Source organism: Aeromonas sp. 84A (assembly GCF_051919345.1).
Lineage (GTDB): Bacteria > Pseudomonadota > Gammaproteobacteria > Enterobacterales > Aeromonadaceae > Aeromonas > Aeromonas veronii.
Window position 1 is genome coordinate 180,001 of sequence record NZ_JBQBEW010000001.1, and the last position, 47,500, is coordinate 227,500.

Here is a 47,500-nt window from a genome sequence, read left to right on the forward strand (position 1 = left end):
GCGTTCGAAGTAGAGATCCATGTACTTCTGCGCTTCGGCACGACCGATCCCCAGCTGCTTGGCCAGACCGAAGGCACTCATGCCGTAGATAAGGCCGAAGTTGATCGCCTTGGCGCTGCGGCGCATGTCGGTGGTGACCGCATCGAGCGCCACGCCGAACACCTCGGCGGCAGTCGCCTTGTGGATGTCCTTGCCCTCGGCAAAGGCGGTCAGCAGCCCCTTGTCACCGGAGAGGTGCGCCATGATGCGCAGCTCGATCTGGGAGTAGTCCGCCGCCACCAGCTTGTAACCGGCGCTCGGGATAAAGGCCTGACGGATCCGACGCCCCTGCTCGTTGCGCACAGGAATGTTCTGCAGGTTGGGATCAGACGATGACAAACGGCCCGTAGCCGCTACCGCCTGATGATAGGAGGTGTGTACCCGACCGGTCCGGGGCTTGATCATCAACGGCAACTTGTCGGTGTAGGTGGACTTGAGCTTGGCCAGACCGCGATGTTCCATCAGCAGTTGCGGCAGCTCATAGGTCTCCGCCAGCTCGGCCAGCACCTCTTCTGCGGTGGATGGTGCACCCTTCGGAGTCTTTTTGATGATCGGCAGGCCCAGCTTGGTGAAGAGGATCTCCCCCAGTTGCTTGGGCGAGGAGAGGTTGAACTCCTGCCCGGCCAGCTCATGGGCCTGCTTCTCCAGCTCCGCCAACCGCAGCTCGATCTCCTGACTCTGCTGGTGCAGCAACTTGGGATCGATGGTGGTGCCGAGCAACTCCATCCGCGCCAGCACTGGCAGCAGCGGCAGTTCGATCTCGCTGAACACCTTGGCGAGACCCGGTACGGCCTCCAGCTTACCCCAAAGAGTCTGGTGCAGACGCAGGGTGATGTCGGCATCTTCCGCCGCATAGGGGGCAGCCTGCTCCAGCTCGATCTGGTTGAAGGTGAGCTGTTTCACCCCTTTGCCCGCGATATCTTCAAAGGAGGTAGTCTCGACCCCGAGGTAACGCTTGGCCAGCGAATCCATGTCGTGGCGGCTGGCGGTGGAGTTTAGCACGTAGGATTCCAGCATGGTGTCGTAAGCGATACCTTGCAGATCGATGTCGTGGTTGAGCAGCACGTTGCGATCGTACTTGAGATTCTGCCCCACCTTGAGACGGGTCGGATCTTCCAGCAGCGGTTTGAGCTTGCCCAACACCACGGCCTCGCTCAGCTGTACCGGCGCCCCCAGATAGTCGTGGCCAAACGGTACATAGGCGGCCTTGCCCGGCTCAACCGCGAAGGAGACGCCGACGATCCGCGCCTCCATATAGTCAAGATTGGTGGTTTCGGTATCGAAGGCAAACAACGGTGCCGCTTTCAGCTGTTCCAGCCAGCCGTCAAACTCGGCTTCGTCCAGAATGCAGCGGTAGTCGGTTTCGATGGCGGCAACCGGAGCGGCGCTCTCATCGCCAGCTTCGTCCTGTCCGGCGCTCTCGCTGCCCTCTTCACCACCGGATTCCAGCTCCTTGATCAGGTTGCGCAGCTCGTATTCGCGATAGACCGCCAGCAAGGACTCCTTGTCGACCGGCTTGAGCAACAGCTCTTCCAGACTCTGTTCCAGTTCGACGTCGGTCTTGATGGTCGCCAGTCGATAGGAGAGACGAACCTGCTCCTCCTGCTCGCGGAACTTGTCGGCGAACGCCTTGGAGCCACGGAAGCCGAGCGCAGCTACCTTGTCGAGGTTGGCGGCAATCTCGTCGATGCTGCCAATCCCCTGCAGCAGAGCCAGTGCGGTCTTCTCGCCAACACCGGTCATACCGGGAATGTTGTCGACCTTGTCACCCATCAGGGCCAGATAGTCGATGATGAGCTCGGGCGGTACGCCGAACTTCTCGATCACCCCTTCCCGATCGGTCTTCACATCTTTCATGGTGTCGATCAGGGTGACATGGTCGGAGACCAGCTGCGCCATATCCTTGTCACCGGTGCTGATCAGTACCGGCAGCTGCTTCTCGGTCGCCTGGCGGGCCAGGGTGCCGATCACGTCGTCGGCTTCAACCCCTTCAACCATCAGGAAGGGGAAGCCCATCGCCTTGATCATCTGGTGGATAGGGGCAACCTGGCTGCGCAGATCGTCCGGCATGCTGGCACGGGTCGCCTTGTACTCGGGATAGATGTCGTCGCGGAAGGTCTTGCCCTTGGCATCAAACACCACGGCCACATGACAGTCAGGATATTGCTTACGCAGGCTGCGCATCATGTTGGCCATGACACGGACGGCGCCGCTCGGCAAACCGGTCGATGTGCGCAGATCGGCCTGCTGGGAGGCGAAGAAGGCGCGGTAAAGATAAGAGGAGCCGTCGACCAGAATAAGGGGGTTGCTAGGGGCCATGAAATCGTCCTGCCAGAGATAAACAGCCGCTAGGATGCCACAGGGCCCCCCTCACACCAAGGGGCGCAGCAACAGCACACAGCGCCTGATAAAGGGACTCAATCTGTGGATAACTCTGTGTTCAAAAATGGGACGCATCAGAGCGCACAGTGATAAAACTGTGCATAAGAATACAAAAACCCATTAAAAACAATACATTGAGATCGTAAAAACCGATCGCGAGACAGTTAGAATGATCTCGATCAATGTGGAAAAAGATTTAAGGGAGTAGGTACGGCAGGATCCAAAACGAAACAATCCTAGCACAGCAAGATGACTTGACCAGCGGAGGGCGAGCGATAACCATACAAAAGTACAACAATCCATCCTGGCTCACATTTTCAACAACGAGGAGTTTGCCATGAAAAAAGTGGCCGTGATTTTGAGTGGCTGCGGTGTCTTTGACGGGGCCGAAATCCACGAGGCGGTCATCAGCCTGCTGGCGTTGGCCCGTCAGGGAGCCGCCGTCCAGTGCTTCGCCCCGAACGTGGCGCAGCTCCATGTCATCAACCACCTGACCGGTGAAGTGAGCGAGGGAGAGAGCCGCAATGTGCTGGTCGAAGCGGCCCGCATCTGTCGTGGCCAGATAAAGAATGTGGCCGAGCTGGATGCGGCCGATTACGACGCGCTGCTGGTGCCCGGCGGCTTTGGCGCGGCCAAAAACCTGTGCGACTTCGCTATCAAAGGAGCCGAGTGCCAGATCCAGCCCGATGTGCTGAAAGCGTGCCAGAGCTTTGCCAAAGCCAACAAACCGGCCGCCTATATCTGCATCGCACCCGCCATGATCCCGCTGATCTATGGTGCCGGGACGCTGGCGACCATCGGCCATGACGAGGGTACCGCCAACGCCATCGAGGCGATGGGGGGCAGCCATCTCAACTGCCCGGTCAACGAGTTCGTAGTGGATCAGGAGCGCAAGGTGATCTCCACCCCCGCCTACATGCTGGCCAACAATATTGTCGAGGCGGCAGACGGCATCGAGAAGACGGTCAAGCAACTGCTGGCGCTGTAATCTTCACCCTGCCAAAAACAGACGGGCCGCTCATGGAGCGGCCCGTTTTCAATTCTGCCTGAAGGCAATGAATTAGATGGTTTCGCCCATCTGATCCATTTTACCCAGCAGGGCACGCAGACGCTCCTGCCATGCAGTGTGCTCGTTGCGCAGCTGATGGTTCTCGTCTTGCAGCTTGCTGTTCTGCTCTTTCAGCTCGTCCAGCTCCATCTTCAGCAGGGAGATGTTGTCGACGGCGGATTGTACTTTGGATTCGAGTTGCTCAAGGACTTCTAGTGACATATGCATACCTGTTTGTTCAATTGCGATGCCCCACAGAGGGCGATTCAAGCGCGTGAAGCCAGCATACCCCGAGCGCATCGGCACAAACAAGCCAGTGCGCTGTAAAATGCGCCTTCCATAGATGTATTGTCTAAATATGCGTCTATTTTTCTCGCATCCTGCGCCCGAGCCGCGACAACACACTGAACCGTGCGTAAAAGACCCCGCCGCCCGCGCATCATTTGCACCCTCTCGACGGCACCGCCGTTATCCATGCAAGGCGATATAAGCCCCCAGCAACAGACAGGCGACGACATACATCAGCAGGCCGTAGAGCAGGTTCCAGCGCAGGATCAGCCCGGCACTGAGGTTGTAGCGGGAGGCCAGCGCCAGATTGGAGCCGGAGAGCGGGCTGGTGCCGGTGGCAAGCCCCCACCCCAACAGGAAACACATGCCGAGCAGGCTGGGATCCGGCGCCAGCGGCCAGAGCAGCGGCGCCAGCCCGGAGATACTGATGAGCGGATGCACCCCGACGATGGCTACCAGCAGGATCAGCAGCAGAGTGAGGGATGCTTCGAGCCAGCCAAAGTGATTGAACAGCGGCAGGCCATGACCGGCACCGAGATCGATGACCGACAACGCACTGTTGATGCCTGCCGCCAGCAAACCGGCCCCCAGAAACAGCACCAGCTGGCCACCGATGGCGGGGAAGCGCTCCACCACCTGCCGCTTGAGGGCCGCCTTGCGCCCGACCCTCGGCATAAAGAGCAGCGCCAGCAGCGGGGCCACCAGCGCGATCACCGCCAGAATGCCGAGCTGGGGCCAGATCTGCTTGATGAGCAGTACCAGCAACGCCAGCGTGACCGGCAACCCCAGTGTCTGCAGCCGCAGCGGATAACCGGCAAAGTCGGCCACTCCGATCCGCTCCACCTGCCAGGCGGTCAGTCCCATCGCCAGCAAGGCGGCGAGGATCCCGAACGGCAAAATATGGGAGAGCTGCAAGCCCGGCGCATAGGTGAGCGCCACCGCCATGGCGACAAAGAAGGGTGACCAGAAGGCGGCGGCACAGAAGATCCGGCTCAGCACCATCACCTGACGCCGCTCCAGGGTGCCATTGCGCTCCAGCCGATCGCCGATGATAAAGAGCACCGAGAGGTTGATGACGGCCCCCAGCAGATTGAGGCTGGCCATTGTGCTCCACAGACCTTTACGCCCAGTCCAGGAGGTGGTGCCGGTCAAGAGACCCGAGGTGGCGAGGTTGAGGGTGCTCACCGCGGCAAACATGGTGAGCATATTGATGTTGGGCAACAGCCAGTCACCGGCGGTGAGGGGCGCGCCCTGCCACCAGGAGAAGAAGAGCAGCAACAGCGCCGCGCCATACAGGGCCAGCACCTGCCGCTTGGCGGCACCCACCAACCAGGGCCAGGTGAGCAGTGACGCCCCCCAGGCCGCAATGGCCGCAGGCCAGGGGGAGAGCCCCAGATAGAGATGCAGCAGGTTGAGCAGCCACATCCCCAAAATCAGATAACCCGACCAGCGTTTGGCCATCGACTACTCCGGCCGGGAGATCAGAGACACTGATCCATATCCAGTGAAGGCTTGTCGCACTCCGGACGGCCGACGATCTTGGCGGGTACGCCAGCGACCGTGGTATGAGGCGGCACCGGGTTGATCACCACGCTGCCCGCGCCAATTTTGGCACCCACACCAACTTCAATATTGCCGAGCACCTTGGCGCCCGCCCCTATCATCACCCCTTCGCGGATCTTGGGATGGCGATCGCCGCTCTCCTTGCCGGTACCGCCAAGGGTAACGCTCTGCAGGATGGAGACATCATCTTCAATCACCGCCGTCTCGCCCACCACTATGCCGGTGGCATGGTCGAACATGATCCCCTTGCCGATGCGGGCGGCCGGGTGCACATCCACCCCGAACACCACCGAGATCTGGTTTTGCAGATAGAGCGCCAGCGAGCGGCGCCCCTGACGCCACAGCCAGTTGGCGACCCGATAGCCCTGCAGGGCATGGAACCCCTTGAGATAGAGCAGCGGAGTGGAGAAGAGATCGACCGCAGGATCGCGCTCCTGCACGGCGCAGATGTCGGCCGCCACTACCGTCAGCAACTCGGGCTCGCTGCGCAGGGCCAGCTCGATCACCTCGCGCAGGGCGATGGCAGGCATGGTGGCGCTGTCAAGTTTGTTGGCCAGCTGGAAGCTGAGGGCCGAACGCAGATTCTTGTGATTGAGAATGGTGGAGTGGAAGAAGCTGGCCAGCATCGGCTCCTGGGCCGCCATGCACTCCGCTTCTTGCTGAATTTTGTGCCAGGTTTTGGCAACCAGTTCATCCATGTTGCAGCCTACTGTTGTTCTGGGTGAGGGCTCTGTTGTTCTTTTGTCAGCACCGAGATGGGGTCCATGTGGATGATGACATCCATCCGCTCGAATGCCTGGCGTACCGCCAGTTCGGCTTCATCGGCGATCTGATGGGCCTTGACCAGGGGGATCTGATCATCCAGTTCAAGATGCAACTGTACGAATCGGGTCGGCCCGGATTGACGGGTGCGCAGGTCATGTACGCCGTGTACACCTTCTACGGCACAGCAGAGCGCCATTATTCTCGCTTGTTCTTCCGCTGGCAACTGACGATCGAGCAGGGCCTGCACCGACTCGTAGCCGATGTGCCCGGCCCCCCACAACAGGAACAGCCCGATCAGGATGGCAAACAGGCCGTCGGCCCAGTACCACCCCTGCCCCGCCAGCACCAGCGCCAGCAAGACACCGGTATTGAGCAGCAGATCGGAACGGTAGTGCAGCATGTCGGCCTTGATGGCCACACTGTTGGTCTTGCGAATAACGAAACTCTGGAAGCTGACCAGCAGCAGGGTCAGCACGATGGATCCGCCGCTGACCCAGAGACCCGCCTCCAGCCGCAGGATAGGCGCCTGATTGAGCAGGGATGAAATTCCGTGCATCACCAGCAGCAGGGCGGAGCCGGAGATAAAGGCCGACTGGATGAGGCCCGCCAGCGACTCCGCCTTGCCGTGACCGAAACGGTGTTCTTCATCGGCGGGGGCCAGCGCATAGCGAATGGCCAGCAGGTTGATGATGGAGGCACTCACATCCATAAAGGAGTCAGTCAGGGATGCCAGCAGGGTCGACGAGTCGGTCATCAGCCAGGCGATCAGTTTGCCGATGATCAGCAGGGTAGCGGTGGTGACCGCCGCTATGCTGGCAAAGGTCACCCAACGGGAATATTGTTGATGGCTCAAAACCGGCTTTCCTCTGGCGATGAAAAACTTATTATACCCTGACCCCGGCGTCAGTTTGGCGCGAAAATCTGCGGAATAACACCAGATGAACAGAATACTCCTGGTCGACGACGATCTTGAATTGACCCAACTGCTCACCGAAATTCTGACCCTGGAGGGATTTCAGGTCACGGTCGCCGAGGATGGTGAAGAGGGGCTACAACGGCTGGCGGAGCAGAGCTTCGATCTGGTGTTGCTGGATGTAATGATGCCCAAGCTCAACGGCTTTGCCATGCTGACCAAGCTGCGCAAGACCCACGATACCCCGGTGCTGATGCTGACCGCCCGCGGTGACAGCCAGGATCGGGTCAACGGTCTGGAAGCGGGTGCCGACGACTATCTGGCCAAGCCATTCGACGACAGGGAGCTGCTCGCCCGGGTACGCGCCATCCTGCGCCGCACCCAGAGCGCCCCGCCCCAGCGCGGCAACTCCTCGGACGAAGTGCACTTCATGGATATCGTGCTACAACCCGGCTTGCAGCAGGCCCGCTGCGGCGAACAGCTGCTGGAGCTGACCGCCACCGAGTTTGGCCTGCTGGAGTGCCTGCTGCGCAATCCCGGCCAGATTGTCAGCAAGAGCCACCTCTCCGAGCAGGTGCTGGGCAAGAAACTGGAGCCCTTCGATCGGGCCATCGACATGCACCTGAGCAACCTGCGCAAGAAGCTGCCGGACCGCACCGATGGCCAGCCCCGCTTCAAAACCGTACGGGGGCGCGGTTACCTGTGGCTAGAGCAAGAATAGAGCGTATCAACTCCCTCAACGGGATCTCGACCCACATCTTCCTCTGGTTCTGGTTCATGCTGCTGGTGATGCTGGCCGCCGTGATCAGCCTGCCGACCCTGGATCCCCGCAACCAGATCCCGCTGCCGACCCACGAAGTGGCGCGGATGCAGAACAACGTGCAGGCCCTGCTCAACGCCGCCGAGCCGGATCAGGATTTCGATCTGGCCAAGGCGATGGACAAGATCGCCATGCTGCCGGTGGACAACGTCTACCTGCGCGACGAGAAGGGGCAGATCCAGTCCACCACCCATCCGCGCAAGTTCGTGGTGCGCTTTATGGTGGATGCCGATGACCCGGCCAATCCCATGCTGGGCAACGAGGATCGCAAGGCGATCGCCGGCCCCTTCCTGATGGAGCACCACGGCCATCGCTATCACGTCTATTTCGGCCTCAATGCCGAGAACCCCTACCTGTTCCTGTTTATTCAGGTGCTGGATCACCCGATCCGCATTCTGGGCATCTCGATGCTGGTCAGCACCCCGCTCTGTCTGCTGCTCGCCTGGCGGCTGACCCGCCCCATCCTGCAGTTGCAGAAATCGGTCTCCCAACTGGCGGCTGGCAATCTGGAGGTACAGATCCCCAACCTGGGACGGGGTGACGAGATCGGCCAGCTGGCGGACAACGTCAGCCGCATGGTAGAGACGCTCAAGAGCATGATCCAGAAGCAGAAACAGCTGCTCTCCGATATCTCCCACGAGCTGCGCAGTCCCCTCACCCGGATGCAACTGGCGCAGGCGCTGATCCGCCGCAAGCAGGGTGACAGCGCCGAGCTGGCGCGGATCGAATCGGAGATCGGACGGCTGGACAAGCTGATCGGCGATCTGCTGGATCTGTCGCGGGTACAGCAGCATGTAGAGGCACCGGTGGTGCACCCGCTGGCCGACCTGCTGGAGCCCATCCTCGAAGATGCCATGTTCGAGGCAAACCAGAGCGGCAAACAGCTCAGACTGCCGCCACTGCCCGCAGAGTCGATCCAGATGTGGCCCGAGCTGCTGGCCCGGGCGGTGGAGAACCCCCTGCGCAACGCCCTCAAATATGCCCGCGAGTTCATCAAGGTGGACTGGTATCGGGAGGGGCAGGAGTGGGTGATGACCATTCGAGATGACGGCCCCGGGGTGCCAGACGAGCAGCAGGCGCTGCTGTTCCAGCCCTTTTTCCGGGTCGATGATGCCCGCAACGCCAAGACTGGCGGCACCGGGCTGGGGCTGGCCATCGCCTCGGAGGCGATCCAGCGCCACGGCGGCACCATTGCGGCCAGCAACAATCACCCGACCGGGCTGACCATCACCATCCGCTTGCCCATCGCCTGATCCTTTTCATCCGGACGGGCGCTGGGTATGCTGGCGCCCCTTCTTGGCTTTACACCTCTTTGCAGGAGCTCGTCATGCTCGATATCGTCCTCTACCAGCCGGAAATTCCGCCCAACACCGGCAATATCATCCGGCTCTGCGCCAATACCGGTTACCGGCTCCATCTGATCGAGCCACTGGGGTTTGAGTGGGATGACAAGCGGGTAAAGCGGGCGGGACTCGACTATCACGAGTTTGCCGAGGTGAAGCGCTGGCCGAACTATGAGGCTTTTCTGGCCGCCGTGGCGCCCAAACGGGTGTTTGCCTGCACCACCAAGGGGCGCACCGCGCACTCGGCAGCACAATATGCCCTTGGCGACGCCCTGCTGTTTGGCCCGGAGAGTCGCGGCCTGCCCATCGAGATCATCGAGAGTCTGCCATTCGAGCAGCGGCTGCGCATCCCTATGGTGCCCCAGAGCCGCAGCATGAACCTCTCCAACGCGGTGTCTGTATTTGTCTACGAGAGCTGGCGCCAGCTCGGCTACGACGGTGCCATGTAAGCGCCACCGATGATCAGTGGCGGGCGTCGAGCAGATGCCCGCTGCGCTCCAGCCGCCAGCAAGTGACCCCCAGCGACAGACCGCGCCCCACCATCAGCGCCGCCATCGCCGCCCATAGCGCGGCCACGCCCCACGACTGACAGAGCCACCAGATCGGGAAGAAGCCGCCAAACGCGGCCAGCAACATGCTGTTGCGCATCTCCCGCGCCCGGGTCGCCCCGATGAATACGCCATCCAGCAGGAAGCACCAGACCGCCAGCAAGGGCATGGCGATCAGCCAGGGAAGCTGACGATTTGCCTCCGCCACCACGGCCGGAATGTCGGTGATATAGCCGATAAGGTGGGCACCGAAGAGGGCAAACACCAGGGTAAAACCACTGGCAATGAGGGCGGCCCAGCCCAGATTGAGCACAATGGCCTCCCGCAGTTTCTGCCGATCCCGCTGACCGATGGCTCGTCCTACCATGGCCTCCACCGCATAGGCAAAACCATCGAGTCCGTAGGAGATGAGCATCAGGAAGTTGAGCAGCACCGCATTGGCGGCCACCGCCACATCCCCCAGTCGTGCCCCTTGCAGAGTCATGAAGGCGAAACAGAGCTGCAAACAGAGGGAGCGCAGGAAGATATCGCGGTTGAGGCCGAGCAACCGCACCATGGGCGCAAGCTGCCGCCAGCGCTGCCAACCATCCTGCCACACCGTCGGCGCCAGTTGCCGCAGCTGACGGCGTACCAGCCAGATCCCGACCGCCAGCGCGCAGTAGTCCGCCATGACCGAGGCCGCCGCCACACCCCGCACCTGCCAGCCGAGCCCCAGCACAAACAGGGCATCGAGCGCCATATTGACCAGATTGGTGAGGATCAACATCACCATGGGGCTGCGGGCATCCTGCATCCCCAACAGCCAGCCCATGACCACCAGATTGCAGAGCGCCGCCGGGGCGCTCCAGATCCGCACCGCCACATATTGGCCCGCATAGAGCTGCACCTCGGGCGAGCCGCCACTCAGGGCGATCAATCGCGGCAACAGGGGGAAGAGCAACAGAAGCAGCATCAACCCCAAGGCGATAGCCAGCCCCAGTGCCCGCAGCAGGGTATCGAGCTGGGCACGACCATCGGCGGCGCCGTGCGCCTGCGCCGTCAGCCCGGTGGTCGACATCCGCAAAAAGCCGAGCAGCCAGAAGATGAGGTTGATCAGGGTCGCGCCGACCGAAACGCCCCCCAGAAACCAGGCCTGACCGAGATGACCGATCACCCAGGTGTCCACCAGCCCCAGCAAGGGGGTGGTGATATTGGAGAAAACCATGGGCAGGGCGAGCGCAAACACAGCGCGGTGGCGAGAGGGATCTCGCCACCAGGGGGCAACAGCTGGGGTCACGCTCAGTGGCCTGTCAGCTTCAGGATGCGGGAGAAGTCAGAGAGCATGGTGGCCATCTGCACTCTGGGCACCTGACCCGGCGCCACCTGCGGACGGAATACCGCCTGCAGCTTGCCCTTGGGATTGATGAGCACGATGGAGGCGGAGTGATCGATCAGGTAATCCTTCTCCCCCTGATTGGCGATGGAGTAGATGAGCCCCAGATTGCGCACAAACGGGAACAGCTTGTCGTGGGGGGCGGTAGCCGCCTTGAACTCGGGATTGAAGAAGGCGGTATAGGTCTTGAGACGTGGAATATCATCACGCTGGGGATCCGCCGAGATAAACACCACCTGACTGTCGGGCGCCATCTTCTTCAGCTGGTCATAGACGGAGCGCATATCTGCCAGGGTGGTGGGGCAGATATCGGGGCAGAAGGTGTAACCGACAAACAGGAAGGTCCAGTGCCCCTTCAAGTTGGCAGGAGTGAACGGCTGGTTGTCCGCATCGGTAAAGGCGAAATCATTGATGTCCCGCCCCGCCGGATAGTAGTCAGCCTGTTCCGGCTGCTCTGGCTGCGTGGCGTAGAACACCAGGATCAGGCAGGCTGTCAGCAGCAGAAAGAGCAGGGGATAGCGGAGCTTCATCATAACAAGAGACCCTTTCAGTTCGAGGCAGATGGCCAGCAGTGACCGGACAAGAGGGGGGCATTGTACCCCAGCGAGCCGCCAAGGTGGTTCAACCTTGTGCAACGCCCTGTCAGGAGTCGACCATTTGGCATAATTAATCGCCAGTTGCGGCCATAAAAAAACCGGCCCCCTCGGGTGCCGGTTATGGATGGATTTGTTTGTCTCTTCTGCTCAGGGGCGAGCGTTACGCCCCTGCTGCAACATCTTGCCGATGGCCCGCACGCCGATGGGAATCACGGGGGCCAGCCAGCCCTCTTCCCCCTGGCGATCACCGTGACCACGCTTGAACAGCAGCACCAGACGCACCACCTTCTCTTTCGGGCATCCCAGCCAGAGCGTCCAGTGCGAACCACGATGGTGCAGCCAGAGACCGTAAAACCAGGTCATCCGGCTACCTTTGACGAAACGGGTGATTGACGATTCCGCTGGCGCAGCCCCAGCCTCTGAATCCCATGGCGATCTTGATGCCATACCAGTCCTCCTTGACCGACAGGTCATGTTGCTTCGTCGGCCTGAACTGGGAACAGGCCCGTCACGACTATCTGCAACCATTACGAGTGGTCCCCTTTGCCCGACAAGGCTCGGGATCTCCCCACTCCCCCTTCATATCCCGTGAAGGTGTACTGCCCGATTCTCGTTGTTACCGGCCCTCCCGTCCTGCGCATTGCGATGGTCAGAGGGAGGTGCCAAGCCCAGTCTCGGCGACAGGGCACTGATCTGAGCATATATCTGAAATGGATGATTGGTAGCCGGTCACGCAGGACAAAAATGCCGCCGCCGATGATCTGTTTGATATGACAGGGAAAGTGCGCCAGAAACAGCACGGCCTCTCGAAGGAGGCCGTGTGGCAAACGCAGTTGGCGGGGATGATTACATCCAGTCAGCGTTGCGGATCACCCCGACAGCCAGCCCCTCGATGGTGAGCTGCTGGCAGGAAAGATCCACCTCGATGGGGGAGAGCTCTTCATTCTCCGGCAGCAGCCATACCTGACTGCCCTTGCGCTGGAAGCGCTTGACGGTGACATCCTCATCGAGACGGGCGACCACTACCTGACCGTTGCGCACCTCCTGGGTCTTGTGCACCGCCAGCAGATCGCCATCCAGAATGCCGATGTTCTTCATGCTCATCCCCTGCACCCGCAGCAGAAAATCTGCGCGCGGATGGAACAGGGCGGGATCAACCTGATAGTGGCTCTCGATATGCTCCTGAGCCAGAATGGGTTCACCGGCGGCCACCTTGCCGATGAGCGGCAAGCCGCTCTCTTCCAGCACCTCTTCCTCTTCGAGCAACAGGCGAATGCCGCGGGACGTGCCCGGCATGATCTCGATGACCCCTTTTTTGGCCAGGGCCTTCAGATGTTCTTCGGCCGCATTGGCCGACTTGAAACCAAGCTTCTGGGCAATCTCGGCACGAGTCGGCGGCATACCGGTCTCGCTCATGTTCACCTTGATCAGCTCCAGCACTTCGGCCTGGCGGGGGGTAAGGGGTTTCATAGAATTGGCACCTGTCTTTTTATACAGCACACTGGCAGTATATACAGTGCAGTGGCCAAGGCAAGGCGCAGCTGACATTTGTCGCGACCAACCCCTCATTTACTGCTGTTTTGATCCTGCGCAGCCGACTCATCGTACCTCTCGGCGACAAGGGGCTGTCGATTTGCTATGCTCACGCCGCATTTTTTTGGAGAGCAGACGCACATGTCCCTAGGACAGAAGATTTCCAGAGCCATCTTGCAATGGCCGGTCAGCGGCTTGGTCAATCACAAGAGCCTGCCGGAAAATCCCATCACAGAACTCAATCTGGATCCGGCCAGACCCATCGTCTATGCCCTGAAAACCAGTTCGATCACCGACCTGATGACCTTGCAGCAGTGCTGCGAGGATCTCGGTCTGCCCGGACCCTTCACGCCGCTGGAACTGAACGGCCAGCTGCTGCCGCGCTATGTCTGTCTGGACCGTCCGCCTCCCCTGTTTGGCAAACGCAGCAAGCCGCTGCCCTTCCTGCAGGAGTTCCACCAGTTGCTGGATCTGCACAAGCAGGATCCCGAACTGGATATCCAGGTGGTGCCCGTCACCCTGTTCTGGGGCCGCGCTCCGGGTCGGGAAGGGGAAGAAGCCTCCGGCCTCAACATCATCAGCAGCCTGGCGCCGAACCGGCTGAAGAAGGCGCTCATCGTGATCCTCAAGGGTCGCGAGAATCTGGTGCGCTTCTCGCCACCCCTCTCCCTGCGCTACATGGCGGACAAACACGGCACCGACGAGGCGATCGCCCACAAGCTGGCACGAGTGGCCCGCACCCACTTCAGCCGCCAGCAGCTGGCCGCCACCGGCCCGAAACTGCCGAACCGCAACCTGCTGTTCAAGCAGCTGCTCGACTCCGCGGTGATCCAGCAGGCGATTGAAGAGGAGGCCCAGCGCGAAGGGATCAGCCTCGAGAAGGCGCAAAAGCGTGCCCATGGCTACATGGACGAGATCGCCTCCAACTTCTCTTACCGGCTGATCCGCCTGGGCGAGAGCTTCCTCGGCTGGCTGTGGAACAAGCTCTACCGCGGTTTGTCGGTCAATGGCGCCGAGAAGGTACGCCAGCTGGCCCAGGAAGGGCACGAGATCGTCTACGTCCCCTGCCACCGCAGCCACATGGACTACCTGCTGCTCTCCTACGTCATCTACCACCAGGGGATGGTGCCGCCCCATATCGCGGCAGGCATCAACCTCAACTTCTGGCCGGCGGGCCCCATCTTCCGCCACGGCGGCGCCTTCTTCATTCGCCGCACCTTCAAGGGCAACCCGCTCTACAGCACGGTATTTCGTGAATACCTCAACCTGCTGTTTGCCAAGGGTTACTCAGTGGAGTTCTTCACCGAGGGTGGCCGCTCCCGTACCGGCCGTCTGCTGCCGCCCAAGACCGGCATGCTGGCGATGACCCTGCAGGCAATGATGCGCGGGCTGGACAGGCCGGTCACTCTGGTGCCGGTCTATCTGGGCTACGAGCACGTGATGGAGGTGAACACCTACCACAACGAGCTCAAGGGGAGTCGCAAGGAGAAAGAGAGCTTCCTGCAGGTGCTCGGCATCCTGCGCAAGCTGCGCAACTACGGCCGTGGTTTCGTCAACTTCGGCGAGCCGCTGACTCTCAACAGCTACCTGAGCGAACACATCCCCGACTGGAAAAAGCACATCGGGGAAGAGGAGCGTCCGGAGTGGATGGCGGGCACCGTCAACAATCTGGCCGAACTGCTGATGACCCGCATCAACGGCGCGGCCGCGGTCAACGGCCTGACCCTGAGCGCGCTGGCGCTGCTGGCTGCCGAGCGCCACGCCCTGACCCGCGACGAATTGCAGGCCCAGCTCAACACCTATCTGGATCTGCTCAAGGCGGTGCCTTACAGCCCGCAGAGCACCATTCCGGATGAGGATGCCAAGACCCTGCTGGATCAGGCGATGGAGCTCAACAAGTTCGAGGTCAGCGAGGACAAGCTGGGGCAGATCATCAGTCTCGACCGCTATCAGGCGATCCTGCTGACCTACTACCGCAACAACATCCTCCACCTGTTTGCCATGCCCTCTCTGGTGGCGGCATTGATCGAACGGTGCGAGGGGATCTCCCGCAGCGAGATCATGGCCCGCTGCATCGACATCTATCCGCTGCTCAAGACCGAGCTGTTCCTGCGTTATGAAGAGGAGGATCTGCCGGCGCTGGTTGACAGCCTGCTAGACGCCCTGCAGACCCAGCAACTGATCGAGACCCGCGATGACGGCTACTGGGTCAATCCGGCCAACCAGATGCGCCTGCTGCTGCTGGCGGAGAGTATTCAGGAGACCCTGCAACGCTACGCCATCGTGCTGACCCGGGTGCTGGCCCAGCCTCATATCGAGGCGGAGCAACTGGAAGCGGACGGCCTGATGATGGCAGAGCGCCTCGGCACCCTGCACGGCATCAACGCCCCCGAGTTCTTCGACCAGAAGCTGTTCAGCACCCTGATCCACACGCTGCGCAAAGAGGGTTACCTCTCCCCAGAGTGCAAGCCGGATCTCGGCCGCTTCCAGGCGCTGGCCGACAACATAGTGCCGCTGCTGAGCAACAAGATCCGCCGCACCATTCAGGCGGGCAATCAGCTCTGATCTGCAACGCAAACAAAGAAGGCCGCATCATGCGGCCTTCTTTTTTATCGGAGTCTGCGCGGGAACAGGTCACGCCAGCAGGTAATCGAGCACCAGACCGGCAAACACCAGCGCCCCCACATAGTTGTTGTTGAGAAACGCCTGGAAGCAGGCTTCCCGCTGCCGCTCGCGAATGAGCCGCTGCTGATAGACAAACAGCACCGCCGCCCCCAGCAATCCCCAGTAATACCAGCCCCCCAGCGTCATCAGCTGCCCGACCGCCAGCAACAGCAGCAGTGTCGAGAGTTGCAGTGCGCCGATGATCCGCTTGTCGTAACGGCCAAACAGGATGGCGCTGGATTTGAGGCCGATCTTGAGGTCGTCATCCCGATCCACCATGGCGTACTGGGTGTCGTAAGCCACGGTCCAGAGCAGGTTGGCGAAGAAGAGCAGCCAGGCCACCAGCGGCAGGGCATCCGCCTGCGCCGCATAGGCCATCGGGATCGACCAGGAGAAGGCCATCCCGAGCACCAGCTGAGGGTTCGAGATAAAGCGCTTCATGAAGGGGTAACTCACCGCCAGCAGCAGGGCGACAAACGACAGACCGATGGTGAGCGGATTCATGGTCAGCACCAGACCAAACGAGATAAGCGCCAGCACGAAGAAGAGCGCCAGCACCTCCCACGGTTTGACTCTGCCCGTGGGCAAGGGGCGACCAGCGGTGCGTTTGACATGACCGTCGAAGTTGCGATCCGCATAGTCGTTGATCACGCACCCTGCCGAGCGCATCAGAAAGACGCCGACCACAAACACGGTCAGCACCCAGAGATTGGGCAGGCCACCAGCGGCCAGCCAGAGCGCCCACAGGGTTGGCCACAGCAGCAGCAGAGTGCCTATGGGTTTGTCGACGCGGGCCAACTGCATATAGGCAAGTCCCCGCTCCTTGGTTAACAGATTCACTCCAGCTCCTTGTCACAGACGAGAGAGGGCAGAAACAGCTCGTGCACCAGCAGTGGCCACTGCCCCAGAAACAGACGGGAACGACGCCCCCAGACAGTGGCGGCCGGGCAACGGGGATTGGCGGCAATATCGAAACGGGCCAGCTGCAGGTGATCGCGGCGGGCAGGCTCATGGCCAAATACCCGTTCACCCAGCGGCTGCTCACCAAGCTCGGCAATGCCGCTCCCTTGCAATGCGTCATCGGCAAACAGGGTCCAGCCCAGCACGGCGGGCCCACGATCCCCGTGCAGGATCACCTCGCGGCAGGTACCGGCCGGCGAGGCCGAATCCACCAGCCACTGCTCATCGGCAGTAAGGGCGACCGGGTGATTGCCCAGCCACTCCACCGAAAAGTGGCGATTGTGCTGACGCAGACGCCGGGTCATGGAGCCGGGCTCCAGCAGCCAGGGACGCAAGCTGGCGGGCAATTCGCAACATTCGGGGGCCAGCCACCCGCTTAACGGCGTGAGGGGAACAGTCAACTCGGACTTCACAGCTTCACCATCCAGAGATTTCCGTGTTCAGGTTAAAATCCGGTTTATTATCCGTAAATCAATAGCGAAATGTAAGAACATCCGTGCTTGACGGCCCCGATGGCAACATCAAAAATGGGTTATCTCTTGCTGATGAGCCATCTATATGAAGATCTTCAAAATTCTGCTGGTGTTGTTACTGAGCTGTGGCGCCCTGCAGCAGCAAGCTCTGGCTGAAGATGAGCCGCCCGCCGAGGGCGCAGAGGGGGCTGCCAAGCCTGGTTTCTCCTACCATGCACTCGATCCCGACATCATCACCAACTACCTGAGTGATAGCAAAACCCTCGGTTATATCCGGGTCACGGTAGAGCTGATGGCGGAAAACGAAGCCGACCTCAAGCTGCTGGAGCAGCATGACCCGCTGATCCGCGATGCCATCATCCGTCTGATTGGCAGCAAAAATGCCGATCAAGTGAAGTCCCTGACCAACCGAGAAGAGCTGCGCAAGGAGTGCGAGACAACCGTCAACGAACTGCTGGTGAAAGAGACCGGCAAGAAAGCGGTGCGCGAGCTCATCTTCACCAAGTTCCTCTACCAGTAATCCTTCCCGAAACAATCGCTTATTGGCATATCGGCCAATAAGCGAGCTTTGCCGGTTTATTCGAAATGAAAATCGATTACAATACGGCCGTCAAGTCGTAGAGGTAGTCGTTATGGGCAGCAAAACCCTGTGTGAATGGCGCCGTCACGAGATCCCCACCGATCTCAAGGCGCTGAGAAAAATCGTGCGCAAACCCAAGTTTGTCTGCAGCAAGTGCGCCCGCAGTGCCAATGACAAGGGTTACCTCTGCCAGCCGCTGCGTTTGAAAGAGGAGTAACGCCCCTCCCTGTCAGGGCGTTATTGATCGGTCCACCCCTGACGCCCCTGTTCGAACAATCTGCGTGCCTGGGTATCATTCGGGCAAACGCCGCGATACTCCTCGCCTGAGCGGCCAGCCAGATAGAGATGCTCGGGGCGGCAATACCATGCCAATCCCTTCTGATGTCCCTGCTTCCACAGTTCGGCATCCACCTTCTTGCCACATTGCCCCTGATGGAACTCGATCCGCTCGGTGGTGAAGCCCAGCTTGCCATCCGCCTCCCCAACCTCACTCCACACCTTCTCGCAAGGGTCATCGTTGGAGACACAGCCACCCAGCAGGGCAGCCAACAATATGATGGAGAGTCGCATAGTCATCCTTGAGCGTCATTTGGGCAGTTCATTCTACCCAGCGCCCCGCCCCTGACCAAGGACGAACGCTCAGCCATGTGAGCGCGGCAAAAAAATCAGGCGGGCCCAAAGCCCGCCTGTTCGTTCAATGCCGTGGTTCACTGGTCATCGAAAGTGTCATCATCCTGCCAGCTTTCATCTTCCCACTGATCCAGCTCTTCTTCCCAGGAATCCGGCTCCCAATCATCATCAGAGGAGTCGTAATCCGGCTTGTGTCCACCCATCTTCACTCTCCTTGGATAGTTCACCCGCAATCCAATTCTATCCGGAAATGTCGGGCTCGCCAGTCGTCAGAGTTCAAAGTTTGACCAGAGTGCGCCCCGCGATTTGACCCAGCGTGATGGCCTCGGCAGCCTCGACCACCTGCTCCAGCCCGATCTCGGTGACCGCCTGAGCAAAGAAGCTGGCTGGCAGATCCCGTGCCAGTCGCTGCCAAGCCAGTTGACGACGTGCCAGCGGGCAAATCACCGAATCGACCCCCTGCAGCCGCACATTGCGCAGGATGAAGGGCATCACACTGGTAGGCAGATCAAAGCCGCCCGCCAACCCACAGGCCGCCACGGCGCCGCCATAGTTCATCTGGGCCAGCAGCTTGGCCAGCACCTGACTGCCGACGGTATCGATGGCCCCGGCCCACAGCTGCTTCTCCAGCGGTTTGGCGGGCACCAGCAGTTCGCTGCGCGGCACGATGCGGCTGGCACCCAGCGCAGTGAGCATGGCGCCCTGCTCTTCGGGCCGACCGGTCAGCGCCGCCACCTGATAGCCAAGGGCTGCCAGCAGGGCAACCGAGGTGGCCCCCACGCCACCCGCAGCGCCGGTGACCAGCACCTCGCCACTTGCGGGAGTAATGCCCGCCTCTTCCAGCGCCAGTACGCAGAGCATGGCGGTGAGACCGGCGGTACCGATGCACATGGCCTGCCGTTCATCCAGCCCGGCGGGCAGCGGCACCAGCCAGTCGCCCTTGACCCGCGCCTGTTCGGCCATGCCGCCCCAGTGCCCTTCGCCCACACCCCAACCGGTCAGCACCACCTTGTCGCCGGGCTGATAGCGGCTGTCGGCAGACTCGAGCACGGTACCGGCGAAATCGATGCCGGGCACCAGCGGCCACTGACGTACTATCTTGCCCTTGCCCGTGATCGCCAACCCGTCCTTGTAGTTGATCGAGCTGTAAGCGACCGCCACCCGCACCTCACCTTCCGGCAACTGGCTCTCGGCCAGCCGGGTCAGAGTCGGAACAGTCTTGCCGTCTTGGTTTTCCAGTAACAGAGCCTTGAACATGGTTGCCTCTTTGATGACATGTGAAACGGGGATCAGCTGCTTTGACGCTTTTGCAGTTGAAAATCGAGAGCCAGCGCAGTGCCCATCACGGGCTCCCCGGCCAGTTGGCGCAGGATCAGCTCGGCAGCCTCCTGTCCCATTTTGCGATAGGGGATCTTGACCGAAGTAAGGGTCGGATAACAGGCGCGCGCCACATCCAGATCGTCAAATCCGGCGATGGCGAGTTTGCCCGGCACATTCAAATGGCGGCGCTGGCACTCGAACAGCACCCCGGCCGCCAGTTCATCGTTGACGCAGATCAGCGCGTCCAGCTCGGGCCAGCGCAGCAGAAATTCACCCAGCATGGTGGCGCCGGTGCTGAAACTGGGCCGCTCAGAGGTGTTGATGATGGCATCGGGGGAGAGGTAGTTGTCGAGCAACGCCTTCTGCCAGCCCTGCATCCGCTGTTGCAGCATCCACTGCTCCTGACGGGCACAGAGAAAACCGATATTGCGGTAGCCCCGCTCGATCAGGTGGCGGGTGAGCTGATAACCGGCATCGAAGTTGGAGACCCCCACATTCATGTCGATGGGGCTGCGGGCCATGGCACCCACTTCCACCACCGGCAGGCGGGAGGCTTTCAGGCGGGTACGGATCGTCTCGCCGGGATCGCCACCAAACAGCACCACCGCCGCCGGATTGTGCTGCAAAAAGCTGGTCAGCAGGCTCTCTTCCTGCTGTTTCAGATGCTGGGCATCCCCCAGCATGATCTGGTAACCCTCCTCGAGCAGGGTCTGTTGCAGGCCAGCGATCATCTCGCCACAGCCCGCTTCCGCCAGACTCGGGACGATCACTGCGATGGTCTGGGAAGTCGCAGAGGCCAACGCCCCGGCGGCCCGATTGGGGATATAGCCGAGCTCTTCCACCGCAGCTTCGATGCGCTCGCGCATCCTGTCGGAGACCATCTCCGGCGTGCGCAGGGCACGGGAAACCGTCATGGCCCCCACACCAGCCAGCTGGGCCACATCGTTGAGGGTCACCCGACCCGTGCTACGGCGCTTCTTTGCTTCTGACATCCATCCCATCCTCGACTTGCGGCTGCTCACTTTAAGGCAAAAGAGCGCCACTGACCATTTGCTCAAGGCCGATTCTACTCTCTTTCCCCCACAATGAGGGCAGGATGACTCCCGTTAATGGGTGAAGTGATAGCGCTATCACAGTTTGATGTTAGCGCTATCTGATAGCGCTAACTTTCGCGATCACCCTCACAGTTTCACCACCGCAAGATCGATAGATTGGCGCCATCATAACTAGCCGGATCACCACCATGCTGACTCAACTGCTGACCGAGGATGTCATCCGCATCGAACCCGCAGCCCGCGACTGGCGTCACGCCATCGAGCTGGCGACGGCGCCCCTGCAGGCCAATGGCACCATCGAACCCTCCTACGTGGCGGCGCTGTTTCGCTCTCATGAAGAGCTCGGCCCCTACTACGTACTGGGCCCCGGTCTGGCGATGCCCCATGCCCGCCCCGAAGACGGCGTCAACCGGCTGGGTCTGGGGCTGACCGTCATCAGGCAGGGGGTCAACTTCGATTCCGAGGGCAACGACCCGATCCGGCTGCTGATCACCCTGGCCGCCAGCGACAGCAACTCCCACGTGGAGACCATCGCCCAGCTGGCCGAGCTGTTTATGAATGAAGAGGACGTGGCGGCCATCATCGCGGCCGACACCAAAGACGACATCCTGCGCATTCTGGCGCGCTACTGATCTGCGCCACGGCGCACCTGACAGAGGAAGAGACAATGAAAATTCTGGTTGTATGCGGTCACGGTCTGGGCACCAGCCTGATGATGGAGATGAGCATCAAGAGCATCCTGAAAGAGCTGGCAGTCACCGCCGAAGTGGATCATCGCGATCTGGCCTCCGCCGGCAGCGAAACCGCCGAGATCTTTGTCGCCACCCGCGACATCGCCGAACAGCTGCAATCCATGGGGGTCAACGGCCGTCTGGTGGCCCTCGACAACATGGTCGACAAGGCCGCGATGAAAGAGAAGCTCGCCACCGCCTTGCGCGAACTGGGCGCCCTCTAAGGATCCTCCATGCGGCCTGCGGGCCGCATCTTCCATTGCCAGGAGCTGACCATGGAATTTTTCAACTTTCTGATGTTTGACGTGCTGTCCGAGCCCGCCGTGCTGGTCGGCCTGATCGCGCTTATCGGCCTGATTGCCCAGAAGAAACCGGTGACCGAGTGCATCAAGGGCACGGTCAAGACCATCATGGGTTTCGTCATTCTGGGGGCCGGTGCCACTCTGGTGATCAACTCGCTGGGTGACTTTGCCGTTATCTTCCAGCACGCCTTCGGCATCAAGGGGGTCGTCCCCAACAACGAGGCCATCGTCTCCATCGCCCAGACCTCGTTTGGCAAGGAGATGGCGATGATCATGTTCTTCGCCATGCTGGTGAACATCCTGATCGCCCGCCTGACCCCGTGGAAATTCATCTTCCTGACCGGTCACCACACCCTGTTCATGTCGATGATGGTAGCGGTGATCCTCTCTGCCGGCGGCATGAGTGGCGTGCCGCTGATCGCGGTGGGCAGTCTGGTGGTCGGCGTCGCCATGGTCTTCTTCCCGGCCATCGCTCACCCCTTCATGAAGCAGATCACCGGCTCCGATGACGTGGCGCTGGGCCACTTCTCTACCTGCTCCTACGTGCTCTCCGCCCTGATCGGCGCCAAGTTCGGCAACAAGGCCCACAGCTGCGAAGATGTACAGGTGCCCAAGAGCCTGCTGTTCCTGCGCGATACCCCGGTGGCCATCTCCTTCACCATGGGCATCATCTTCCTGGTGACCTCCGCCTTCGCCGGCCCCGAGTTTGTCTCCAGCGTCGCCAAGGGCAAGCACTGGTTCATGTTCTCCCTGATGCAGTCCATCACCTTCGCCGCCGGTGTCTACGTGATCCTGCAAGGTGTGCGGATGGTCATCGCCGAGATCGTACCGGCCTTCAAGGGGATCTCCGACAAGCTGGTGCCGAACGCCAAGCCGGCTCTCGACTGCCCCATCGTCTTCCCCTACGCCCCCAACGCCGTGCTGATCGGCTTCCTGTCGAGCTTTGCCGCCGGTCTGGTGGGGATGGCGCTGCTCTACGCCATGGGCCTGACAGTCATCATCCCGGGCGTGGTACCGCACTTCTTCGTCGGCGCCGCTGCCGGGGTGTTCGGCAACGCCACCGGTGGTCGTCGTGGCGCGATTTTGGGTGCCTTCGCCAACGGCCTGCTGCTGCTCACCATTCTGCCGGTGTTCCTGCTGCCGGTGCTGGGCGACCTCGGTTTCGCCAACACCACCTTCAGCGACTCCGACTTCGGTGTGGTCGGCATCCTGCTGGGGCTGATCGTTCGCTAATTCCGGCCACCGCCAAAAACAAAACGGAGCGCATCGCGCTCCGTTTTTTATGGCTGAGATGTATGAAAGGCTGACACTCAGTCGTTCTCCAGCGCAGTGAGGCAGTGCGAGAGGGTGCGGGCCAGCGCCCCCTGATTGCGCAGCACCACGGCGCGGGCCTGCTCCCCCATCTCTCGGCGGGCGTTGCCGTCGGCAAACAGCTGGCTCACCTGCTCGCCCAGCTCGGCGGCATCGGCCACGATGGCGGCGCCACCCTGAGCCACCAGCTGGCGGGTAATGTCGCTGAAGTTGAAATAGGCGGGGCCGGTCAGGCAGGGCTTGCCGAGGGCCGCCGGCTCCAGCAGGTTGTGACCGCCGATCTTAACCAGACTGCCGCCAACGAAGGCCACATCGGCCGCCGCCAGCATCAGCGGCAGCTCGCCCATGGTATCGCCAAGATAGACCTTATTCTGCGCACTCACCGCAGCACCATCAGTGCGCCGCACACAGCCATAAGGGGCGCACAGCTCGGCCACCCGGTCGAACCGCTCGGGGTGGCGCGGCACCAGCATGAGCAGCGCTGCGGGATGGCGTTTGAGCAGCAGATCGAAGGCGGCCAGCACCTGCTCGTCCTCACCCAGATGGGTACTGGCGGCGATCCAGACCGGCCGCTCGGCGCCCAGCTGCTGGCGCAGGGCGCGCCCTTTGGCCTGCACCTCGTCACCAAACTGGATGTCGAACTTGATGGAGCCGGTCACCGCCAGCCGCGAACGATCGATGCCGAGGCGGGCGAAGCGGTCGGCATCATCCTGATGCTGACAGAGCAGATGGGTCAGTGGCCGGCTCAGGGCGTCGAAGGCGCCGTGGAAGCGGGCATAACGCTGGCAGGAACGCTCGGAAAGACGGGCGTTGATGATGGTCACCGGCAGGTGGTGCGCCTCACAGGCGGCCAGCCAGTTCGGCCACAGCTCGGTCTCCATCACCCAGAGCGCGCGCGGCTTGAAGGTGTCGAGAAAGGCGGCAATGGCCCAGGGGTAGTCGAGCGGCGCGTAGCGATGGATCACCAGATCCCCCAGCCTGGCAGCCTGATCGGCGCCGGTGCGGGTGGTGGTGGTGAGCAGGATCGGCAGATCGGGCCGCTCCGCCTTGAGGGCGCGAATGAGCGGCGTGATGGCCAGCGTCTCCCCCACGCTCACCGCATGGATCCAGAGCGGCGCCTCCTGTCCGGTGGCGGGCAGCCGCCCGAGATGCTCGGCCCAGCGCTTGCCAAAGCCGGGCTTGCCTTTCTTCGGCTTGTAGAGGGCCAGCAGCGCCAGCGGCAATCCCAGATGGATCAGCAGGTTGTAGAGCAGACGGTAGGGCATCTTACTGACTCTGCTCCAGCTTCTTGCAGGCATCGACCACCTGCTCCGGCGCCAGGTCGATCAGGCACTTGAGATGGCCGAACTTGCAGGTGCGCTTGAAGCAGGGGCGACACTCGATGTCGGTGTGAACGATCTCGACCCGATCCGCCAGCGGCGGGGTGTAGAGCGGCGAAGTGGAGCCATAGACGCCCACCAGCGGCCGGTTGAGGGCGGCGGCGATGTGCATCAGGCCGGAGTCGTTGGAGATGACCCGGCTGGCCAGCGCCATCAGGTCGATCGCCTCGTGCAGGCTGGTTTTGCCCGCCAGCACGTGGCAGTTGGGGCGAGTCAGCAGATTGACCCGATCCCGGATGGTATTGGCCACCGGCACATCCTTGTTGGAACCGAAGATCCACACCTGCCACCCCTCGTCCAGATGCTGTTGGGCCACCACGGCGTAGTGCCCTTCCGGCCAGCGCTTGGCCGGGCCGAACTCGGCACCGGGGCAGAGCACCAGCACCGGACGGGCGCGATCCAGCCCCAGCCGCTCCAGCGCCTTGCTCTGGTTTATCAGATCGACATGGAGCGCCGGATGCGGAATGGTCGGGATATCGGCCCGACTCTTCATCTGCGCTTTGGGATAAGCGAGCGCCAGATAGCCCTCCACCATCAGCGGGAAGGCGGACTTGTTGCTGCGCAGGTCGTTGAGCAGACCGTAGCGGCTCTCGCCCTTCCAGCCGGTACGGACCGGAATGCGGGCAAACCAGGGGATCAGCGCCGATTTCATGGAGTTGGGCTGGACGATGGCCTGATCGTATTTTTCGGCGGCCAGCTGCTTGCCGAGGCGGCGGCGTGCCACCAGCTTGAAGTCACCGTGGCCAAGGGGCATGGTGATCGCCTTGTCCACCTCCGGCATCCGCTCCAGCAGGGCGCAGCACCAGGCGGGGGCCATCACGTGCAGTTCGCTCTCCGGATGGTTGGCTTTGATCGCCTTGTAGAGGCTCTGGGACATCACCATATCGCCGACCCAGGAGGGGCCGATCACCAATATTTTCATCACGCGTCTTCTCTCGGGACTAGCCCGACTGTTAATCATCACTGGGCGAGATTATGCCCCAAGAATGACTGGATAAATAACAGAAGATCCTTGCCAAACGCTGCTGCCACCCCATTTTTCCAGCAGTGGCCCTCTTCCAACCGGACGAGACGAGACAGGCAGACAGCTGGCAGAAACGGGCAATGGCGGCTCTCTCTTTGATCCGTTTTTCCGTTAGAATGGCCCATCAATACGCATTCGACCCGCCAGCCGGGCAATAACCGTGAGCCCCATTTCGTGAAAAAACCGACTCTGGCTGCCGTTCTGATCGTCAAGAATGAAGCCGACAACCTGCGCAAGTGCCTCGCCTCCCTCGACGGACTGGTGGACGAGATCGTCATTCTGGACTCCGGCAGTCAGGACGAGACCCCGGCCATTGCCGCCGAGTTTGGCGCACGCTTCTTCGTCAACGCCAAGTGGCCGGGCTTTGGCAAACAGCGCCGACTGGCCCAGTCCCACGTGCAGTCCGACTGGGTGCTGTGGCTGGATGCCGACGAGCGGCTCACCCCCGAGCTGAAAACCGCCATCGCCAACGTGATGGCCAATCCGGCCAGCGATACCATCTACTCGATCCCGCGCCTCTCCTGGGTCTTTGGCCGCTTTATCCGCCACAGTGGCTGGTATCCGGATCGGGTGCTGCGCCTCTATCCCAAGGCGCTCACCAGCTACAACGAGGCGCTGGTGCACGAAAAGGTGGAAGTGCGGGCCAACATGAAGATCGTCAATATTCATGGCGACCTGCTCCACTTCACCTATCGGGATCTGGAGCACTATCTGGTCAAATCGGCCGGTTATGCCCGTGCCTGGGCCGATCAGCGCACCGCCCGCGGCAAGAAGGGCTCTCTCAGTCAGGGGCTGATTCACGCGGTCGGCTGCTTCCTCAAGATGTACCTGCTCAAAGCGGGCTTCCTCGATGGCAAGCAGGGGCTGCTATTGGCGATCCTCTCCGCCCACTCCACCTTCGTCAAATACGCCGACCTCTGGGTGCGCCAGCAACCGCAGCAGCCGGAATAACCGTCATACGAAACAGGGCCCCGCGGGGCCCTGTTTGCATTGCTGCATACGTTACTTGCGCCAGAAAGGCGCCGCCCAGCGGGCCATCACCGGCACCATGGTCTTGGGATCGAGCTGACTCATATCCTCCGGGTGATCGCTATCCTCCGGCGGGCTGAAGGCAAGGTGACGCCCTTCGCTGTTGAGGGGCTTCCAGCGCAGCGGAGTAGCGGAGCGGCGCATCGGGAAGAAACCGATAGTCGGCACATCGAGCGCACCGGCGATATGGAGCGGGCCGGTACTGCCAGCGATAAACAGGGCTGCGTTGGCCAGCACCTGACAGAACATCGGCAGACCATCGCTGGAGCGGTAGATCCAGCCGTTGCCGCCGTGGGCCAGCAGCTCGGCCGCCAGCTGTTCGGCCATCTTCTCCTCGCCCGGGCCTGCGGTCAGCACGCACTGCAGCTCGGGGCAGGCCTGATTGAGCTTGATGATGATGCGGGCATACTGCTCGATGGAGAGGTTGTTGGCCGAACCGCCGCTACCGGCATGCACCATCAGCCAGGGGCGGCTGGCATCGAGCTTGAGCTTGAGTGCCAACTGCTCACGCACCTGCCGCAGAGTCTCGTCATCGAACCGCAGGAAGGGGGTCTTGGGCTCCACCACGGCCACCTGTTGATCGGCCAGGAAGCGGCGGATCAGCTCCAGGTTGTACTCGGACTCCGGTTTCTGGGAGCGGGAGCGACGCTGCACCAGTCGCTGGTTGTAGAGCACCTGCGCCAGCTTGGTCGCCGGGGCCAGCCGGTAAGGGATGTGTGCCTTCCACACCAGCATGGCGTTGCGGGAGTTGGAGAAGAGGCAGATGGACGCGTCGAACGCCGCCGCCTTGATCCGGGCCAGCAGTGCCCGCTGTTGCTCCTTGTCGGCTCGCACGCCCGGATCGATGATCACCTCGTCAATCCAGGGGCAGAGCCGGGCCAGCGGGGCCGTGTAGGCCGGAACCAGGGCAGTCACATGACACTCCATGGAGCCTTTGAGCATGGCGAAGCTCGGCCACGCCAGCATGAAGTCACCAATCTTGTCATTGCGAACGACCAGAATACGTTTCATAAAAAATCCCTTTGCTCCCTGTCACCAATGCAGGGAGGCTTGATGCGCGATGGCGTATTCTTGCCTGATGCACTGCTATTCTCAAGCGACGACCTTATAATGCGACCAAATTTCCAGGTTGCAGGACCGCAAAGATGACTACCAGGGTGATCTATCCCGGGACATTTGATCCCGTTACCAATGGCCATGCCGACCTGATCGGCCGCGCCGCCAAGCTGTTTGACGAGGTGATCGTCGGCGTCGCCAACAGCCCGAGCAAGCGCCCGCTGTTCGATCTGGCGGAACGTGTCCAGCTTGTCCAGCAAGTGACCAGCCAGCTTCCCAACGTCAAGGTGGTCGGCTTCTCCGGGCTGCTGGTCGATTTTGCCAAAGAGCATCAGGCCAACGTGCTGATCCGCGGCCTGCGCGCCGTCTCCGACTTCGAGTACGAGTTCCAGCTGGCCAACATGAACCGCCGCCTGATGCCCACGCTTGAGAGCGTCTTCCTCACCCCGGCGGAGGAGAACTCCTTTATCTCCTCCACACTGGTGAAAGAGGTGGCGCTACACGGTGGCGACATTCGTCAGTTTGTCGACCCCGTGGTGGCCCAGGCCATCGCAGCCAAACAGAAAGGGTGATCTCCTTCCATACTCGCCATTCCCAACGGCAACTACGAACAAGGGCTACCCGCGGGTAGCCCTTGTTGTATCTCTCTCGCATGGAGAGGTCAGCCTGCTTGCCGGTTACTGACGGGCAAACCGCTCATTCATCTCCTGCACCAGCAGATCGAGCCACTCGTAGCGGCGCCGATACATGGCCCGCTTCTTGGAGGCGATCTCCTCCAGCGGCTTGCGCGGCTGGGCTTGCAGAGCGACGAAGTTGGCATCCACATCCCGGGCGCCGAATTCCTGCCACAGCTCGTCATAATCGGCCTGCAAATTGGCTTTCTGCTTGCTGCTGTAGCGCTTGGCCTGAAACACGTGGGCCCGCTTGCGCACCGCCAGCACCTCTGCCGCCCCCATGCTCTGCGCCAGTTGCAGCACCAGTTGCACCAGCAGGGATTTGGGCCGCAGGCCATGTCCCTCTTTGGTTAGCTCGCGCACCCGATCCTGGGCATTGTCGACCGCAGGCTCCGGCCCCTGCATGGAGCCGATCATCAGAATCAAACGATCCACGCTACCCGCCAGCGAAAAGGCGCAGCTGTAGAGGCGCTGCCCCTCTCCGTTGACGATGGAGAGTGCCAGCTCGGCCTCGCGGCGGAAGGTGCCATCGTGGCGCAGCAGAATGCGGCAGCCGCTCTGTGGATAGTGCCCCAGCGCGATCCCCTCGCCCAGATAGAGCGGGTCGATCAGCTGCGGGTAGCACTCCAGCAGCAACCGATAGTGATTTTCCAGCATCTCGGCCCGCTCACGGGCGCTGGCACAGGCGAAGCGATAGGGTCGCATCGGCTTGTCGAGCAGCTCGGGATAGACCGCCGGCAGCGCCTTGAGCGAGTCGCACTGAAACAGACTGAAGACCCGGCTCAGCGACTTGCGATAGAGCAGGCTGCGCAGCACAAACTTGCCGCGATTGAAGGTTTTCCGGTCACATCCCTCGGGGTAGAGGAAGCGGGCCATGGATTTTGCGCAATAGCGCTCCTGCCGGGATAAATATTCCCAGTCTATTGATTTAACTGTCATTTTTATATTCTCAAACCGCCTGAACGGTCGGGATACTAGTGACAGCTGTGCAAATCTTCAACAGAGTGGAAATACGCTGTTACAACTTCCCCCGGATCTGGGCAAAAAGTGCGCTCAGCGCTGGCAATGACTGCAAAAAACCGTGGTGCGCTGGCCCATTCTTGTCTCGGTCAGCAGGGTGTGACAGTGGAAACAGGGCTGACCGCCACGGCCGTAGACCTGCAACTGCTGCACGAAATAGCCCGGCTTGCCATCGGCACTGGTGAAATCCTTGAGAGTGGTGCCGCCCTGGCGAATTGCCTCGGCCAACACCCGCTTGATCTCGGCCACCAGGGTTCCCAGCCGCTCGGCACTGATATTGCCCGCCGCCCGTTTGGGGTGAATGCCGGCAGCATAGAGCGCCTCGTTTGCGTAGATGTTGCCCACCCCGACCACCACCTGATTGTCCATCAGGAACTGTTTGATGGCGGTGCTGCGCCCCTTGGCGCGCTCACGCAGGTAATCAGCACTGAAGGCATCGGTGAGCGGTTCGGGCCCCAGCTTGGCGAGCAGCGCATGGGCTTCGGCCGGTTCCCGGGTCCAAAGCAGGGCGCCGAAGCGGCGCGGATCGTTGAGCCGCAGCAGCTTGCCATTCTCCAGCTCGATATCCACGTGGTCGTGCTTCTCGGCCGGGGTGCCGATATCCAGCACCCGCAGGCTGCCGGACATCCCCAGATGAAGGATTGCTGTACCGAAATCGGTCTCCAGCAGCAGGTATTTGGCACGGCGACGCACCCGATGGATGGTGAGGTCCACCAGCTCCTGAATCTCACCGGGGATCGGCCAGCGCAGGCGGCCATCCCGCACCACCACGCGCGTCACCTTGATACCGGTGAGCCAGGGGAGATCCCCTGACGACTGACTTCAACTTCTGGCAATTCGGGCATGGGCACCTCGCAAGGAAAAGAAACTCAGGGAGCAGGACGCAGCAGATCGCGATACTGCTCGGCAGTGAGGGCGAGCCAGAGACCGGAGGGCAGCTGAGCGCCATATTGGCCGCTGTTCTGATAGAGGCCGATCTCGACCGGATCGTTCTGGCCGGCAATCCACACCTTGATGGTCACCGGGGTACCGCGCACCACCTCGCCGGGGGGCAGCAACCAGCTCTGCCAGCGCGCCAGACGGGCATCCAGCTGCGCTGTGTCGAGTCCCAGATCCGGCATGCTGCGCCAGCCCTGACCAATCCGCTCAATCTGCCAGCTCGGCCCCTGCCAGGTGAGCACCACGGCTGCATCCGGCAGCAAGGGGCGAGCCCGCTTGGCGCTGTTCTCCTGCTGGGCAGTCTCCATACGATGCAACAGGGTGATCACGATCAGCACCACCACGATGATCACGTTATTCCAGCCTTTGCGGCTCAATTTGAACATGGCAAGCCTCCCTTTGAACCGGCAGTGTACTGAATTAGGCGCATAAAAAAACCCGGCACGAAGCCGGGTTTTTGGGAATGCAGCATCAAGTAATTACTTGATTTTGCCTTCCTTGTAGATCACATGCTGACGAACAACGGGATCAAACTTTTTGATCTCCATTTTTTCGGGCATGGTGCGCTTGTTTTTGGTAGTGGTATAGAAGTGACCAGTACCGGCGCTGGAGTTCAGGCGAATTTTCTCGCGAATACCTTTAGCCATGATCTAATTCCTTATACCTTAACACCGCTGGCGCGCAGTTCAGCCAGAACCACTTCAACGCCACGCTTGTCGATGATACGCATGCCTTTTGCGGATACGCGCAGGCTTACGAAGCGTTTTTCACTCTCAACCCAGAAACGGTGAGTGTGCAGGTTCGGCAGGAAACGACGCTTGGTGGCGTTGTTAGCGTGCGAACGGTTGTTACCAACTGCCGGGCGCTTGCCGGTTACTTGGCATACTCTAGACATGTCAGTCTCTCCAAATCTTACTTCATTGCTCGAGCAAATATCTGCCCCGCTGGCCTTCGATTGCGGGGCAAACAGAAGGCGGCATTTTATACAGCATCCGTGATCAAAGATCAACTAATACGGTGCCAGAGCACAGTTATAGCCAACCGCGCTCGGCAAAAGAAACCGTGATGCCATCACCGATCACCAAGTGATCCAGCACTCTGATATCGATCAGGGCCAAAGCGGCCGTGATCCGATCCGTGATCTGGCGGTCGGCCCTACTGGGCTCGGCGACGCCGGACGGGTGATTATGCGCCATAATCACCGCGGCTGCATTATGTTTGAGCGCGATCTGCACGATTTCTCTTGGCCAGACGCTCGCCGAATCGATGGTGCCGAAAAAAAGCTCAACAAATTGAATGACTCTGTGCTGATTGTCGAGCAACAACAGGGCAAACACCTCGCGCGGCCGATCCCGTAGCTGGGCCTGCAGATAGTCGCGGGTCAGCTGGGGCGAGGTGAGCGCATCGCCCCGTTGCAGCTGCTCGGCCAGATGGCGTCTGGCCATCTCCAGCACCGCCTGTAGCTGGGCATATTTGGCCGGGCCAAGGCCGTGCGCCTCGCAGAATGCCCGTTGATCCGCCCCCAGCAAGCTGCGCAAAGAGCCGAATTGATTCAATAGATTACGTGAAAGATCCACTGCACTCAGGCCATTGACGCCAGTGCGCAGAAAGATGGCGAGCAGCTCGGCATCGGAGAGCGCTGCGGGCCCCTGACGCAGCAACTTCTCTCTGGGGCGTTCATCTTCCGGCCACTCTTTGATGCTCATTTGTCTCTCCCTCATCCCTGCTGAGAAAAAACATAGCAAAAAATTGCGCGCGCCCGACCACACCCCTTGATGCCAACCCCTGTCGTCATCCATTGCCTGTGGTATCTTAGCCGACCAGTCAGAATGAGCCGGATAGAGAAACAGCAGATGAGATTGGCCGATAAACGCATCCTGTTGGGTGTCAGCGGCGGGATCGCCGCCTACAAGAGTGCCGAGCTGGTACGCCGCCTGAAAGATCAGGGCGCCGAAGTGCGGGTGGTGATGACCCGCTCCGCCAAGGAGTTCATCACCCCGCTGACCCTGCAGGCGGTCTCCGGTCATCCGGTGGCCTACAGCCTGCTGGACCCCTCTGCCGAGGCGGGCATGGGCCATATCGAGCTGGCCAAGTGGGCCGATCTGGTGCTGATCGCCCCCGCCAGCGCCAACCTGATGGCGCGGATGGCTGCAGGCATGGCCGACGAACTGCTCACCACCCTCTGTCTGGCCACTCCGGCGCCCATCGCGCTGGCACCTGCCATGAACCAGCAGATGTATCTCAACGCGGCCACACAGGCCAATCTCAAGACCCTGGCCAGCCGCGGCATTCTGCTGTGGGGGCCGGATGCCGGCAGCCAGGCCTGTGGCGATGTGGGCCCGGGCCGGATGCTGGATCCTCTCGAACTGGTGGAGCGCTGCTGCCAGCAGCTGGCCGCCGAACCCTTGCTGGCAGGCGTCAAGCTGCTGCTCACCGCCGGCCCGACCCGCGAGGCGCTCGATCCGGTGCGCTACATCAGCAACCACAGCTCCGGCAAGATGGGCTACGCCATCGCTCGCGCCGCCCGTGAGGCGGGTGCCGAAGTGACGCTGGTGAGCGGCCCGGTGACGCTGGCTACGCCTGCTGGCGTGACCCGTGTCGATGTGGAGAGCGCCGAGCAGATGCATCAGGCGGTGATGAGCCGGGTCGGCGAGTGCGACCTCTTCATCGGCTGCGCCGCGGTAGCCGACTACCGTCCCGAACAGGTCGCCAGTCAGAAGATCAAGAAGACTGGTGACAACGACCAGATGGTGGTGAAGCTGGTGAAAAATCCCGACATTATCGCGGCCGTCGGTGCCCTTTCAGACAAACCCTTCACCGTCGGATTTGCCGCCGAAACCGTGGATGTGGAACAATACGCCCTCGACAAGTTGCAGCGTAAGCGGCTGGACATGATCGCCGCCAACGATGTGTCCCGCGAGGGGCAAGGCTTCAACGCCGATGACAACGCCCTGACCGTGTTCTGGCAAGGGGGCCAGGCCCCGCTGCCGCTGGCCGACAAGCTGACGCTGGCCCGTCACCTGATCGCCCTGATTGCACGCCACTACCGGCACTGAGCGTCCCGAAAGAACAAGACTCACGGCACCCCGCCTGCCAAGAGGGGCGCCAATACAAGATCCAACTGAAAAAGCGATTCATGACTACACAAATTGAACTGAAGATTCTGGATGCCCGTATCGGTACCGAGTACCCGCTGCCCGCCTACGCAACACCGGGCTCTGCCGGCATGGATCTGCGCGCACTGCTGGATGCGCCGCTGACTCTGGCTCCGGGAGATACCACTCTGGTGCCGACCGGTCTGGCCATCCACATCCAGGATCCGGGTCTGTGTGCCACCATCCTGCCCCGCTCCGGCCTCGGCCATAAGCACGGCATCGTGCTGGGCAACCTGGTCGGTCTGATCGATTCCGATTACCAGGGTCAGCTGATGGTATCGGTCTGGAACCGCGGCAAGGATGAGTTCACCATGCAACCCGGCGAGCGCATCGCCCAGCTGGTGATCATGCCGGTGGTTCAGGCCAGCTTCCAACTGGTCGATGAGTTCAATCAGAGCGAACGGGGTGAAGGCGGTTTTGGTTCTTCTGGTCGCCAATAACAGACCACACCAGCCTGATGGGCGGTGCCTAATAATAGAATCAAGCCATTGTTTTTTTAGGGGAATCCATGGCAAGCAGTAATCAGAAACAGAGTCGGCGCGATCAGATCCTGCAGGCGCTCGCCCATATGCTGGAAACCAGTCCGGGTCAGCGCATCACCACGGCCCGTCTGGCGGCCGAGGTCGGCGTCTCTGAAGCAGCCCTCTATCGACATTTTCCCAGCAAGGCGCGGATGTTCGAGGGGCTGATCGACTTTATCGAGGATTCCCTGCTGTCACGGGTCAATCTGATCATGGCGGAAGAGAAGGACACCATGGCGCGCTGCCACCACATCCTTCAGCTGCTGCTGGTGTTTGCCGAGCGCAATCCCGGCATCACCCGTATCCTCAACGGCGACGCCCTGCTGGGTGAGCACGATCGGCTGCGGGATCGCATCAGCATCCTGTTCGACAAGCTGGAGACCCAGATCAAGCAGGTGCTGCGCGAAAAGCGGCTACGCGAGGGTCAGGGCTTCCAGCTCGACGAAACCATGCTGGCCAATCTGCTGCTGGCCTACACCGAAGGCCGCATCAGCCAGTTCGTGCGCTCCGAGTTCAAGCTCAAGCCGACCGCCGGTTTCGAAGATCAGTGGCAATTTATCCGCAGCCAGCTGCTGCAGAGCTGATGGTTTTTTCGCATCATTCAGCAAAAAGAAGGGAGGCTTTGGCCTCCCTTCTTTTTTGTGTCAGGTTTTTATGGCAGAAAAGAAGTACCAGATGCGACCCGTACTGTCGCGCTGCGGTGTTAGATTTATCCACCATAAACCTTTTAGAACCTGACAGGACATCCTATGGAACCCGAAATCATTACCGAAGCGCAGACCTGGCTGGTCAATAATCAGGGACTGCTGATCGAATACGGCGTCAATATCGCCGCCGCCCTGCTGACCCTGCTGGTCGGCTATATCGCCGCCAACCTCATCAGCGGTGGCGTGGTCAAGGTGATGCAGGCCCGCAAGCTGGACACCACAGTCACCCACTTCGTCGGCAGCATCCTCAAGTACGCCATTCTGGTGTTCGTGGTGATCGCCGCGCTGGGCCGTGTCGGCGTGCAGACTGCCTCCTTCGTCGCCATTATCGGTGCCGCCGGTCTGGCCATCGGTCTGGCGCTGCAAGGCTCGCTCTCCAACTTCGCTGCCGGCTTCCTGCTGATCATCTTCCGCCCCATCAAGGCGGGCGAGTTTATCGAAGTGGCGGGCACGGCAGGTGTGGTGCAGTCCGTTCAGCTCTTTACCACTACCCTCACCTCAGGTGACAACAAGATGGTGGTAGTACCGAACTCCGCCATCCTCAACGGCACCATCGTCAACTACTCGCGCATGGATACCCGCCGCGTCGATATGACCTTCGGTATCGGTTACGGCTCTGACCTGCGCAAGGCCAAACAGATCCTCGAGCGTCTGGTAAGCGAAGAGCCGCGCATCCTCAAGGATCCGGCAGCCACCATCGCCGTTGCCGCGCTGGCCGACTCCTCGGTCAATATCGTGGTGCGCCCCTGGGTGAAAACCGCTGACTACTGGGGTGTCTGGTTCGACTTCCACGAGAAGGTGAAACTGACCTTTGATGCCGAAGGCATCGAGATTCCCTTCCCGCAGATGGTGATGCACATGCAAAAAACGCAGGCGTGATCGCGGTTCTGCTGCAACAGACAATGCCAGCCTTCGGGCTGGCATTGTCGTTTCTGGCCCCAGCCCATGGCCATGTCGGTGCATAACCACGCCAACCGGATGAAAACAATTTCAGGCTATCGGGGTGGCCCCAATCATGAGCAAGCGCAAGATCCGCCTTGCTTTCGTGACACATAATCCCAATGTTCTGGTTGTATGCTCCCGACAGTGACCCATTGCGGTAAAAGACAATCGGTAAAAATCTGTTACACGGGCCGCCCGTTCGGCTCGCTATAATGCTCGGATAATAAGGTTTGGCGGGACCTTGCCTGCAAGGTTCAAACACAACTTGGCATTTCAGGAATCCTATGAAAAATATCAATCCAACCCAAACCCAGGCCTGGCAGGCACTGGAAGCCCACTTTGCAGCAAACAAAGAGACCCGACTCAAGGATCTGTTCGCGCAGGACCCGAAGCGCTTTGACAAGTTTTCCCTTACCTTCGGCGGCGACATCCTGGTTGATTACTCGAAGAACCTGATCACCGAAGAAACCCTCAAGTTGCTGGTTGATCTGGCCAAAGAGACCGATCTTCGCAGCGCGATCGATGCCATGTTCAATGGCGACAAGATCAACATGACCGAAGGTCGCTCCGTACTGCACGTGGCCCTGCGCAACCGCTCCGACCGCCCCATCGAGTGCGACGGTAAGGACGTGATGCCGGAAGTGAACGCCGTACTGGCCAAGATGAAGGGCTTCTGCGAGAAGATCATCTCCGGCGAGTGGAAAGGCTACACCGGCAAAGCGATACAGCACGTGGTCAACATTGGTATCGGTGGCTCCGATCTCGGCCCGGTAATGATCACCGAGGCACTGCGTCCCTACAAAAACCACCTGCAGATGCACTTCGTCTCCAACGTCGATGGCACTCACATCGCCGAGACCCTGAAGAAGATCGATCCGGAAACCACCCTGTTCTTGGTGGCCTCCAAGACCTTCACTACCCAGGAGACCATGACCAACGCCCTTACCGCTCGCGACTGGTTCATCAAGATCGCCGGTGACAAGGCCCACGTTGCCAAGCACTTCGCAGCCCTCTCCACCAACGGCAAGGCCGTGGCCGAGTTCGGCATCGACACCAACAACATGTTCGAGTTCTGGGACTGGGTTGGCGGCCGCTACTCCTCCTGGTCTGCCATCGGCATGCCCATCGCCCTGTCCGTCGGTTTCGAGAACTTCGAAGTACTGCTGCAAGGCGCCTTCGAGATGGACATGCACTTCGCCACAGCCTCCTATGAGCAGAACGTGCCGGTACTGCTGGCGCTGATCGGCCTGTGGTACAACAACTTCTACGGTGCCGAGTCCGAAGCCATTCTGCCGTACGACCAGTACATGCACCGCTTCCCTGCCTACTTCCAGCAAGGCAACATGGAATCCAACGGCAAGTACGTGGATCGCAACGGCAAGCCGGTTGACTACCAGACTGGCCCCATCATCTGGGGTGAGCCGGGCACCAACGGCCAGCACGCCTTCTACCAGCTGATACACCAGGGCACCAAGCTGATCCCCTGTGACTTCCTGGCACCGGCCATCAGCCACAATCCGATCGGTGACCACCACCCGAAACTGCTGGCCAACTTCTTCGCCCAGACCGAGGCGCTGGCCTTCGGCAAGAGCAAGGAAGAGGTTGAAGCCGAGTTCCTGGCTGCTGGCAAAACCCTGGAGCAGGTCAAGGATCTGGTGCCGTTCAAGGTGTTCGAAGGCAACCGCCCGACCAACTCCATCCTGTTCAAGAGCCTGACCCCGAAAACCCTGGGTGCCCTGATCGCCATGTATGAACACAAGATCTTCGTACAGGGCGCAATCTGGAACATCTTCTCCTTCGACCAGTGGGGCGTGGAGCTGGGCAAACAGCTGGCCAACAAGATCCTGCCGGAGCTGGGTAACAACGAGGCTGTCACCAGCCACGACTGCTCCACCAACGGTCTGATCAACACCTGGAAAGCGTGGAAAGCCTGATTTATCCGGCCTTTCTGAATGCAAAAGCCCCGCTCGATGAGCGGGGCTTTTTTATGACTGTCAGGCTGATTTTTCTGGCTGGCCGATCGGGTGTCCAGTCCGACCGGCGACGGGGATCGTCATCCCCGCCCCTTCATCATCCAGCCCGATACAGGCTTAACCACCAACGGCGATGCGCTTCATGTCTTTCATATAACCGCGCAGTACCTGGCCGATTTTCTCGATCGGGTGGTTGCGGGTCGCTTCGTTGGCCGCCAGCAGCGCCAGGTTATCCACGCTCTGCCCTTCCGCCTTGCTGGCACCCAGATCGCCTGCTTTCAGGGTCGGCATGAAGTGCTCGCGCAGCAACGGCACGGCGGCGTTGGCGAACAGGTAGTTACCGTACTCGGCGGTATCGGAGATGACCACGTTCATCTCGTACAGACGCTTGCGAGCAACTGTGTTGGCGATCAGCGGCAGCTCGTGCAGGGATTCGTAGTAGGCGGACTCCTCGTAGATACCGGAAGCCACCATGGTCTCGAACGCAAGCTCCACACCCGCCTTGACCATGGCCACCATCACCACGCCATTGTCGAAGTACTCCTGCTCGGCAATCTTGCCTGCAAACGCCGGCGCATTTTCGAAGGCTGATTTGCCGGTCTCTTCGCGCCAGCCGAACAGCTTGGCATCGTCTTCGGCCCAGTCGGCCATCATGCCGCGGGAGAACTCACCGGCGATAATGTCATCCATGTGCTTCTCGAACAGCGGGCGCATCAGGGTCTTGAGCTGCTCGGAGAGCTCAAAGGCGCGCAGCTTGGCCGGGTTGGAGAGGCGGTCCATCATCAGGCTGATGCCACCCTGTTTCAGGGCTTCGGTGATGGTCTCCCAGCCAAACTGGATCAGCTTGCCGGCGTAGGCCGGGTCTGTGCCTTCGGCAACCAGCTTGTCGTAGCAGAGCAGGGAACCGGCCTGCAGCATGCCGCAGAGGATGGTCTGCTCGCCCATCAGGTCGGATTTCACTTCCGCCACGAAGGAGGATTCCAGCACCCCGGCACGGTCGCCGCCGGTGGCAGAGGCCCACGCCTTGGCGATGGCCATGCCTTCACTTTTCGGGTCATTTTCCGGGTGAACGGCGATCAGGGTCGGTACACCAAAGCCACGCTTGTACTCTTCACGCACTTCGGTACCCGGGCACTTGGGCGCCACCATCACGACCGTGATGTCAGAACGGATCTGCTGACCCTCTTCCACCACGTTGAAGCCGTGGGAGTAGCCCAGCGCGGCGCCTTGCTTCATCAGCGGCATCACGGTCTTCACCACGTCGGAGTGCTGCTTGTCCGGAGTCAGGTTCAGCACCAGATCGGCGGTCGGGATCAGCTCTTCATAGGTGCCGACCGCGAAGCCGTTGTCGGTGGCTTTCTGCCAGGAGGCGCGCTTCTCGGTGATGGCGGCCTTGCGCAGGGCGTAGGAGATATCCAGCCCGGAGTCGCGCATGTTCAGACCCTGGTTCAGACCCTGGGCACCACAGCCCACAATCACCACCTTCTTGCCCTTCAGCACGTTGCAGCCGTCCGCAAACTCTTCGCGCTGCATGAAACGACACTTGCCCAGTTGGGCCAACTGCTGACGCAGGTTCAAGGTGTTGAAATAGTTAGCCATGGTGATTGCTCCGTTCGATTGATTCCATGCCGGATAGCGGCGTTGTCTGAACCACTATAGCGCGGGACACTTATTGCCTGAACTGATATATTCGAAACAGTACGTTGCAATAACTGAAACGCTCACCCTTCAAAATTGCCTGCTGAATGTACCGCGAGATGGCAGAAACAAGCCGCCAACCGCTGGATATCGGGCACACAAGCCGCGTCAGGAGCTGAAAGATGGATCTTCGCAATCTCGAGCTGTTTCTCCACCTCGCCGACTCCCTCCACTTCGGCAAGAGTGCCGATGCCATGGCGGTCAGCCCCTCCACCCTGAGCCGCGCCATCCAGCGACTGGAGCAGGAGACAGGCTGCATCCTGTTCGAACGGGACAACCGCTCGGTGCGGCTCACCCCTGCAGGCGAGAAGCTGCGGGAGTTTGGCGGCGGCCTGTTGCAGGAGTGGCGTCAGCTCAAGCAGGAGCTCAAACGCAGCGATGAACCGCTACAGGGGCGGCTGCGGGTCTTCTGTTCGGTCACCGCCAGCTACTTTCTGCTGCCCGAGGTACTGGAACGCTTTCGCCGCCGCTACCCCCAGCTGGAGATCAAGCTGGAGACCGGCGACCCGGCGCTGGCGGTGGACAAAATCCTGGCCGACGAGGCCGATCTCGCCATCGCCGCCCGTCCCGATGCCCTGCCCGCCAAGCTGGAGTTCGCCAGCCTTCAACTGGTACCGCTGGTCTTTATCGCGCCGCGCAACGCCCCGCAACTGAACCAGTGGTTCCGTCAGGGGGAGCCGGATTGGGAGCAACTGCCAGTCATCCTCTCCGAGCAGGGCTTGGCCCGCAAACGCAGCGATCAGTGGTTTCGCAACAAGGGGATCGCCCCCAACATCTATGCCGAAGTAGCGGGCAACGAGGGAATCGTCGCCATGGTGGCGCTCGGTTGTGGCGTAGGATTGGTGCCGGCGGCGGTGATCGACCACAGCCCGCTCGGCGACAAGGTGCGGATCATCGACCTCAAACCCGCCTTCAAGCCATTTGATGTGGGGATCGGGGTACTCAAGAAGCGGCTGGAGGAACCGCTGATCCGCGCCTTCTGGGATACGGCGCAGAATCAGGGCTCACTGCGCTGACACCGGTTTATAGATAAGGGCCGGATCGGCCATCATGACGCGACTGGGCTGCGGCAAGTCGGGGTTATGCAGCTCGAGGCGCACCCGCTCATCCAGTTTCAGCCGCCGAATGGTGCTGCCAAATCCCTCTTCAAAGACCCGGTCAAAAGCACCAGACTGCCGCGCCCGCAGCAGGCCAAGCTCGATGCGCTGCGCCAGCTCCGGATATTTTGGCGAGACGAAAAACAGCAGCGCCAGCGGATAGCGAAACACCAGACGGGGCTCGATGGCGAGATCCGGATGCTGCCTGAGCTCATCCTCGATCTCGATGACCGAACGCAGGAAGCAGTCAAAGCGCTTCTTGCGCAGCATGTTGAAGAGCGCCTCATAAAGATTGCCCACCGTCACCTTGAGGCCGTTAGCCCGCAGCAACTGGGTGTCTGGCCAGGATCTGTGCTGACCGATGGAGAGCCCGGCGCGATGCCAGTCTGCCAACGACCCGATCGCGGTAAAACGCCCCTCATCACCCTGCCGAACCAGACACACCCGCCATCCCAGCAGCCCCTTGGCCAGCGGAATGTGGATTGCCAGCAACTCCCGTTCTCGCTGACCATCCGGGGCAAAGACACCGACCTGAACCAGCTCGCCGCTGCGCAGCTCCTTCACCGCCCGCCCCTGCTCCATTTGCGGACTGGAGACCAGCTGATAGGGGCCATATTCGGGCACGGTGAGATCGAGGGAGAGGCGCAACAACTGGACGACGGCGGGGTTGGGGTGATCCAGCAGCAGATTCCAGACGCGGATAGGCTGCTCGGTTGCCGATACGCCAACCGTCCACAGTGCCATGCACCACCACCAGACTCTGATCATCCTGCGCACCATCCGTGCCTCGTGCTCCTCGCCATACTATAACGCCAGCCAGCGCCTCAACGGCGCCCTCTCTGAAAGATGTGTGAGCGCTCTCGTGTCAAATCTCGTGTCAGAAGTGACAATAGGCAAACCCGGCAGGTCATCGCAGACTGGGCGTTCATCAACAAACGCCAAGGCGCAGGGAGGAGAGCCATGAAACAGCATCTGGTAGAGATCAAGGGTTCAACCCTGTTTGACGAGTATCTGCAAAGCATGGGCGTACCCAGCACGGCGCTCGATCGGGAGCAGGATATCTATCTGCAGGAACGCCACCTGGGAGCCATTCGCCGGGTGCAGGGCGAACTGCGCTTTTATCTGCGCGCCAACGCCCTCAACAAACGGTGATCGGGAGCCGGTCACAGAACCTGCAACAAAGAGGTATTAGACTGGTATCTTCCCCCTTTCGACGGGAGTGCCCATGAACGCAAGCGGTCTGGATCGGCTGTTCAAACCCCAATCAATCGCCATCATCGGCGCCTCGACCGATCCGCACAAAGCGGGCCATGTTATCGTCCGCCACCTGCTGGCGGGTCACTTCAAAGGGCCCATCCTGCCAGTCACCCCGCGCAGCAAGGCGGTGGCCGGCGTGCTGGCCTATCCCGACATTGCCAGCCTGCCACTGGCTCCGGATCTCGCCATCATCTGCACTCGCCGGGAGCGGGTCATCCCCCTGCTGGGGGAGCTTGGCCAGAAGGGAACAGGCGCAGCTATCATCCTCGCCGCCGATTTTTCACAAAATGAGCGGCAGGAGCTGAAACGGCTCTGCAAGCAATATGGCATTCGCCTGCTCGGCCCCAACAGCATGGGGATGCTGCTGCCCGGTCAGGGGCTCAATGCCAGCTTTTCACCGATTGCCGCCAAGCCCGGGCAGGTCGCCTTTCTCTCCCAGTCTGCCGCGGTCAGCACCACAATTCTCGACTGGGCCAAGCAGCATGAGCTGGGATTCTCTGCCTTTATCTCCCTTGGCGATCACTGCGATATCGACTTCGGCCAGCTGCTGGATCAACTCTCCCGCGACAGCGTGACCCGCGCCATCCTGCTCTACATGGACAAGCTGCACGATGCCCGCCATTTTCTCTCGGCAGCACGAGCGGCCTCGCGCAACAAGCCGATCCTGGTGCTCAAAAGCGGACGCCACGATCCGGCCCACGGCCTCGACAACGTCTATGACGCCGCCATCCGCCGCGCCGGCATGCTGCGGGTACGGGATACCCACGAGCTGTTTGCCGCAGTGGAAACCCTCAGCCACTCCATGACCCTCAAGGGGGAGCGGCTCGCCATCATCTCCAATGGCCGCGGGCTGGCCAATATGGCAGTGGATGTGCTGCTGGAACGGGGCGGTAAACTGGCTCGCCCACCGCTCGATATCGGCAGCGATGCCACCATCACCACCTATCAGGAGGCGCTGGACAACCTGCTCGGGGAAGAGGGGATCGATGCCATCCTGATCATCCACGCCCCCTCGCTCACGGCCCCCAGTGCGCCGCTGGCCAGCCACCTTATCGCCCACCTGAAACAGCACCCCAGAGCTCGCCGTTTCAATATCCTCACCAACTGGGCAGGCGAGTACTCGGCGCAGGAGGGGCGCAAACTCTTTACCGAAGCGGGCATCCCGACCTACCGTACCCCGGAAAGCGCCATGGCCGCCTTCATGCATATGGTGGAGTACCGCCGCAACCAGAAGCAGCTGATGGAGACCCCCGCCTCCCTGCACGGCAACCAGCTCAATATCGAGCTCTGCCAGCAGCTGATCCGCCAGGCGCAGGAGCGCAAACAGCTGAGGCTGGATACCCATCTCGCCCACCCCATCTTGCAGGCAGCCGGGCTCGCGACCCTGCCCACCTGGATCGTCACCGACGCCATCGAGGCAACCCTGACTGCCGAGCAGATCGGCTACCCGGTGGCAGTCAAACTCCGTTCGCCCGATATCCTGCACAAATCTGCCGTGCACGGTGTGGTGCTCAATCTGCGCACCTCGGCCGAAGTAGCACAGGCTGCCGATGCCATTCTGGACAGGGTGAAACAGCACGATCCCGGCGCCCGTATTGAAGGGTTGCTGGTACAGCGCATGGCGCGGCGTAGTGGTGGTCTGGAGCTGCGGGTTCGTATCCAGCAAGACGCCATCTTTGGCCCCGTCATCCTGCTCGGTGAATCGGGCGCGGAGCCACAGGAGATGGTCGCGGCACTACCGCCGCTCAATCAGGCGCTGGCCCGTTACCAAATCATCGGTGCACTCAAGAGTCGCAAGATCCGTGAACATGCCACCCCGGATCGACTGGATATCGATGCCCTCGGTCAGGTGCTCTGCCAGCTCTCCGAACTGCTGCTCGCCTTCCCACAAATTCAGGAGCTGGATCTTCATCCGCTGCAAGCGTGCGGTGCCGAGATGGTAGTGCTGGATGCCAGCGTCACGCTGGCCGACCCAGCACTTCCACCCGCCAGTCGGCTGGCGATCCGCCCCTACCCGACCGAACTGGAGGAAGGTGCCTGGCTCAAGGATCAGAGCCATGTTCTGCTGCGCCCCATTCGCCCGGAAGATGAACCGGCCCACAAACAGTTCGTGCTGCAGGTTTCCGATGAGGACAGGTACAAACGCTTCTTCGCCGATGTGGGTGAGCTGGGCCATGAAGAGCTAGCCCGCATGACCCAGATCGATTACGACCGCGAAATGGCTTTTGTCGCCGTAGGGCAGGATGGGGAGCGCAAAGACCAGATTCTCGGGGTAGTGCGCGCCATCTCGACGCCGGATCTCAGCGATGCCGAATTTGCCATTCTGGTTCGTTCCGACCTGAAAGGACTGGGGCTCGGCAAACTGATGATGGAGAAGATCATCCGCTACGCCAGCGAGCAGGGGATTGGTCAGCTCTCCGGCATGACCATGCCAAGCAATCGCGGCATGGTGACCCTCGCCAAACGGCTTGGCTTCAAGATCGATGTCCAAATGGAAGAGGGGGTGGTCAATATGGAACTGCCCTGTACTCAGCAAGCAACACAAGCCTGATTTGACCACCTGTAGAGTCATTCAAATGGCCGTGAATGAAACTGATAAGGCTCTGATATAGTCAGAAAATGGTGGAAATAACCGGCTATCTGGCACTCTTACTTGGCAGAGAAAAGCCAGATATTGGTGGTTTAAGGCGCTAAAAATACAAAAGCCCGGTTATGAACCCGGGCTTTGTGTTGGTTCTTGCGTACAAATCTGTGGGTCTTATGGACAAAAACGCCCATAGCAAAAAGGCCTTCCCATCAGGGAAGGCCTTCAAATTAGTGGCGGAGCGGACGGGACTCGAACCCGCGACCCCCGGCGTGACAGGCCGGTATTCTAACCGACTGAACTACCGCTCCGCATTCGGTTAGCTTTCGCTAAATCTTTTGCTGCTTCTTCTGAGGTGTCATCCTCGCAGCCGGCTATGTGTTTTCACATCACCGTTTAATTGGGTGCCTGGCAGTGTCCTACTCTCGCATGGCGAATGCCACACTACCATCGGCGCTACCGCGTTTCACTTCTGAGTTCGGCATGGGATCAGGTGGTTCCACGGCGCTATGGCCGCCAGGCAAATTCTTCAATCTGAGAAAGCTGACGTGAATAACGAGGTTGCCTGTTGGCTTCGCTATCACTGAATTAGTAGTTCGCTTAGGTTTGCTACAAGCCTTAGAACACTTCTTGGGTGTTGTATGGTTAAGCCTCACGGGTAATTAGTATGGGTTAGCTCAACACATCACTGCGCTTACACACCCCACCTATCAACGTTGTGGTCTCCAACGGCCCTTTAGGACCCTCAAGGGGTCAGGGATGACTCATCTCAGGGCTCGCTTCCCGCTTAGATGCTTTCAGCGGTTATCGATTCCGAACTTAGCTACCGGGCAGTGCCACTGGCGTGACAACCCGAACACCAGAGGTTCGTTCACTCCGGTCCTCTCGTACTAGGAGCAACTCCCTTCAATCATCCAACGCCCACGGCAGATAGGGACCGAACTGTCTCACGACGTTCTGAACCCAGCTCGCGTACCACTTTAAATGGCGAACAGCCATACCCTTGGGACCGACTTCAGCCCCAGGATGTGATGAGCCGACATCGAGGTGCCAAACACCGCCGTCGATATGAACTCTTGGGCGGTATCAGCCTGTTATCCCCGGAGTACCTTTTATCCGTTGAGCGATGGCCCTTCCATTCAGAACCACCGGATCACTATGACCTACTTTCGTACCTGCTCGACCTGTCCGTCTCGCAGTTAAGCTGGCTTATGCCATTGCACTAACCTCCTGATGTCCGACCAGGATTAGCCAACCTTCGTGCTCCTCCGTTACTCTTTGGGAGGAGACCGCCCCAGTCAAACTACCCACCAGGCACTGTCCGCGAGCCCGATTCAGGGCCCTGCGTTAGAACATCAAACATACAAGGGTGGTATTTCAAGGACGGCTCCAGCGCAACTGGCGTCACGCCTTCAAAGCCTCCCACCTATCCTACACATGTAGGTTCAATGTTCAGTGCCAAGCTGTAGTAAAGGTTCACGGGGTCTTTCCGTCTAGCCGCGGGTACACCGCATCTTCACGGCGAATTCGATTTCACTGAGTCTCGGGTGGAGACAGCATGGCCATGGTTACACCATTCGTGCAGGTCGGAACTTACCCGACAAGGAATTTCGCTACCTTAGGACCGTTATAGTTACGGCCGCCGTTTACCGGGGCTTCTATCAAGAGCTTCGCTTGCGCTAACCCCATCAATTAACCTTCCGGCACCGGGCAGGTGTCACACCCTATACGTCCACTTTCGTGTTTGCAGAGTGCTGTGTTTTTGATAAACAGTCCCAGCCATCTGGTCACTGCGACTCCCAACTGCTCCATCCGCAAGGGACTTCACTGTCAGGAGCGAACCTTCTCCCGAAGTTACGGTTCTATTTTGCCTAGTTCCTTCACCCGAGTTCTCTCAAGCGCCTTGGTATTCTCTACCCGACCACCTGTGTCGGTTTGGGGTACGATGACTTGTAATCTGAAGCTTAGAGGCTTTTCCTGGAAGCAGGGCATCAATGGCTTCCGCACCGTGGTGCGTTCGTCTCGTGTCTCAGTGTTGTGTCTCCGGATTTGCCTAGAAACACCACCTACGCACTTTCACCAGGACAACCGTCGCCTGGCCCACCTAGCCTTCTCCGTCCCCCCATCGCAATTACAAGTCGTGCAGGAATATTAACCTGCTTCCCATCGACTACGCCTTTCGGCCTCACCTTAGGGGTCGACTCACCCTGCCCCGATTAACGTTGGACAGGAACCCTTGGTCTTCCGGCGAGGAGGCTTTTCACCCCCTTTATCGTTACTTACGTCAGCATTCGCACTTCTGATATCTCCAGCATACCTCTCGATACACCTTCGCAGACTTACAGAACGCTCCCCTACCACTCATACATAAGTATGAATCCGCGGCTTCGGTGCCTGGTTTGAGCCCCGTTACATCTTCCGCGCAGGCCGACTCGACTAGTGAGCTATTACGCTTTCTTTAAATGATGGCTGCTTCTAAGCCAACATCCTAGCTGTCTGAGCCTTCCCACATCGTTTCCCACTTAACCAGAACTTTGGGACCTTAGCCGGCGGTCTGGGTTGTTTCCCTCTTCACGACGGACGTTAGCACCCGCCGTGTGTCTCCCGGATATTACTTACTGGTATTCGGAGTTTGCATGGGGTTGGTAAGTCGGGATGACCCCCTAGCCCAAACAGTGCTCTACCCCCAGTAGTATTCGTCCGAGGCGCTACCTAAATAGCTTTCGGGGAGAACCAGCTATCTCCGAGTTTGATTGGCCTTTCACCCCCAGCCACAGGTCATCCCCTAACTTTGCAACGTTAGTGGGTTCGGTCCTCCAGTTGATGTTACTCAACCTTCAACCTGCCCATGGCTAGATCACCCGGTTTCGGGTCTACACCTTGCAACTAGACGCCCAGTTAAGACTCGGTTTCCCTACGGCTCCCCTATACGGTTAACCTCGCTACAAAATGTAAGTCGCTGACCCATTATACAAAAGGTACGCAGTCACCCCGAAGGGCTCCCACTGCTTGTACGTACACGGTTTCAGGTTCTATTTCACTCCCCTCACAGGGGTTCTTTTCGCCTTTCCCTCACGGTACTGGTTCACTATCGGTCAGTCAGGAGTATTTAGCCTTGGAGGATGGTCCCCCCATATTCAGACAGGATGTCACGTGTCCCGCCCTACTCGATTTCACATCAAGGTTGTTTTCGTGTACGGGGCTATCAC

Annotated in this window: 45 protein-coding genes, 1 tRNA gene, 2 rRNA genes and 1 pseudogene (2 of these 49 running past the window's edge); 20 read left to right on the forward strand and 29 right to left on the reverse strand. The window is 60.4% G+C overall.

From position 1 onward, the window contains the following. A protein-coding gene (gene polA, locus ACTG20_RS00870; RefSeq protein ID WP_194494478.1) for a DNA polymerase I crosses the window boundary here: on the reverse strand, nucleotides 1–2,358 show its 5' portion. 408 nt of this gene lie to the left of the window's left edge; only the first 2,358 of its 2,766 coding nucleotides appear in the window; the start codon lies at nucleotides 2,356–2,358; the stop codon falls past the left edge of the window. 400 nt (nucleotides 2,359–2,758) lie between these two features. On the opposite strand from polA, the gene elbB reads away from it, so the two are divergent. Beyond that, the gene (gene elbB / locus ACTG20_RS00875; protein ID WP_088868159.1) at nucleotides 2,759–3,409 is read left to right on the forward strand and encodes an isoprenoid biosynthesis glyoxalase ElbB; all 651 of its coding nucleotides are present in this window, start codon (nucleotides 2,759–2,761) and stop codon (nucleotides 3,407–3,409) included. Nucleotides 3,410–3,481: 72 nt separating this feature from the next. Here elbB and ACTG20_RS00880 read toward each other — a convergent pair whose 3' ends face one another. The 4 genes from ACTG20_RS00880 to fieF form a co-directional block, all read right to left on the reverse strand. Next, entirely contained in the window at nucleotides 3,482–3,691 is a 210-nt protein-coding gene (locus tag ACTG20_RS00880; RefSeq protein ID WP_005339554.1) for a cell division protein ZapB, read from the reverse strand. Nucleotides 3,692–3,937: 246 nt separating this feature from the next. Then, entirely contained in the window at nucleotides 3,938–5,218 is a 1,281-nt protein-coding gene (locus ACTG20_RS00885) for a hypothetical protein (RefSeq protein ID WP_194494477.1), read from the reverse strand. A gap of 20 nt (nucleotides 5,219–5,238) precedes the next feature. After that, nucleotides 5,239–6,018, reverse strand: a complete 780-nt coding sequence (gene cysE, locus ACTG20_RS00890) for a serine O-acetyltransferase (RefSeq protein ID WP_005339552.1) — start codon at nucleotides 6,016–6,018, stop codon at nucleotides 5,239–5,241. Between the two features lie 8 nt (nucleotides 6,019–6,026). Further along, nucleotides 6,027–6,938, reverse strand: coding sequence for a cation efflux pump FieF (fieF, locus tag ACTG20_RS00895; RefSeq protein WP_194494476.1), 912 nt, complete (start codon nucleotides 6,936–6,938; stop codon nucleotides 6,027–6,029). An 85-nt stretch (nucleotides 6,939–7,023) separates the two neighbouring features. On the opposite strand from fieF, the gene ACTG20_RS00900 reads away from it, so the two are divergent. From ACTG20_RS00900 to trmL, 3 genes are all read left to right on the forward strand, one after another. After that, complete coding sequence (locus ACTG20_RS00900; protein ID WP_005339549.1) at nucleotides 7,024–7,719, forward strand: response regulator; 696 nt, start codon at nucleotides 7,024–7,026, stop codon at nucleotides 7,717–7,719. Then, nucleotides 7,701–9,071: an ATP-binding protein gene (locus ACTG20_RS00905; RefSeq protein WP_005339547.1), complete on the forward strand. Its 1,371-nt coding sequence runs from the start codon at nucleotides 7,701–7,703 to the stop codon at nucleotides 9,069–9,071. Before ACTG20_RS00900 ends, ACTG20_RS00905 begins: the two co-directional genes overlap by 19 nt. Nucleotides 9,072–9,145: 74 nt before the next feature. Next, complete coding sequence (trmL, locus tag ACTG20_RS00910; RefSeq protein ID WP_064335101.1) at nucleotides 9,146–9,610, forward strand: tRNA (uridine(34)/cytosine(34)/5-carboxymethylaminomethyluridine(34)-2'-O)-methyltransferase TrmL; 465 nt, start codon at nucleotides 9,146–9,148, stop codon at nucleotides 9,608–9,610. Between the two features lie 13 nt (nucleotides 9,611–9,623). Here trmL and dinF read toward each other — a convergent pair whose 3' ends face one another. From dinF to lexA, 4 genes are all read right to left on the reverse strand, one after another. After that, on the reverse strand, nucleotides 9,624–10,985 hold the full coding sequence (gene dinF / locus ACTG20_RS00915; RefSeq protein WP_194494475.1) for an MATE family efflux transporter DinF: 1,362 nt from the start codon (nucleotides 10,983–10,985) through the stop codon (nucleotides 9,624–9,626). A 2-nt stretch (nucleotides 10,986–10,987) separates the two neighbouring features. Beyond that, nucleotides 10,988–11,614 carry an SCO family protein gene (locus tag ACTG20_RS00920; RefSeq protein WP_150997314.1) on the reverse strand — a complete coding sequence of 209 codons (627 nt, stop codon included), beginning with the start codon at nucleotides 11,612–11,614 and terminating at the stop codon, nucleotides 10,988–10,990. Between the two features lie 210 nt (nucleotides 11,615–11,824). After that, the gene (locus ACTG20_RS00925; protein WP_019446524.1) at nucleotides 11,825–12,040 is read right to left on the reverse strand and encodes a hypothetical protein; all 216 of its coding nucleotides are present in this window, start codon (nucleotides 12,038–12,040) and stop codon (nucleotides 11,825–11,827) included. A 483-nt stretch (nucleotides 12,041–12,523) separates the two neighbouring features. Beyond that, nucleotides 12,524–13,147: a transcriptional repressor LexA gene (gene lexA / locus ACTG20_RS00930; RefSeq protein WP_005339540.1), complete on the reverse strand. Its 624-nt coding sequence runs from the start codon at nucleotides 13,145–13,147 to the stop codon at nucleotides 12,524–12,526. A gap of 204 nt (nucleotides 13,148–13,351) precedes the next feature. On the opposite strand from lexA, the gene plsB reads away from it, so the two are divergent. Then, nucleotides 13,352–15,775 (forward strand): glycerol-3-phosphate 1-O-acyltransferase PlsB, encoded by a 2,424-nt coding sequence (gene plsB / locus ACTG20_RS00935; protein ID WP_058057057.1) that lies wholly within the window; start codon nucleotides 13,352–13,354, stop codon nucleotides 15,773–15,775. Nucleotides 15,776–15,844: 69 nt separating this feature from the next. On the opposite strand, the gene ubiA is transcribed toward plsB, so the two are convergent. Further along, nucleotides 15,845–16,714 (reverse strand): 4-hydroxybenzoate octaprenyltransferase, encoded by an 870-nt coding sequence (gene ubiA, locus ACTG20_RS00940; protein ID WP_005339536.1) that lies wholly within the window; start codon nucleotides 16,712–16,714, stop codon nucleotides 15,845–15,847. Then, a complete protein-coding gene (locus ACTG20_RS00945) occupies nucleotides 16,711–17,247 on the reverse strand; it encodes a chorismate--pyruvate lyase family protein (protein ID WP_005339534.1) in 537 nt (178 codons plus the stop codon). Before ACTG20_RS00945 ends, ubiA begins: the two co-directional genes overlap by 4 nt. Before the next feature lie 145 nt (nucleotides 17,248–17,392). Here ACTG20_RS00945 and ACTG20_RS00950 point away from each other — a divergent pair, with 145 nt between their 5' ends. Further along, nucleotides 17,393–17,827 (forward strand): flagellar basal body-associated protein FliL, encoded by a 435-nt coding sequence (locus ACTG20_RS00950; protein WP_005339527.1) that lies wholly within the window; start codon nucleotides 17,393–17,395, stop codon nucleotides 17,825–17,827. A gap of 112 nt (nucleotides 17,828–17,939) precedes the next feature. Beyond that, a complete protein-coding gene (locus tag ACTG20_RS00955) occupies nucleotides 17,940–18,104 on the forward strand; it encodes a hypothetical protein (protein ID WP_005339525.1) in 165 nt (54 codons plus the stop codon). A 20-nt stretch (nucleotides 18,105–18,124) separates the two neighbouring features. Here ACTG20_RS00955 and ACTG20_RS00960 read toward each other — a convergent pair whose 3' ends face one another. From ACTG20_RS00960 to ACTG20_RS00975, 4 genes are all read right to left on the reverse strand, one after another. Beyond that, nucleotides 18,125–18,457 carry a DUF2799 domain-containing protein gene (locus ACTG20_RS00960; protein ID WP_047434106.1) on the reverse strand — a complete coding sequence of 111 codons (333 nt, stop codon included), beginning with the start codon at nucleotides 18,455–18,457 and terminating at the stop codon, nucleotides 18,125–18,127. A gap of 137 nt (nucleotides 18,458–18,594) precedes the next feature. Beyond that, nucleotides 18,595–18,720 carry a hypothetical protein gene (locus ACTG20_RS00965; protein WP_005339521.1) on the reverse strand — a complete coding sequence of 42 codons (126 nt, stop codon included), beginning with the start codon at nucleotides 18,718–18,720 and terminating at the stop codon, nucleotides 18,595–18,597. A 73-nt stretch (nucleotides 18,721–18,793) separates the two neighbouring features. Then, nucleotides 18,794–19,774 (reverse strand): acrylyl-CoA reductase (NADPH), encoded by a 981-nt coding sequence (gene acuI / locus ACTG20_RS00970; RefSeq protein WP_439987413.1) that lies wholly within the window; start codon nucleotides 19,772–19,774, stop codon nucleotides 18,794–18,796. Nucleotides 19,775–19,806: 32 nt separating this feature from the next. Further along, the gene (locus ACTG20_RS00975; protein ID WP_219265408.1) at nucleotides 19,807–20,829 is read right to left on the reverse strand and encodes a LacI family DNA-binding transcriptional regulator; all 1,023 of its coding nucleotides are present in this window, start codon (nucleotides 20,827–20,829) and stop codon (nucleotides 19,807–19,809) included. A 251-nt stretch (nucleotides 20,830–21,080) separates the two neighbouring features. Here ACTG20_RS00975 and ACTG20_RS00980 point away from each other — a divergent pair, with 251 nt between their 5' ends. From ACTG20_RS00980 to ACTG20_RS00990, 3 genes are read left to right on the forward strand one after another with little or no spacing between them, the layout of a single operon-like run. Next, entirely contained in the window at nucleotides 21,081–21,524 is a 444-nt protein-coding gene (locus tag ACTG20_RS00980) for a PTS sugar transporter subunit IIA (RefSeq protein WP_330125723.1), read from the forward strand. A 35-nt stretch (nucleotides 21,525–21,559) separates the two neighbouring features. Further along, the gene (locus ACTG20_RS00985; protein ID WP_005356014.1) at nucleotides 21,560–21,847 is read left to right on the forward strand and encodes a PTS sugar transporter subunit IIB; all 288 of its coding nucleotides are present in this window, start codon (nucleotides 21,560–21,562) and stop codon (nucleotides 21,845–21,847) included. A gap of 51 nt (nucleotides 21,848–21,898) precedes the next feature. Continuing rightward, nucleotides 21,899–23,158, forward strand: coding sequence for a PTS ascorbate transporter subunit IIC (locus ACTG20_RS00990; RefSeq protein WP_042030406.1), 1,260 nt, complete (start codon nucleotides 21,899–21,901; stop codon nucleotides 23,156–23,158). A 77-nt stretch (nucleotides 23,159–23,235) separates the two neighbouring features. Here ACTG20_RS00990 and waaA read toward each other — a convergent pair whose 3' ends face one another. Both waaA and waaF read right to left on the reverse strand, forming a co-directional pair. Next, the gene (waaA, locus tag ACTG20_RS00995) at nucleotides 23,236–24,501 is read right to left on the reverse strand and encodes a lipid IV(A) 3-deoxy-D-manno-octulosonic acid transferase (RefSeq protein WP_194494470.1); all 1,266 of its coding nucleotides are present in this window, start codon (nucleotides 24,499–24,501) and stop codon (nucleotides 23,236–23,238) included. Between the two features lies 1 nt (nucleotide 24,502). Then, complete coding sequence (gene waaF / locus ACTG20_RS01000; protein WP_106844577.1) at nucleotides 24,503–25,537, reverse strand: lipopolysaccharide heptosyltransferase II; 1,035 nt, start codon at nucleotides 25,535–25,537, stop codon at nucleotides 24,503–24,505. A gap of 276 nt (nucleotides 25,538–25,813) precedes the next feature. On the opposite strand from waaF, the gene ACTG20_RS01005 reads away from it, so the two are divergent. After that, nucleotides 25,814–26,590: a glycosyltransferase family 2 protein gene (locus ACTG20_RS01005; RefSeq protein ID WP_005339515.1), complete on the forward strand. Its 777-nt coding sequence runs from the start codon at nucleotides 25,814–25,816 to the stop codon at nucleotides 26,588–26,590. A 51-nt stretch (nucleotides 26,591–26,641) separates the two neighbouring features. On the opposite strand, the gene ACTG20_RS01010 is transcribed toward ACTG20_RS01005, so the two are convergent. Next, on the reverse strand, nucleotides 26,642–27,679 hold the full coding sequence (locus ACTG20_RS01010) for a glycosyltransferase family 9 protein (RefSeq protein ID WP_019446529.1): 1,038 nt from the start codon (nucleotides 27,677–27,679) through the stop codon (nucleotides 26,642–26,644). A gap of 134 nt (nucleotides 27,680–27,813) precedes the next feature. Here ACTG20_RS01010 and coaD point away from each other — a divergent pair, with 134 nt between their 5' ends. Then, on the forward strand, nucleotides 27,814–28,296 hold the full coding sequence (gene coaD, locus ACTG20_RS01015; RefSeq protein WP_194494469.1) for a pantetheine-phosphate adenylyltransferase: 483 nt from the start codon (nucleotides 27,814–27,816) through the stop codon (nucleotides 28,294–28,296). 105 nt (nucleotides 28,297–28,401) lie between these two features. Here the strand turns inward: coaD and ACTG20_RS01020 are convergent, their stop codons facing one another. From ACTG20_RS01020 to radC, 6 genes and pseudogenes are all read right to left on the reverse strand, one after another. Further along, a complete protein-coding gene (locus ACTG20_RS01020; protein ID WP_439987415.1) occupies nucleotides 28,402–29,337 on the reverse strand; it encodes a VirK/YbjX family protein in 936 nt (311 codons plus the stop codon). A 114-nt stretch (nucleotides 29,338–29,451) separates the two neighbouring features. Then, nucleotides 29,452–30,263, reverse strand: a pseudogene (mutM, locus tag ACTG20_RS01025) (bifunctional DNA-formamidopyrimidine glycosylase/DNA-(apurinic or apyrimidinic site) lyase). 24 nt (nucleotides 30,264–30,287) lie between these two features. Continuing rightward, nucleotides 30,288–30,743, reverse strand: coding sequence for a hypothetical protein (locus tag ACTG20_RS01030; protein ID WP_042054783.1), 456 nt, complete (start codon nucleotides 30,741–30,743; stop codon nucleotides 30,288–30,290). A gap of 93 nt (nucleotides 30,744–30,836) precedes the next feature. Continuing rightward, nucleotides 30,837–31,004 (reverse strand): 50S ribosomal protein L33, encoded by a 168-nt coding sequence (gene rpmG, locus ACTG20_RS01035; RefSeq protein WP_005307500.1) that lies wholly within the window; start codon nucleotides 31,002–31,004, stop codon nucleotides 30,837–30,839. Between the two features lie 11 nt (nucleotides 31,005–31,015). After that, on the reverse strand, nucleotides 31,016–31,252 hold the full coding sequence (gene rpmB / locus ACTG20_RS01040; protein ID WP_005307492.1) for a 50S ribosomal protein L28: 237 nt from the start codon (nucleotides 31,250–31,252) through the stop codon (nucleotides 31,016–31,018). A gap of 136 nt (nucleotides 31,253–31,388) precedes the next feature. Continuing rightward, complete coding sequence (radC, locus tag ACTG20_RS01045; RefSeq protein WP_194494467.1) at nucleotides 31,389–32,063, reverse strand: RadC family protein; 675 nt, start codon at nucleotides 32,061–32,063, stop codon at nucleotides 31,389–31,391. 147 nt (nucleotides 32,064–32,210) lie between these two features. Between radC and coaBC the strand changes: the two genes are divergently transcribed. The 5 genes from coaBC (at nucleotide 32,211) to pgi (ending at nucleotide 37,616) form a co-directional block, all read left to right on the forward strand. Continuing rightward, the gene (gene coaBC / locus ACTG20_RS01050) at nucleotides 32,211–33,413 is read left to right on the forward strand and encodes a bifunctional phosphopantothenoylcysteine decarboxylase/phosphopantothenate--cysteine ligase CoaBC (RefSeq protein ID WP_194494466.1); all 1,203 of its coding nucleotides are present in this window, start codon (nucleotides 32,211–32,213) and stop codon (nucleotides 33,411–33,413) included. Nucleotides 33,414–33,493: 80 nt separating this feature from the next. After that, nucleotides 33,494–33,952 carry a dUTP diphosphatase gene (gene dut / locus ACTG20_RS01055; protein WP_005339498.1) on the forward strand — a complete coding sequence of 153 codons (459 nt, stop codon included), beginning with the start codon at nucleotides 33,494–33,496 and terminating at the stop codon, nucleotides 33,950–33,952. A 68-nt stretch (nucleotides 33,953–34,020) separates the two neighbouring features. Further along, nucleotides 34,021–34,617, forward strand: a complete 597-nt coding sequence (slmA, locus tag ACTG20_RS01060) for a nucleoid occlusion factor SlmA (RefSeq protein ID WP_005339495.1) — start codon at nucleotides 34,021–34,023, stop codon at nucleotides 34,615–34,617. Between the two features lie 165 nt (nucleotides 34,618–34,782). Next, nucleotides 34,783–35,619 carry a mechanosensitive ion channel domain-containing protein gene (locus tag ACTG20_RS01065; RefSeq protein ID WP_088868140.1) on the forward strand — a complete coding sequence of 279 codons (837 nt, stop codon included), beginning with the start codon at nucleotides 34,783–34,785 and terminating at the stop codon, nucleotides 35,617–35,619. Between the two features lie 347 nt (nucleotides 35,620–35,966). Next, nucleotides 35,967–37,616, forward strand: coding sequence for a glucose-6-phosphate isomerase (gene pgi, locus ACTG20_RS01070; RefSeq protein WP_439987416.1), 1,650 nt, complete (start codon nucleotides 35,967–35,969; stop codon nucleotides 37,614–37,616). A gap of 156 nt (nucleotides 37,617–37,772) precedes the next feature. On the opposite strand, the gene ilvC is transcribed toward pgi, so the two are convergent. Then, nucleotides 37,773–39,254 (reverse strand): ketol-acid reductoisomerase, encoded by a 1,482-nt coding sequence (gene ilvC, locus ACTG20_RS01075; RefSeq protein WP_194494465.1) that lies wholly within the window; start codon nucleotides 39,252–39,254, stop codon nucleotides 37,773–37,775. 221 nt (nucleotides 39,255–39,475) lie between these two features. Here ilvC and ilvY point away from each other — a divergent pair, with 221 nt between their 5' ends. Continuing rightward, on the forward strand, nucleotides 39,476–40,369 hold the full coding sequence (ilvY, locus tag ACTG20_RS01080) for an HTH-type transcriptional activator IlvY (protein ID WP_005342097.1): 894 nt from the start codon (nucleotides 39,476–39,478) through the stop codon (nucleotides 40,367–40,369). Here ilvY and ACTG20_RS01085 read toward each other — a convergent pair. Next, entirely contained in the window at nucleotides 40,358–41,218 is an 861-nt protein-coding gene (locus ACTG20_RS01085) for a hypothetical protein (protein ID WP_194494464.1), read from the reverse strand. The genes ilvY and ACTG20_RS01085 overlap by 12 nt on opposite strands. A gap of 192 nt (nucleotides 41,219–41,410) precedes the next feature. Between ACTG20_RS01085 and ACTG20_RS01090 the strand changes: the two genes are divergently transcribed. Together ACTG20_RS01090 and ACTG20_RS01095 are read left to right on the forward strand one after the other, a co-directional pair. Further along, nucleotides 41,411–41,602 (forward strand): hypothetical protein, encoded by a 192-nt coding sequence (locus ACTG20_RS01090; RefSeq protein ID WP_005339486.1) that lies wholly within the window; start codon nucleotides 41,411–41,413, stop codon nucleotides 41,600–41,602. A gap of 73 nt (nucleotides 41,603–41,675) precedes the next feature. Beyond that, nucleotides 41,676–44,258 carry a bifunctional acetate--CoA ligase family protein/GNAT family N-acetyltransferase gene (locus tag ACTG20_RS01095; RefSeq protein WP_194494463.1) on the forward strand — a complete coding sequence of 861 codons (2,583 nt, stop codon included), beginning with the start codon at nucleotides 41,676–41,678 and terminating at the stop codon, nucleotides 44,256–44,258. Between the two features lie 267 nt (nucleotides 44,259–44,525). Here ACTG20_RS01095 and ACTG20_RS01100 read toward each other — a convergent pair. The 3 genes from ACTG20_RS01100 to ACTG20_RS01110 all read right to left on the reverse strand — a co-directional run. Next, nucleotides 44,526–44,602: transfer RNA gene (locus ACTG20_RS01100), tRNA-Asp, on the reverse strand. Between the two features lie 95 nt (nucleotides 44,603–44,697). After that, nucleotides 44,698–44,812 (reverse strand): 5S ribosomal RNA (gene rrf / locus ACTG20_RS01105). Between the two features lie 120 nt (nucleotides 44,813–44,932). Next, nucleotides 44,933–47,500: ribosomal RNA gene (locus ACTG20_RS01110) — 23S ribosomal RNA — on the reverse strand (it continues 322 nt past the right edge of the window).

What these genes read in the sequence shown, in the direction of transcription:
- elbB (WP_088868159.1), top strand. Translation starts at nt 2,759, where the DNA reads ATGAAAAAAGTGGCCGTGATTTTGAGTGGCTGCGGTGTCTTTGACGGG.
- ACTG20_RS00880 (WP_005339554.1), bottom strand. Translation starts at nt 3,691, where the DNA reads ATGTCACTAGAAGTCCTTGAGCAACTCGAATCCAAAGTACAATCCGCC.
- ACTG20_RS00885 (WP_194494477.1), bottom strand. Translation starts at nt 5,218, where the DNA reads ATGGCCAAACGCTGGTCGGGTTATCTGATTTTGGGGATGTGGCTGCTC.
- cysE (WP_005339552.1), bottom strand. Translation starts at nt 6,018, where the DNA reads ATGGATGAACTGGTTGCCAAAACCTGGCACAAAATTCAGCAAGAAGCG.
- ACTG20_RS00900 (WP_005339549.1), top strand. Translation starts at nt 7,024, where the DNA reads ATGAACAGAATACTCCTGGTCGACGACGATCTTGAATTGACCCAACTG.
- trmL (WP_064335101.1), top strand. Translation starts at nt 9,146, where the DNA reads ATGCTCGATATCGTCCTCTACCAGCCGGAAATTCCGCCCAACACCGGC.
- ACTG20_RS00920 (WP_150997314.1), bottom strand. Translation starts at nt 11,614, where the DNA reads ATGATGAAGCTCCGCTATCCCCTGCTCTTTCTGCTGCTGACAGCCTGC.
- ACTG20_RS00925 (WP_019446524.1), bottom strand. Translation starts at nt 12,040, where the DNA reads ATGACCTGGTTTTACGGTCTCTGGCTGCACCATCGTGGTTCGCACTGG.
- lexA (WP_005339540.1), bottom strand. Translation starts at nt 13,147, where the DNA reads ATGAAACCCCTTACCCCCCGCCAGGCCGAAGTGCTGGAGCTGATCAAG.
- plsB (WP_058057057.1), top strand. Translation starts at nt 13,352, where the DNA reads ATGTCCCTAGGACAGAAGATTTCCAGAGCCATCTTGCAATGGCCGGTC.
- ACTG20_RS00950 (WP_005339527.1), top strand. Translation starts at nt 17,393, where the DNA reads ATGAAGATCTTCAAAATTCTGCTGGTGTTGTTACTGAGCTGTGGCGCC.
- ACTG20_RS00955 (WP_005339525.1), top strand. Translation starts at nt 17,940, where the DNA reads ATGGGCAGCAAAACCCTGTGTGAATGGCGCCGTCACGAGATCCCCACC.
- ACTG20_RS00960 (WP_047434106.1), bottom strand. Translation starts at nt 18,457, where the DNA reads ATGCGACTCTCCATCATATTGTTGGCTGCCCTGCTGGGTGGCTGTGTC.
- ACTG20_RS00965 (WP_005339521.1), bottom strand. Translation starts at nt 18,720, where the DNA reads ATGGGTGGACACAAGCCGGATTACGACTCCTCTGATGATGATTGGGAG.
- acuI (WP_439987413.1), bottom strand. Translation starts at nt 19,774, where the DNA reads ATGTTCAAGGCTCTGTTACTGGAAAACCAAGACGGCAAGACTGTTCCG.
- ACTG20_RS00975 (WP_219265408.1), bottom strand. Translation starts at nt 20,829, where the DNA reads ATGTCAGAAGCAAAGAAGCGCCGTAGCACGGGTCGGGTGACCCTCAAC.
- ACTG20_RS00980 (WP_330125723.1), top strand. Translation starts at nt 21,081, where the DNA reads ATGCTGACTCAACTGCTGACCGAGGATGTCATCCGCATCGAACCCGCA.
- ACTG20_RS00985 (WP_005356014.1), top strand. Translation starts at nt 21,560, where the DNA reads ATGAAAATTCTGGTTGTATGCGGTCACGGTCTGGGCACCAGCCTGATG.
- ACTG20_RS00990 (WP_042030406.1), top strand. Translation starts at nt 21,899, where the DNA reads ATGGAATTTTTCAACTTTCTGATGTTTGACGTGCTGTCCGAGCCCGCC.
- waaA (WP_194494470.1), bottom strand. Translation starts at nt 24,501, where the DNA reads ATGCCCTACCGTCTGCTCTACAACCTGCTGATCCATCTGGGATTGCCG.
- waaF (WP_106844577.1), bottom strand. Translation starts at nt 25,537, where the DNA reads ATGAAAATATTGGTGATCGGCCCCTCCTGGGTCGGCGATATGGTGATG.
- ACTG20_RS01010 (WP_019446529.1), bottom strand. Translation starts at nt 27,679, where the DNA reads ATGAAACGTATTCTGGTCGTTCGCAATGACAAGATTGGTGACTTCATG.
- coaD (WP_194494469.1), top strand. Translation starts at nt 27,814, where the DNA reads ATGACTACCAGGGTGATCTATCCCGGGACATTTGATCCCGTTACCAAT.
- ACTG20_RS01020 (WP_439987415.1), bottom strand. Translation starts at nt 29,337, where the DNA reads ATGACAGTTAAATCAATAGACTGGGAATATTTATCCCGGCAGGAGCGC.
- ACTG20_RS01030 (WP_042054783.1), bottom strand. Translation starts at nt 30,743, where the DNA reads ATGTTCAAATTGAGCCGCAAAGGCTGGAATAACGTGATCATCGTGGTG.
- rpmG (WP_005307500.1), bottom strand. Translation starts at nt 31,004, where the DNA reads ATGGCTAAAGGTATTCGCGAGAAAATTCGCCTGAACTCCAGCGCCGGT.
- rpmB (WP_005307492.1), bottom strand. Translation starts at nt 31,252, where the DNA reads ATGTCTAGAGTATGCCAAGTAACCGGCAAGCGCCCGGCAGTTGGTAAC.
- radC (WP_194494467.1), bottom strand. Translation starts at nt 32,063, where the DNA reads ATGAGCATCAAAGAGTGGCCGGAAGATGAACGCCCCAGAGAGAAGTTG.
- coaBC (WP_194494466.1), top strand. Translation starts at nt 32,211, where the DNA reads ATGAGATTGGCCGATAAACGCATCCTGTTGGGTGTCAGCGGCGGGATC.
- dut (WP_005339498.1), top strand. Translation starts at nt 33,494, where the DNA reads ATGACTACACAAATTGAACTGAAGATTCTGGATGCCCGTATCGGTACC.
- slmA (WP_005339495.1), top strand. Translation starts at nt 34,021, where the DNA reads ATGGCAAGCAGTAATCAGAAACAGAGTCGGCGCGATCAGATCCTGCAG.
- ACTG20_RS01065 (WP_088868140.1), top strand. Translation starts at nt 34,783, where the DNA reads ATGGAACCCGAAATCATTACCGAAGCGCAGACCTGGCTGGTCAATAAT.
- pgi (WP_439987416.1), top strand. Translation starts at nt 35,967, where the DNA reads ATGAAAAATATCAATCCAACCCAAACCCAGGCCTGGCAGGCACTGGAA.
- ilvC (WP_194494465.1), bottom strand. Translation starts at nt 39,254, where the DNA reads ATGGCTAACTATTTCAACACCTTGAACCTGCGTCAGCAGTTGGCCCAA.
- ilvY (WP_005342097.1), top strand. Translation starts at nt 39,476, where the DNA reads ATGGATCTTCGCAATCTCGAGCTGTTTCTCCACCTCGCCGACTCCCTC.
- ACTG20_RS01085 (WP_194494464.1), bottom strand. Translation starts at nt 41,218, where the DNA reads ATGATCAGAGTCTGGTGGTGGTGCATGGCACTGTGGACGGTTGGCGTA.
- ACTG20_RS01090 (WP_005339486.1), top strand. Translation starts at nt 41,411, where the DNA reads ATGAAACAGCATCTGGTAGAGATCAAGGGTTCAACCCTGTTTGACGAG.
- ACTG20_RS01095 (WP_194494463.1), top strand. Translation starts at nt 41,676, where the DNA reads ATGAACGCAAGCGGTCTGGATCGGCTGTTCAAACCCCAATCAATCGCC.